The organism is Nonomuraea sp. NPDC003560, assembly GCF_042878785.1.
Classification (GTDB): Bacteria; Actinomycetota; Actinomycetes; order Streptosporangiales; family Streptosporangiaceae; genus Nonomuraea.
Genome location: NZ_JBIAOF010000012.1, coordinates 56,404 through 111,823, shown reverse-complemented (window position 1 = coordinate 111,823; position 55,420 = coordinate 56,404). Strand labels below are relative to the sequence as shown.

Below are 55,420 nucleotides of genomic sequence, written 5' to 3'. Positions count from 1 at the left end.
TTCTCCCTGCCACGCAACATCATCTGGGCCGGGAAGATCGCCGTACCGCGGGATCAGATGCAGGCGGCGATGGAAGCCTGGCGGCAGGGACTGCCCAAGCCCCGCGCGGACGAACAGGTGCCGATCGCGATGCAGATCATGGGCACCATCTACATCGCCTACGGGGTAGCGATCCGCCGCACCCCTGGACCGATCGATCTGCGCTACCGGCACGGGTTCACCGACAAGCTGGTGGCGCAGTTCAAGTGCGCGGACCCGCGCCTGTACTCGCGCGAGCTCGGCAACGCCACCATCGCCGACGGGCAGACGGTCGAGGTCGCCAACTTCGGTAACACCGACACCCCCCGGTTTGAGCTGCGCGCCCCAGGCCCGGCCACCACGCCGCTGTTCGAGATCGCCCAGACGCTGCCGGACGGCACGCCGGACGTCAGGGTCGTCGAGTTCAACCTCACCGTTCCCGCCGGCAAGCAACTGGTGATCGACGTGTTTCTCGGCACCGCGACGATCGACGGCGTCTCCCAGATGAGCCACCTGACCGGCGCCTCGATCGGTGTGCCCGACTTCGTGCTCGGCCCCGGCTTCATATCGCTCACCTACGAGACCGCGACCGGGACCGCGCCGGCCACGACCGCGCTGTGGCGGCACGCCTGGCAGTAACGGAAGGGGGTGAGCGAGGTGGCGGCCACCCCGCAGACGCCGAAGACGGCAGTCGGGCCCGACGGCGGCCCCTTCCAGGTCAACGCCCCGGCCGGGATGACGCCCAGGCACGCGCTGCTGGCGTTCATCGTGGTTGACTCCGGTGGGATCGCCAACATCACTGGCGGCCAGGAGTGGCAGCGTCTCGGCCACGTCGAGGGCCCCACCACCCACCTGTCGGCGGTGGACGTGTGGTGGCGGATGGCCACCGCCTCCGAGCCAGCCACCTACACGGTCACCCAGGGGTCGGGCGCGGACGGCGCCGTGGTGATCGTCCCGGTCGCCAACGCCGCCTCCACACCGCCCCAGGTGGTGCCGTCGGCGCTGTTCTCCAGCAGCGTCGCCGTCGTCACCCCCGGCATCACTCCGGCCACGCCGTCCGGCGCCGAACTACGGTTCGCCGCCGGCATCCCCAACCACGCCGCGATCTCGTGGTCGAACCCGGTCGGCTTCACCGAACTGGCCGACATCCAATCGGCCGACAACGTCGGCGGCGCGGTGTGCTGGCGGCCCGTCACCTCGACCACCGCCATCGGCAGCATCGCCCACATCGTCTCCGGCGCCACCCTCACCTACGGCGCGGGCCTGACCGTCATCGTCGCGAGCGGCGCCGAGCACGAGACACCGACACCGCCCAGCTTCCCCGCCTTCACCCCGGCCAAGGGCACGACCCGCTGGCGGTACACCGTCCACGACGCCCTGACCGGCTCCTACTACGGCGACATCTACCCGCGCGACCCGAGCCTGGACGACCGGATCGGCGAGCCGGGCCAGTTCTCCGCGCAGCTGCCCATGCCCAACCGCGGCATCGCCAAGCGATACAACGAGATCTTCCCCGCCGACATCAACGACCTGACCGCCGGGCCCGGCCGCCTCGTCGTCCACCCCTGGCGCAACGGCGAGCTCTACCCGATCTACTGGCTGCACACGACGGTGACCGAGCAGACCGCACGCTCCGGCGTCGTCATGTCGCTGCAGGGCTGCACCCTCGACGGCTACCTGGCCCAGGTCTGTCTCACAGAGGCGTTCTTCGCCGGCGGCGACCAGCTCGACGCCGCCCGCCAGCTCGTGCTCGACATGCAGTCCAACCCCGCCTCCAACATCGGCCTCACCCTCCAGGCCGGCACCAGCGGCGTCAACCGGAACCTGGAGGGCAAGGTCGACGACCGGTACGGCGACCTGCTGCAGAACTTCGCCCGCTCGGAGGACGGCTTCGAGTACGTGGTCAACAACCGGGTGGTGGACGGCGTCATCTACCGCAACCTGGAGTTCGGCGCGCCCAAGCTGGATTTCCCCGACGTGCAGCACGTGTTCGTCCAGGCCCGCCAGGGCGTCGCCGGCGACATCACCGGCTGGCGCGAAGAGCGTTCGGTGATGCGCGGCGGCAACCGGTGGGGGATCATCGGCGGCACCCCCGAGACGGATGCCTCCACTGAGGCGACCGCGGTACGGTCTGCGCTGGTCGAGACGGCGCACATCGCGGCCGGGCACCCGATCGTGGATCGGCGCATGCAGCACCCCACCCAGTCGACCGACCCGACCACGCTCACCCAGTTCGCCCGGTACTGGGCGGCGCGCGCGGCCGGCGCGGCCCGCGTCTTCTCGGCCGACGTGGTCCTCGGCAAGGGGTCCTCGCTCGGCCCCAACTCGCTCGGCGAGTACGTGCGGTTCATCCTCAACAACGCCCGCTACCCGATCAACCCGGACGGCAGCGCCTCGTTCAACCTGTCCCAGCGGCTGATCGGCTGGCAGATCCAACCCGCTCAGCGCCGCTCCGGCAAGGACCGGGCCACGCTCATCACCGCGCAGGAGGCCACAGAATGACCCGCTTCGATCCGACCCCCACGGACTTCGCCCGGCTCTTCCGTGAGCTGGAGAAACGCGTCGAGACGCTCGAAGCACGCCAGGGCACCCGGCCGCCGATCACCGAGGCGTCCGCCGGGTGGACCTTGCGCGGCATGGCCACTCCGGACACGAGCGGCATGCCCGCCACCGACGGCCGCATCTACATGAAGGGCGGTCGATTCACTTGCCGGCCGGGCGGCAACGGCAGCGAAGTCCAGCTCAGGCCGCCCATCACGATCGGCGACCCGGGCGACGTCTCCGCGGGCGACGCAGGCTCGACCTATACGTCGCTGGAGCAGGCGCTTCTCAACCAGCTCAAGTCGCGGGTCAACGGCATGCGGTCATCCATGGTGCTCAACGGCTTCATCGTCTGAGCGCCCGTCCAGGGCACCCCCTGATTACGCCCGGAGGCGGCTACGCACACCTGCCCGCGGCGCGCTCCTCCCGCACGATCTGGTCAACCGTCTTGGTCTGGTACGGCTGCAGCATCTCGGCCGACGGCTGGAACCGCCACCGGCCGCCCTGGTAGGCGAAGGTGTAGGTCTGCACCAGGATCGAGCGGGCGGCGCGCACACGGGCCCTGGCGCCAGCGAGGGTGACCGCCTGGATCTGCCAGCGCAGGCCCTCGGCGGCCGAGGGGCACAGTTTGAAGCGGCGCACGTAGTCCTTGCGGGAGACCACCTGCTTGGTCTGGCTGGTCCACATGTCCCAGAACTCGCCGTACGCGCCGGCCGCGTAGGCGTCGAACGACTGCTCGGCCGCCGTCCGCACCGCGGCCTCGGTGCGCGGCTGCGCCGGCTTCCGGGTCGGGCTTGGCGTGGCGGCCGCGGGCGAGCTCCCGGTGGCCGCCGTGGTCGTCGCGGCCGCGGCCGCCGTCCCTTGCGACGCCGGCCGGGTGATGAGCACGACGGCCAGGGCCACGGCCACGAGCGTGGCCACCACCGCGACCAGAACGGCGACCAGCGCGATCGTGCGATCGCGGCCGCCGGAGCGGCGCGGGTGCCGGGTCACCGGCTCGTCGTACACGGGATGGCTCACCGATGCCTCCAGCGTCCAGGGGACTTGTGAGACGCACGGGGCGGCCACCGGGTTCACCCGCCCTGCCGGATCTGGCCGGATCCGGCCACAACTGAGCGGAGGTGTTCGTGCAGCCCGACATCATCCAGTGGCTACTGGGGACCGGCGGCGTCGGCGGTGGCCTGTTGGTGTTGTTCCTGAAGGGCTACCTCGCTGCCAAGCCGCACCTCGATGCGCTCCGTGCAGAGATCACGCAGTGGCGCAAGCTGTATGAATCGGAGCGGGCCGCTCATGACCTGACGCGCAAGGCTCACGCCGAGGGTGCCAGGGCCGAGCTCCTGGCGGCCGCCGAGGGCAGCCGCGCGGCTCTGGCGATGATGGAGGAGATCAAGGCGCGCCAGAGTGAGGCCCCGCGGTGACGCCGGAGGAGGAGCTGCAGCGCGCCCTGCAGGAGGCCGAGGAGTCGCGGCGACGCTCCCTGGAGGAGTGGTCCCTGTCACGCGAAGTCAGCCGCCATGCCAGGTCGCGGGCCCGCCGGTGGCGGGAGCTGCGCGAGGAGAACGGGTGGGAGCAGATCTTCGACGACGCGTTCGGAGGTGGCGGTGCCTGACCGGCTCTTCCTGATCGCCAACGTGGTCCTGGTCGTCACCGCCGTGCTCGCGCTGGCCTGCGTGGCCGCGCACGCGCTCCTGGCGCGCTGGTGGCGCACCGGCGCCGGACGACACGTGTTCGCCTTCCAGGCCGTCGTGGCCGCGCTCACCACCGTGGTGGCGCTGCGGACGTGGTTCCCCGATTCCGACGTGATTCGCACAGCGAGGTCGATCGCATTCCTGGGCCTGCCCGTCGTCCTGGGCTGGCGGCTGGCCATCATCATCCGCACCTGGCGCCGGGAGCGCCGTGCGCGCAAGGAGGCGCAGTGAAATTGGTTCAGGCCCGCTGGTACCACCAGGGCCGCATCTCCCCGATCCGGCTGATCGTCGTGCACTCGATGGAGTGGGTCGAGCGGCCCACCACCGCCGAGGAGTGCGCGGCGATGTTCGCCCGCATGAACAGGCAGGCCTCCGCGCACGCGTGCGCCGACTCCAATTCGGTGGTTCGGTGCGTGCGTGACCAGGACACCGCGTGGGCCGCGCCCGGCGGCAATGCGGACGGCTTGCAGCTGGAGCTGGCGGGATTCGCGCGGCAGACGCGTGCTGAGTGGCTCGACGACTACGGCCAGGGCCTGCTCGGCCAGGCCGCCGGCGTGATCGCCGGCTGGTGCCGCGCTCACAAGATTCCGGTGAAGAAGCTGTCGCGGGCCGAGCTGCGCGCCGGCAAGCGCGGCATCACCTCGCACGCCGACATCAGCGCGGTGTACAAGCGCAGCGACCACAGCGACCCGGGGACGGCGTTCCCGTGGGACGTCCTCCTCGGCCGGGTCAGGGCCGAGCTCGGCGGCAAGGACGACGGCCAGGCCGACGTCGACGTGCCCGAATGCAAGCGGCGGCTGTCCTGGCCGCCGACCACGAAAGGCGATGACGTGCGCACCTGGCAGCGGCAGATGCGCAAGCGCGGCTGGCGGCTCGACGTCGACGGCTGGTACAGCGGCGTCGACGCAGAGGTCTGCACGGCGTTTCAGAAGGAGAAGGGGCTGCTCCCGACCGGCGTGGTCGACGAGCGGACCTGGCGCGCCGCCTGGACCGCGCCGATCACGTGAACGACGACCTGGTCCGGCTGTACCTCCTGAGGACGACACGGACCTCAACCTGCGGCGATCCGCCGCAGGTTCCTGATTTCGGCCCTCAGATGAGGGAGAGAATCCCCGGAGGATCCATGAAGATCGGCTCCTACAGCAAGGCGATCGTGGCCGCCGCCTCGGCCGGCACCGGCGCGCTTCTGACCGCCATGGGCGACAACGTGGTCACCCCGGGCGAGTGGGTCGTCGTCGGCCTGGCCGTGCTCGCCGCGCTGGGCATCACCGCGGCGGTCCCCAACGCCGAGCGCTCGGACCCGCGCCCCGCCGCCGCCTCGACGATCACCGTGGGCGGAGTGACACAGGGCCGGCGTGATGATCCGCCGAACACACCTGACTGGCCGACGCACATGCGATAGCCGGGCCGACACTCTGTCATCGCCGGCAGCATCCTGCAGGACCACTGTGTAAGATCCGGTCAGGCGTAAGCCGAAGGACTCCCACTCAGGGGGGACGCTCAGGGATGGGTAGACCGGTGCCGGCCCGTGACCGTAGCACCGGCAGGCTCCCGCAAGCCTGAAGAGCGGGCCCTGTCCTCCCGCCCACGAGGTAACACCCCTGGCGCCGAATGACGGTTGGGCGCCAGGGTCCTCGACCACCGCGGAAGCGGTAGAGCCTGGCCAGGCACACATGAGCCCCTCGCCCGATACCGGGCGAGGGGCTCGTTCGTCGTGTCCGGCCTCCTACTTCGGCACCTTGCCGGTGCCGCCGCAGGGCCGGCAGTTGACGCGCCGCCGGGTGGTGACCGTGCCGCCGCTCGGCGTCTTGACCTCGACCGTCTCTTCCCAAGATCCCTGGCCCTGGCAGCGTGAGCAGTCCTTCTCTTCGGCGGCGCCCTGCACGTGGCGCGGGAGAGACTCCGCCAGCGGGCCGTACTGCGCGGCTACGCCCTGGGCCTGCTGCTCTGTGAGGAAGGGCAGGGTCACGACGCTGCCGGCGGGGGTGATGATCGACGCGAAGCGATCACGCTCTGGGTCCAGGTCCATGCCTCGACGGTAGGACTGTGAACGGCGTTCTACCAGCGGAACGCAGAAGCCCCGCCCGGCACGGACGGGGCTTCTGCTCGCGTTGCGAGTCAGAACGGCGGCTTAGCCGAGATGTACTCCCAGGGCCGGGGGTGGACATCACGCCCCCAGACAGCCTTGGACGGGTTGTTGCGCAGGATCAGGTCGGCCTGCTCGGCGGTCACCAGCTCGGCGTCCTCGGCCGGCTTGTCCCCGTCGGTCACGGTGAACTCGCGCCGGGCGGGCCTGATCCGGTCCTGCGCGTCCCGCAGCTGCTCGATCAACTGCGGGACTGCGACCGCCACGATCCGGGCGGTCGGGCCGAGCTCCCAGATCGTGGCGGCGACTTCGTCGTAGGCCGTCTGGATCTCCTCCAGGGTGAGCGGCGGCTCCTGGCTCGGCTCCTCCGGCGGCTCCGGCGGGTGCAGGTCGTAGTCGTCGTGGTCGTGCTCGGTGCTCACAGGTACCTCCAGGGTCGTGCGGGTACGGGACGGGTTCAGACAGGTTCGGGGTCAGCTGGCGACGAGCTCTTCGAGGTACTCCTGTACCTGGGCGGCCTTCGGCTGGCCGACCCGCAATGCGGCCTTGATGTCGCGCAGCGGCGGCACCTTCGTCAGCCGGCCGTCGGGGGCGAAGGTTTGGACGGCCTTGAGGTGCAGCTCGGTCGGTGGAGGTACAGGCAGAGGAAGGTGTTCCTCAGCCGTACCCGGCGACGAGCTCTTGGTGGGTACCTCCACGGGCAGCGCGAGCTGGTCGAGCAGCCGGCGGGCGGCGACGTCGGGCGGCTCCTGGCCGCTGACCCGGCTGATCTGGGCGGGTACAGGAGCGGGTGCATGGACCTGGACGGGTACGGGGCCGGCCTGCTGCAGGAGGCGGGCCGACAGACCGCCCTGCACGGCATCGGTGAAGGCCGCCAGGTTCCGCAGCGCCTGGTCGCCGGCGAGGCTGCGGGCAGGCGGCAGAATGGCGACCTGCTCATGCCGAGGTACGTGCACTTCAGCGTGTACCTGATCGGGTGCACGCCGGTCGGCGGGCTCGGGTTCGGGTTCGTCGTGGGTGCGCCGGTCGGCGGCGCACAGCGACATCAGGTGCACCAGAGCGCCGAGCGCGACCGGCGGGATGACGCTGACCGCGATGACCAGGCCCACGCGGGCGTCGCCGAGATCGATCACGTCGGCCTCGATGAGGTGGTAGGCGGCGTTGCCGAGGATGCCCACGCTGATCGCGATGATGCCGTGAATCTTCGCCTGCTGGCGGGTCTCGGCCGAGTAGTGGCGGTTGACCGCGATCCGGGCGGCGGTGGCGCCGTAGGCGTCGATGCACAGGGGGACGAGCAGGCTGGTGGGGAAGTGCCAGCCGAAGGGCAGCGCGATGTCGCCGAACCCGACCAGGAGGCCGAGGCCGGCCAGCGCGCTGAAGGACAGCACGACGGCGGCGGTCGTGACGACGGCCAGGCCGCCGACCTCGATGCGGTCAGGGCGCTGCGCGCGGCGGGTTGGCGCTGCGGCGGCCGCGCTCGTAGGGTTTGCCATTGGGTCGGTCTCCTGGGGAAGGGGGATACGGCCGACGGGCGTCCGGTGCTGGCCGGGCGCCCGTTTTGTCGTGGGAGGGAGTCGTGCACGCTACACCTGGTGCGTGCTCGGGTGTGGGAGGCGGGCGGCGCGGAGTCCCGGATGGTCCGCGCCGCCCGCCGGCTGGATGGGTGGCCCCGCGATTCGGCCCTCCCGGTGCGGGGCCACCCGCCCGGACCGCCGCCCGCGCTGGAACAACGGCGGCCCGGGGTCCTACACCCTCGCCTCGGCACCCCTCCAGATCCGAGGCGAGGGCGGCTCAAGGGGTTAGGGCTCAGGCGCGTGCCGCTCGAAGGTGCCCGGCCTCCCTGGGATCAGGCGGGCCGGGCACTCGATCGGCAGCGCCGCCGGCGCCGGGGGGCGCTCGCCGAGCGCGGTCATCCATCTGTGCTCGTGGGCGTAGATCTTGTTACCGCAGTAGAAGCAGCGGGCCGTGGAAGGCGGTGGAGTCTGCCCGCGAGTCTCGGTCACCGCGACCTCCTCCGACCACGCAGCCGTTCCTGCTCCTCAAGCTGGGCGGCCAGCCCGTCGGCGGTGTCCGCCGTGATCGTGGGGACGCACCCGATGGGCGTGTGCGATTCCTTCGTCCCGGCCCAGAACCCGCCGGCGTGGCCGGCGAAGATCGTCCAGTGCTCGAACTGCTGCTTGAGTTCGGCCGCGGCAAGCAGACGCGCGGCGTAGCCCACATCGGGCACGGGCGGTGCGGGGGCTCTGTCGCGCGGGTCCGGGGCCACCACCCGGTCCAAGATCCGGCGCAGTCCGGGCCACGCCGTCACTGTGGCCTCCGGCCGCGCAGCCGCTCCTGGCGCTCCAGGAGGCCCTCCAGCTCATCGAGAGTGTCAGCGCCCAGGATGGCGTCCCAGCCGGGGCGCAAGACCGGCTCCCAGGTGTTGGCCCAGAATCTGCCTGTCCCGCTTCTCCGGATCAGCCAGTACGGGTACCTGCTGGCGAGCATCTCCATGTCGTCAACCTCGGCGGGCGCCCGCTGGGTCAGCGAGCACGGGCGACGGGCGGTAGCGGTGTGGGCGAGGTGATGCAGCCGGTCGGGTCGGGTCATGATGAGGCTCCCGCGTTGGGGAAAGGTGTGTATTCGTGCTGTTCTGCGAAGGAGTTTCGAATAAGGCGTGTCACTGCCTGCCATGGCAGGCCACTGCTTGCCAGGGCAGGTCCCGGCAGGGAAGGCTCTGCCATGACGCCCTAGCGTCGCTCCGTGATGATCGAGTTCGACGAGGACCGGCTGATGTGGGAACAGCTCTACGAGACGCTGCGCGAGCGGATCGTGAACGGCGTCTACCGGGAGAGGATGCCGATCCCGAGCATCGAGCAGCTGGATCAGGAGTTCGCGGTCTCTCGCGGCACCATTCGTAAGGTCCTGCGGATTCTGGCCGAGGAGAAGTTCATCAACCCCATCTCCGGCCGAGGGACGTATGTGAGACCCAGGAACGAGTGGCCCCAGGACTCGAAGTGACGAGCTCACGTGGCCGCTTGGAGCCGTGTGGCCAACGTGTCCAAGTCCTCAGCCCGGACGGCGAGCGGCGACCTCTGATGCTTCGCCCACCAGCAGCGGTCGCCCACACGCCAGACGAACCACTCAGGGAAGCTGCGCCGCACGTCATCCGTGCGTCTGTCGGTAAGCGTCATCGCTTTCGTACTCCCAGTATCGGGGGCAGCTAGCGCCTATACTGAACCCACAGACCGATTATCGACAATACCCAAATCGAGCAATACCTAAAAAATCTTGAGTGGTTGATCGCTCCGAATGGGACGAAACCGACAATGACGTACAGTCCGACGATCAGGCGTCGACGCCTTTCCAACGCCCTGCTGCAGTTCCGGCAGGAGGCAGGACTGGATTCCAAGGAAGTCGCTCGCCGTCTCGGCTGGCAGCCCAGCAAAGTCACGCGCATTGAGCGCAACGAATGGCGGCTGCCCAGCGTCAGCGACGTCATGGACCTTCTCGACTGCTACGAGATCCACGACGATGCGAAGCGCCAGGCGATGATCACGCTGGCGCGCGAGAGTCGCCGGCGTGGGTGGTGGGAAGAGGAGTACAAGGACGTCCTGGGTGGCGCACTGGTCGGCCTTGAATGGGAGGCCAGTGAGATCCAGACCTTCGAGGCACTCCTGGTGCCCGGCCTGCTCCAGACCGCCGAATACGCCGCTGCCGTCCTGCGGGGCGGCCAGGTGGTCGCCGAAGAGGACATCCAGCGCCGGGTGGAGGCTCGCGTCGCGCGCCAGCGGATCCTGGAGCGCGAGGACCCTCCGACGTTCTGGGCGGTGATCGACGAGGCGGCACTGCGTAAGCACATCGGTGGTGTCGCCGTGATGCTCGACCAGCTGGCCCACCTTCGGCGGATGGCTGAACGTCCGAACATCGGCATCCAGGTCCTGCCGGACGCGGTGGGCGCCCACGCCTCACTGAACGGGTCTTTCACGATGTTCGATTACGAGGCACCAGAGGATCCGAGCATCGTCTACGTCGAGATCGGCGCGGTTGGTGACCTCTACATGGAGAAACAGGAGGATGTGTCACACTACCGCCGCAAGTACAGCTATCTCCGGGCTTCGGCACTTAGCGCGGACGCATCCGTGTCATACATTGAAGACCTGGCCAAACAACTGAAGTAAGGCGAGATCATGGACCTTTCCCAGTCCGACCTCACCTGGCACAAGTCCTCCTTCAGCGGGGATGGAGAGAACTGTGTCGAGGTGGCAGTCCTGCCCGACGGTGGCCGAGCCGTCCGAGATTCCAAGGACCCCAGTGGACCAATGTTGCGGTTCACGCGATCAGAGTGGGCAGCCTTCCTGATGGGCGCCCAAAGCGGCGAATTCGAGTAGCCATCGCACTGACAACGAAGGCGGCCCCCGGACATCACCGGGGGCCGCCTTACGTTGTGAACCTTTCCCAGTAGCAGGATAAGCGGCTACACCGATCCAGCACTAGCGTTCGATCGGCGTATGCCATAGAGGCAGGCCCCGACGCCACCCGCCGGCCAGATGCGCCAGGCCATCCCCGGGAGAGCATGGGAGAGGATTGGGAGAGAAGATCTTGATTGGGAGAGAGTGAGGCGTAGCGAAAATGAGCGAAAATCATTCGGATATAGCCTCCACCAGGGCATCCCAAGATCGCACAGGTCAGAGAGTTGGGCGGGCTCCGTTCGGGACGAAGAGGTCGTGGGTTCAAATCCCGCCACCCCGACGCCGTTTGACCAGGTAGAGGGTCTGATCCGCTCAGCGGGTCGGGCCCTTTTCCATTTCCGGCAGTCGATGGGAGTCATCTCATTCGGACTCATCCCGTTGGCTTGTCACTGAAGGTCGTGTTCACGGTGTGGGCGCCCTTGGTGATCATCGGCTTGAGCTGGTGCCGGTAGACCGCTTCTGTGACGCCGGTGCCCGGCTTGCCCGACGAGATCGGCGATGGCCTCCGTGGGGACGCCCTGGTCACTCATGGTGGAGACGAACGAGTTACGTAGTTCGCGAGGTGTCCAGTCGGTTCCGATTCGCCTTGCTTGACTGCGCCGCACGGGATGGTCAAGGTTGAGGTTCTTCGGTGTGCTTACGAGGTTCAGCCCCGCCGTGCCGCCGAGACGGCACCGAGTCCCGCCTGGCAGTAGAAATTCACCGAACTGCCCGTCATCGGGCGACTTGATCCCCTCGCTACGATACGCGGCGTGAGCGATGACTCTTCCGTGATGAGCACCGGGCGCCTGGAGGCGTTCAGCGACGGCGTTTTCGCCATCGCAATCACCCTGCTGGTGCTTGAGATCCGGCTGCCCGAAGGCTGGGAAGAGGACCTCGGGGGTGCGTTGATCGGCCTGTGGCCGTCATACCTCGCCTACATGGTGACGTTCCTGCTGGTGGGGATGATCTGGATGAACCACCATCGGATGTTCCACTTCATCCAGAGGACTGACGGCCTGCTGCTGGCCCTCAACGTGCTCCTCCTGATGGATGTCGCCTTCCTGCCGTTTCCCACGCATGTGCTGGCCGAGGCGCTGCACGCCGACCACGGCACCCAGATGGCCGCCGTCTTCTACGGAATCGTGCTGGTGATCGGCGGCATCTTCTACAACGCCGTGTGGTGGTACGCCTCGTCAGGGCATCGTCACCTCGGCGGGCACATCACTCCGGCCGAGGCGCGCTCGTTGCGATTTCGCTGGGGCATGGGGCCGGTGCTCTATCTCGTCGCGACCGTCATCGGCGCGCTCAGCGCGATTGGCGCGCTCGTGTTCTACGTGTTGCTGCTGATCTTCTACATGTTCGACATGCGCCCCAGGCGACAGGCTGCGTAGCTCTTCTCTAATCCGCTCTCTCTGCGGGAGCCGTCAACGCGGGCACGTGAACCGCAAGCACGGTTACGTCATCGTCTGGCTCATATCCAGACAACATCCGGTCAACCAGGAAGTCCAGCAGCATGTGCGGACTGCTCAGGACCTCAGGCGGCGCTTCGATGACGATCGAGCAGAGTTCTGCAAGTCCGGCATCCAGGTCACGCTTCCTGTTCTCAACGAGTCCGTCAGAGTAGAGCACAGCGGTAGAGCCCGGTGGCACCTTGAACCGGAACTGCCTGCGGCTGGTGGGCCAGCCCAGTGGAGTACCTGCCTCCACGTCAGACAGGACGGCCGTGCCCTGAGCGGAGATGAGGATAGGTGGCGGGTGGCCGGCCAAGGCCAGGGTGCCCTCGCCGGTCACAGGCTCGATGACCATGTAGGCCAGCGTCGTGACTTGATCCTCCTCTTCCGTGGCCTCGAAGACGCGGTCTAGGCCGGTGAGCACGGCGGCGGGCGGCGGATTGGTCAACGCCAGTGCCCGCACGGCGTTGCGGATGCGGCCCATGCTCGCCGCGGCTGGGACGCCCTTGCCCATTACGTCGCCGACAACGGCCGCAACCTGTCCGTCCTGGAGCACGAATGCGTCGTACCAGTCGCCGCCGACCTGGACGTGGCGGCTGCCCGAACGGAAGCGCTGGGCCAGCACCAGGCCCTTGACCACGGGGAGACGGTCGGGCAGCAAGCTGCGTTGAAGCATCTCGGCCGTGCGGTGCTCGCGCTCGAACAGTGTGGCCCGCTCGATCGCCAGCGCGCATTGGCCAGCCAATGCCTCCAAAAAGACAGCGTCCTCCGGGGATATCCTCTGTGGCCTGGTGAAGGAAAAGCGGAGCGCTCCCAGAGCGCGCCCCGCAGCCAGCAGTGGGAGCCCGATCCAGGACCGCTCGCCGTTGTGAAGGAGGTGGTCGGCCAGGTTTTCCTCGTCGCCGCCTGCATCAAGCAGTTGGGCCTTCAAGGATTCGAGCGATTCGGCGAAGACAGGTTTTCGGCTGTCAACTGCCCTGGTCATCACGCTTGAACGAGACAGCGGGATCTCGTCCCCGGTACTCCTGGATGCTTCCAGGAAGCCCTGGTCGCTGATCACTTCGAGCACGGCGCGGTCAGGGTCGAGCAGCGCCACGGTCGAGCGGTCAGCGGACAGGGCGGTGCGGCCGACGTCGATGATGACCTGGACGACCTGCTCGACCGTCAGGGCCTCGGCGAGCTGGGCCGTGGCCCCCTGGAGCCGGGCGGTGCGCAGGGCCGCGGCGCCGAGCTGGTCGGTCAGCCTGCCGCGCATCTCCTCGGCCTCGCGCTGCTGGGTGACATCGGTGTTGGCGCCGACCCACTCCACGACCCTGCCGTGCCTGATGATCGGCACCGCGCGCACCTCGAAGTGGCGGTAGCCGCTGGCCCGGGTGCGAACCCGGTAGTTCCACTCGAACATCGTGCGGCCGCGCAGCGCCTCGCGCCAGGCCTCCTCGGTCTGCTGGCGCTCCTCGGGGTGGACCACCTCCAGCCAGCCGTTGGCGAGGTACTCCTCCAGCCCCTGGCCGGTGATGGCGCGCCACTGGGGCGCGTCCTCGACGACGGCACCTGTGGGCGAGGTGACCCAGAGGATATGTGACTGAGCGTCGATTACCCCCGCCAAGCGATCGTAAAGTCTCAGGTCCACGCGGGGCTCGTGTATCTGTGCACCGACATCGGCACTGGAGATCGGAGGATGGAAGCCGGCGGCCTCCGGACTGATCAGCCCGAATGGATCGCCTGCTGTTCTAAGGACCTGGTCGCCGCGCTGTGACGCGCTAGGCACATAACCTCGGAGCGAAGGGGTGCCTGATCCGGCACGGGCCGCCAGCTCGCGTGAAACTGCCTGCAGAACGTCAGTGGCGGCTCGCCGGCCGCTACGAGACATCGCCCTGAGGAGGACATCCTCGGCTCCGGGAATGAAGGCGTAAAATCCTGCTTCCTCTTCGACCGGTCGCAGGAGTCCGCTGAGCATGACCTCGGCGAGATGCGCAGGCGAGGACCCAGGCAGTAGCGCCTTCTGCATGAGTCGTATCACTGGCAATGACGGGAAGGAGGCTGTCGTCAAGTATGCGGCGAGCGAATATGCCTCTGGTGAGGCCACTGCGCGAAAGCGCCGGAGCCTTTCCTCGATGGATTGTGCGTGCTCCTCCCGGACCCACGCATCGAGGACAGTCGACTGACCCTCCAAATGCGTCACTCCGATCGGCCTCGCGTTGCCGGCCACCATCTGTGCCCAATTGGCGAACCAAGGCGCAGACAGTCCGACTACCGGCACCGGAACCATTTCATCCGTCCGCTCCGGCCCCCGCCTCTTCGGCTGAAGTCGGAGCGACGAGTTTGCGGCGAAGGGACGAGACAGATACGCTTCATGAACTGTCACCGTAATTGCGGTCCGATGCCACAATCGTTCAGGCAAAGGTTGCAGAATCGCCGTAGGGGAATACGACGCCCATCTACGGACTGCGAAAGACATTTTCCCGGCCCACCAATGTGGACCAGAACAGTCACTCAGCAGGAGTACGACCCGACGGCCGGACGGATCGGTCAGAGCACCCGGCGCGCCCGCCGACCCGACCGTGATACCGCGCGGACCTTCCTCAAGACGCATGAGCTGCACGTTCCGAAATGCGCCCAGGTTCGTGAAGAGCTGCCGCAACTCCTCGCCCAGCGGTTGCCACAACTCCATGGAATGACCAAAGTCCATCACTAGAGTAAGGTCCAACCGGCGTTCCAACATGGGCGCCAGAACAGGCACCCATGGCGAACGACGCTGGGGAAATTCCCTCGCGATACGGTCGACAGTAGCTTGCTCATCTACGACCCACCGACGTCTCGCGGGTGCGCGTTGACGGAGGGGCCGTAAGGCCCGGTTAAGCCTCAGACCGTTCTCGAGCATAGGTGCAGTCGAGATCTGAATCGCCACCGCACTTACACCGGCCGAATCCGGCGTTGCCCGAGAAAAGACTTTATGTTCCTCCTCCGTTGGGCCTGGCTGCACTCCTTGTTTCACGGCTTTCGCCGGTTCATCTACCGTCACGTCGTGTTGCCGTCGGCCGGAGGACCGCTCTTCCGCGATTGGGGCGTGCGCCTCCATCAACCGGGCCAACCAGAGGCATTCGGCTAGCTCGACGGGCGTCGGCGGCGGCCCTACCGCGCTCAGTGCGCGGTAGAGCCGATCAATATTCGATTCCACCGTCGGGATCCGATTCATCGACATCCCGATCGAGATAGGGCATGAGGCGGTCGGCCAGTTTCAATCTGTCCTCCGGGCCGGCATGGTGAAGAAGGTAAACCGCGTTGAGCAGTTGATCCGTTGCCAGAGCGCCGCTGCTCTTTCTCGCAAGGAAACGTTCGATGATGTCATTACTGTCGGCCAGCAGATCGGGTCCGAGATGCGCTGCCACGATTCGCTGCAGTTTCTGCCCGGTCGGTTGATGCAGGCGGAGCGTCACGCATCGGCGCAGAAAAGCAGGCGGAAACTCACGTTCGCCGTTGCTCGTCATGATGACCAACGGAAAAGCTCGGCACCGCACTATCCCCTCCGAGACGGTCACAGGTTGGCCTCCGTCGGCTGTCATCACCTCAGCCGACAACGACGTATGGCGCTGCAGTTCCGGAATCTCGAAATAGCCTTTTTCGAAAATCGTCAACAAGTCGTTGGGAAGATCCATGTCGCTTTTGTCGATCTCGTCGATCAAGAGCACCCGAGGTCGGGAATAGGGGAGGAGAGCTGTGCCGAGTGGACCTAGCCGAATATAGCGACCGATCTGCTCATCACCGGTCGCGCCACTGGCGGCTTCCTCTCTGCTTGCGGCATACAGCCGGGTCAAGGGGTCGTACTGATACAGACCATCCGACAGAGTAACGCGACTGGTGATCGGCCAATGCAATACGGGCCCGAGACGTAGTTCGTGCGCCACTGCACTGGCTAGCGTAGATTTTCCTGTGCCAGGCGGGCCAGTCACAAGAAGGGGACGCCTCAGGAACAGCGCAGCATTTACCTGCTCCACAGCATGTGGATCTGATTGATAGCTGGTCGCGTCGTGATCTCCGTTCTCCCCCCACACTGGATGAGGCAGGGGCGGACCGCCGTTGAAGACCCGCCACGGAGGCGGATCCGGTAGATCTCGCTCAATTCTGTCGTGAGAAATACCCGACCCTGTGTAGATAAACCATCTAGACATATCGCCTCTTTCACGAGGGTGCCGCGAGTGGCGGATCGGGCATGCGAGTCGGATCGTCCCAGAACAACGCTATTCTCTGGAGGGGCTTGGTGTCCATCCCGGCTCTACGCAGGTCTCTGATACGCGCGGGAAGCTGATCGGGTGTCGACTTCTCTATAATCGTCGAAACCTCGGACAGGAACCTCTCCCCTGCACAGGAATCATGATGCTCTGCCCGGCATGAGTAGCGCGGCCACACCATGATGGGAATACCGAACTTGAGCGCTTTCCCTATCTCTGCATTTGTGGGCGAGGTAGCATGGATGATGGTTGTCCGTGCTTCGTCGGCAAGCCAGCCGAGCTTGGCTTTGTCCCGGCATCCCATAATTCCCGGCGATTCACAGCCGGCGCTTCGGAGCCGACGCCAGCGCCTGACGGCCTGATCCCACCGCTGACTTCCACCTCTCCTGCGCTCCAAGTCACGGATCACCACCGGATACAGCAGGCCGAGCTGAATCCGATCAGCCGGGTCATCGTTGGTGAACCAGCTCTCCACTTTCTTACGTGTGAACCAATTGTGGGGGATCATGAATTCTATAATGAAGTCCTCGCCAACAACATCTGCCAGCATCCGAGGCATCTCGCGCTCCACGGTCGCTCTGACCTCTTCCTCGGAGACGGGATCAGGCAGGGCGAGCGTTCGTCCGCTGCCGTCGGCTCGCCAAATCGAGAACTCGAGGCGATAGCCCCCCAGCGCGCTGGGGGGCGTCCGGATTATGACGGCCACCGGCGAGGGAGCAGTTGTGGCGTTTGCCGGCATTCCCAGGTATTGACTCTGCCACTGACGCACCTCTGCAGCCTTTCCCGAGTCGTCCAAGTTGGCGGTGATTCGGGAGAGAAAGCGGTTCAAGGCGCCAGGCTCGTCGATCTCCTCTGCAGTCAGAGTGACGGCCCTCCAGAGCGAGGGTTCTCCTTGATCCGGAAGAAACGGAAACTCCTGAGCCAGCAACGCTTCGGGAGAGGGTCTCAGGGCCGCCCCCGAAAGGCATCGACGTAATTCCGCTCGAGGACCTGGCCCAATTTCTCCCGACCACAGATGGGGCAGTAGGTCGTCGAGCGGCTCCCAGTATCTTCGGAGGCTGGAGATGGGAAGCATGCGTCCGACCCGCTGGCCCGGCGCCAAATCCGCGTCTGTCACCATGCCGACCACATGATTAGTGTCCGGAAGGTAGACTGCGGCACCACTAAAGCCTCTCGCAAGGAACTGGCCGTGACCGTCCCATGCGTTGACCTGACACCATTCGCTGGCCATGACCTGACGGTCGTCGATCCGCAGTTCAGCGAAGGAACCGGAGTCCACTTTCCCGGCCGCGAACCCATAGGAAAACAGCCTCTTATTTCGCCATTCATATGACTCAGTGGGATCGGCAAACCGCGCCGGCGGCACGGGGGCTGGTTGTGAGAGTTCAAGGATGGCGAAGTCACCGCGACGATCCGCCTGCTGATGCCAAGGCCCTGTCGCAACCACGCTCGCGACGTACCGCTTCTCGGGATCAGCGGCCGGAAAGACGACCGTCGGTTCCCGTACGTTGTGGACGACATGAGCACAGGTCAGCACATGACGACTGTCGACAAGGAATCCCGACCCCACTGCAGCGCCGCCCGCTCGATCGATCCGAGCATTCCACGGAACGCCCACTACCTCTCCTGGCGAGTCCAGGTGAGCTTTACCACGAAATGGGCTTCGCTCGAGGCCTTTGCGATGACCGCTCCAGCAGCGGCAGTGAATTTGACCCCGAATTCGAGCTCGATGCCATCGGGATTGAGCTTGGTGTCACGGAACACGTCGAGAGTCTTCGTGGCCGCATTCTTCACATTGCGCAAGGACTCTTCGAATCGGCCTTTTGCCTCAAGAACGCCTCCCTCGCCCATCCCAACGGCCTGGAAACCGCTCACATCCTGCCCGGCAACCTCCATGACAACCGACTCGTCATCCATTTCCCAGCGAACTAATTCGCTCATGCGACCCTCTTTCATTGCATTCAGGGCAGCCCACCCATTCCGCGACGGACGTGAAGTAGGCTTGGACATTTGGGCGAAATGGGCGGTTTGTCCGGCACGGATTAAGTAACGGATCTTCGATCGGTCGCCTGAAGGCGTGATCGCGTCATCCAACGCCAAGCATGCCTGACGAACGCGACATAGATCACTATCTCAGATTCTTTCCAATTGCACTACGGCCTAGAGGCCGAGGAGAGGGTGAGCGCCTTGGCCCAATCTGGGTGGTTGAGTCTGTCCGGCCCTGCGCAGGGTCTTTGTCGATGACTAGGGAGATCAGCGCTACCGGCGGCGCGTTTGGTCTGCCGCCGGTTCCCTAAGTTCAGGAGCTTGTAGCTGTCATCGACGAGGCATGGTTCCCTATCCTCCACTGGGCGGAGTCACAGGGGCCGACTTAAGTGGATTCCCCATGCACATCCTTCGATCTCTTGGGTCATCCTCGGAGTGTTCAGCAAGGTGAGGAACCCCTGATGGGTTCAGGTCTACGGCCTAGCGTCCGATCTGCCTCGTCGTACAGCTCGGCCGCCCGTCCTGCTGAAGGGGTGTGCCCGGCCGTTCCCCCGATGGACGGCCGGGCACGGGTTCAGCGCACCGCGTACGCGCGGGTGATCGTCTGGGTCAGTCCGGTGGTGGGGTGTCCGTGACGGTCGCGCGCAGGGAGACGAATCCCGCTGTGCGGGGGTTGGCGACCACCGCCAGCCAGCCCTGGGCGGATCGCGTCACCGGGACGGGATGCCAGGTGCGGCCGTCGTCGGAGGAGGCTTCAAGGCGTACCCGTGTGCTCTCCTGGCGGGTTGGGGGTTCGAGGGTCAGGGTGAGGGGGGTGCGGGTGCCCGGACGGGCGCGGTTGTGGTCGTCCAGGGTGGTGGGGGTGAGGCGTACCGCTGCCGGGGACGGCGGGCGGCGGCCGTCCGCCCTGGAGGAGCGGAACGTCCAGACGGACTCCACGGCGGTCGAGAGGGCGGAGTAGGGCACCTGGCGGCGGGCCGACGCCTTCAGGGTGTATGTGGCGGCCTCCGGTCGCAGGGTGGCATGGAGCACGCAGTCCTTGGGCCGGTCCGTCGCGCAGCCCGCCAGGCCGGTCTCGGCCAGCGTCCGGCCGCCGGCGGTGAGGGTGGCGGTGCCGGTGGCCGCGTCGTCGGCGCCCCTCTGGCCGGCGACGCCGTCGGCGAACAGGTCGCCCACGGGAACGCTCAGCTCGTCACCCGATCCGGTCGCGACGGGCGCGGACGGGCCGGTCACGGCGGCGTTCCACACCTCCGTGGTGCTCCCCCGCTCCAGCCTGACCGGGGCGCCGGCCAGGACGGACGTGCCGACCTGGAACCCGCTGTCCCACACCAGCCCCGGCGTCCGGTAGTGGGTGAGGGTGCTCGGCAGTTCCACGTCCTGCCCGGGGGCGGCCATGATCCCGGGCCTGTCCTCGACGAGCCTCGGACCGAAGTACGGAAGTCCGGTCGCCGCCGCGGCCGCGGCCCGGTACGTCGCCGTCACCTTGACCAGGTCCACGCGCCGGGCGGCGTAGAAGGGGTTGTCCGGGAGCCCGTCGGTGTGGGTGTTCACCAGGTCGTAGACGTACGGGCTCGGCGTGCGGGTCCTGCTCTTCCAGATGTTCCTGCTCAGGAATCGCAGGCCCGGCGCGCGTGCCGGGACGACGTAGGTGTCCCAGCCCGGTGCGGGCCAGCTCGCGAACCCGTAGGACCACGCGCCGTCGGCCAGTTCGACGTCGAGCTCGTCACCCGGCGCGGCGTCCGGGTCGTCCACGCTGGAGCCGGCTCGCCTGCCGTCGCGGGCGTCGATGGTCACCTGCCGGTCCTGGTCGAGATCGAGCCGGGCGTGGGCCAGGGTGTCTCCCGCGTCGTAGATCTCGGCGTACAGGTTCCACTCGCGCTCGGGCAGCCTGAGCCGGGCCGTCCCGTCGACGAGGGGCACGTCGCGGCCGGCGCCCGACACCTGGATGAAGCCCGATTCGGCGGGCCGGCCGGCCCGGTCGAGCGCCTTGACGGTCACGTTGTGGGACTCGGGCTCGACGTACGCGCCGGCGAGGGTGCGGATCACCGTGTCGCCCGACCTGGCGGTGATCGTCACCGGGTGCTCGCCGGACGCCTGGTCCTTGGCGTCGATCGTGACAGTGACCGTCGCCTGCCCCTTGGCGGGCACCTGGAGACGTCCCGCGGAGAGCCGCACGACCTCGCCGTCGGCGGTCAGGTCGAGGTCGACGGGGGTGTCACCGACGTTGTCGTACGTGACGGTCCCGGTGGACACCCGCTCCCCCGTCCCGTCGGAGGGGAAGTACGCCCACACGCGCTCCGGCACGGCGACGACCTGCTGGGCCAGCGCGCGGACGACGTCCACCCGCCTGGCCCCCTGCCGGTAAGGCGTCAGGCCGGGAAGCGGCGCGGCGCTGCCCGTCAGCGCGGCCTTGAGCTGTTGCCCGGTCCAGTCGGGATGAAGCTGGGCGAGGATCGCCGCGGCGCCCGCCACGTGCGGCGCGGCCATGGAGGTGCCCGACATCGCCACGTGCGCCTCGGTGCCGGTCCCGCCCGCCTTCGCGGCCACGATCCCTACTCCGGGTGCGGTGATGTCCGGTTTGATGGCGTGATCGCCCTCACGGGGGCCGCTGCCCGAGGAGGCGGCGATGCGGTCCTGGTGGTCGACGGAGCCGACGGTGAGCGCGGCGTCCGCGCTGCCGGGGCTGGCGACGGTGGTGCTCTTGTTGCCCGAGGCCGCGACGAACAGCGTGCCGTACCACTGCGACAGCGTGTTCACCGCCTGCTCGACCGGGTCGAGGTCCAGGGTGTTGGGGGCGCCGAAGCTCAAATCGACGATCTTGGCCTTGACCTCGGCGGCGGCCCACTCCATGCCTGCCAGGATCGCCGACTCGGTCAGCCCGAAGGCGGTGCCGGCCTTCGCGACGGCGAGCTTCGCGCCGGGCGCGATCCCTCGGTACTTCGCGTCGGCCCCCGCGATGATCGAGGCGACGTGGGTGCCGTGCCCGGTGTTGTCGCGGATGTCGGGCTCGTCGGTGAAGTTCTTCTCCTGGGTGACCACGCCTTTCAGGTCGGGGTGGTCGGGGTCGTACCCGCTGTCCAGGACGGCCACCGTGACGCCCTTGCCCGTCATTCCCTGCTTCCAGGCTTCGGTCGCGCCGATCTGCTCGGCGCTCCGGTCGAGACTGTAGGAGCGGCGGCCGTCCAGCCAGAGCTTGGTGGATCCGGCCGTCAGGGAGCGGGCGCCGGCCGCCAGGTCCTGCCAGGTCCGCCCGGCGGACGCCTTGACGACGTTCATCGCGCTCAACCCGAGCCCGCCGAGCGGCCGGGCCCGCTCGGTCCCCCGGAGCGCCGGGGCCGTCCCCTGGGACGACTGGACGATCAGCGGGATGTCGGGCCGGTCGGCGTCGCCGTACCGCCAGGCCAGCAGTTGGGTGACGTCGAACAGCCGCCGGTCGAGCAGGTTCGCGGCGACCAGCGGCCGGGCGTCGGACGGGATCACGTACAGGTGACCGTCCTGGACCTGGCCGCTGAACCCCACCCGCCTGCCCGGCCCCGGTTGCACGCGGTATCCGCCGCCGGTGACCACCACGCGGTCACCGGTGATCAGCGTGACGCCGCCCGGCCGGACCGCGTCCGCGGGCTGCGGAGGGTCGTCCTGACGGTCGGCCGCGGGCACGACGCCGACCGTCGCGGCCACCAGGACGGCGGCCAGCGCCTTGTTCGGGATCACGGGCATCCGGCCTTCTCCTTCAGCGTGCGCACGAGGTCGGCGGGCAGGTCCGAGTCGCTGACCTGGACTGCCGCCTTGCCGGCCATCGTCAGGTAGCCGCCGACGACGTGCATGGTCTCCGGGACCGACGCCTTGGTCACCGGCTCGGTCTCCTTGCCCTCCTTCGTCCAGAAGGCGGGACCGAGGACGTCGAACGCCTGGATGTCCACCCCCCGGTCCTTGAGCAGGGCGCGCACCTCGCTGACGGGCCGGTTGTAGTACGGCGCGCAGTGCATGGGCTCGCCGGGCACGTCGAAGCCGGTGATGATCTGGTATTCCTCACCGGGACGCGCCTCCCGGCCGAGGACGAGCTCGGCAGAGCCCTTGAAGTCCCGGCGGACCTTGATGCTGATCGGGCAGCCGCCTGCCGTCTCGCAGCCTTCCTGACGGTCGATCACCTTGATCCCGTCCGGTTCCACCGTGCTAGGGGCGACCGAGCCGACGTTGCTGGGCGTGGAGGGCAACAGCCGCAGCTTGATGTCGAGCCCGGCCTCGCGCAGCTGCTGCTGGTACACCTCCGGCTTGGCGAAAACGTCCTTGACCTCGATGACGAAGTAGCCCCCCTCGTCCTTGACGTCGAGGGCCGAGGCCGAGGCGGGCCCGAGGGTGACGACGACGGCCAGCGACGCCGCGAGGGCGCCCAGCGCGGCCGGCAGCGCGAGCAGGGCGCGCCGCCTCCTGCGCGCGGGCAGGGCCGGGGCGGGCTCCTCCTCCAGGATCTTGTACATCGTCTCCCTGGCGCCGGGCGTCAGGCCCGGCCCGGCGGGCGGCGCGAGCCTCCTGACGATGTCGTCGAGCTGCGGGTTCATGAGGTCTCCTTGGCGAGACGGACGGCCCGCGGGCCGTACCGGGCGAGATCGGGGTCGTCGGCGGCGAGCTCGACGGCCAGGCGCTTGCGCGCGCGGTGCAGGCGCTGCCGGACGGCGAGGCGCGAGCAGCCGAGCACCTGCGCCAGCTCAGCGTTGCCGAGCCCCTCCCAGGCGACGAGCGAGAGCACCTCCCGGTCGTCGGCGGACAGCCGCATGAAGGCCGCGCGGGCGGTCTCGGGCACGGCGTCCGCCCCCGGGTCCGCCGCGTGGTCCGCCGCCGGGCCGGTCCATTCCGCGAGCTCGGCGCGCAGGCGCGTGGTGAGGGCCGCCCTGCGGGACTCGCCGCGGCGGTGGTTGGCCAGGGTGCGCCGGGCCACGCCGTACAGCCAGAGCCGGGCGCGGTCGCCGGTCGGCACCTCGCCGAGCCGCCGCCAGGCGGTCGTGAACGTCTCGGCGATGACGTCGGCGACGTCGTGAGGGTCGTCGCTGCGCCGCCGCACATAGCCGGAGACGGTCGCGTAGTGCTCGGTGTAGAGCTCCTCGAAGCGCTGCCGGGGGTCCGGTGGGCCCACGCGGTCGTCCCTTCCGTAGGGGTATGTCACAACAAGCAGGTGTCCGGATGGTTCCAGGCGTGACAGACGAATACGGAGAAGGCCGCCTCCGGATCCGGAAGCGGCCTTCTGGTCGGGGCTGTGTGAGTCCTATGACCGTTGTTCGAGGTGGCGGCGGTAGGCCTCCCGTGGAAGTGGTGGACGGCATGCTCCGACAGGCCCGAGCCGCCGGGATCGTACTCGTCCACCTGGATCCGGTCGAGGCAGACCGTGGAGGGGTCGAAGCCGGGCATGCTGCCGGTGTTGCGCGTTTCCACGTGACACGGCCACTGCCAGGAACGGGCGAAGATGGCCCGCTGGTCGATGTCGTGCCATTTCGGGACGGTATAGGCGTCGGCGTGCAGGGACATCGACAGTGCGGGATCGGGTGGTGTCCGGCGGAGATGTGAGCGAATTCGGGGGTCACCGTACCTCCGATGCAGAACATGAGCCGCATTGAGGCCATTGAGCAATTGCGGGCCGGTTCAAGGCTCAGTTCCGTCGTTTTGTTCCGGCCGGGACTGGCGTAATCACGAGCATTGGTGGGATGATCCTATGATTATTGCCGATATCAGGAGAATGGGGTTGTCGAATGAGTCCTTCTTTCCGGGCGCTGCCGATGGCGGGGTTCATGTTCTCCGCCGTCGGGGTGGGCGGTGTGGTTCTGCAGATGTTGAGCGTGGCCTATCCCGACGGCGATCCGGCGAAGGCGCGGGCGGCCGCGGAGTTGTTGCGCCAACTGGCCGGACGCGTGGACGCCAGCCTTGACGACGTGGAGGAGGTCGCGGCCCGGGTCTGGCTGCCACCGAATTCCGGCGCGGGCATCGACGCGTTCCGGACGTATTTCAACCGGGAGATCGCGCCCTATCCGCCGCGCGTCTCCGCCTACATCCGCGGACTGGCGGACGCGGTCGAGGATTACGCGGAATTGCTGGAACGGACCCAGCACACGTTGCGCACGATGGCCATGATCCAGTGGATCGAACTGCTGATGTTCTTCTGCTGGCCGGCGATCGACAAAAAGGTCCAGGTGCTGATCAACTGGGCGATGCGCAGGTCGCAGGCGCGGCTGCTGCTCAAGATGTTCGAGAACGCCGTGGGGAAGCGGTTCATCTACGCCGTCGGGGGCAGCCTGGCCTACACCGTGCTCGACCAGGCGGTCGTCGACGGGCTCAAGCTGGCGCGCGGCGAGGACACCGGCTCCTGGGGGGACCGCGGCGAGTACATGCTGAAGAACTTCGCGGCGGCCATGGTCTTCTACCACGTGGACCCGGCCAACTTCGGCAAGGCCGCGAACGTGCTGCCGAAGAACCCGGCGGCGCGTAACGCGGTCGTGTTCCTGACCGGGTCCACCATCTTCAGCACCACCGCCAACGCGCTCAATCGGCCGGGCGACGTCGTGGACGACCCGGTCAGCCTGTTGCCGACCTGGCAGCAGATGCTCGCCAAGCTGGGGGTCGCCGCGGGCCAGGACCAGTTCAGGCGGTGGCGCCGGTACTGAGTGCCGGTCACGTCGTCAGTCCCGGGTGAAGCGACGGACCTCGTCGGCGAAAGGGGTCAGACCGGTCGTCATCAGGCCGGTCATCTGGGCGGCGAGGTCCTCGGCGGCGGCGTTCGCGGCGGCCAGGACGGCCTCGGCAAGGGCGTCCGCGCCCAGTCGCATGGCCCGCGGATCGATGCGCAGGCCGCCGAGCGCGCCGGTCGGCAGCACCTCGGCCCTCACCTGGCCGTCGGCGGCCTCGCCACGGCCGCGGACGGCGTCGAGGCTCTCCTGCAACTCCTCCAGCGGGCGGACGTCGGCCTGGAACTGGCCGAGGAGCCGGCGCATCTCGTCGTCGAGGTAGGGGGTGGGGTCTTCGGGGGTGGTCATCGGGGGCTCCAGGGGTGTCAGGCGAACTGTCCGTCGGGGGCGAGCTTGGGCGGGTCGGACACTTCGGGCAGGGAGGCGATGGTGGCCCAGTTGGCGACGTCGAAGCTGGTCCGCATGTCGGCCAGGCGGTCGGCCACCGCCGGATAGACGTCGCGCAGGGCGTCGACGTAGGTCTCGGCCTTCTCCAGGGCCGTCACGTAGTTCTTCTTGAAGGTGTTCGCGGTCTCGTCGGTGCCGGCGAAGTCGCCCAGCGCGTCGAGGGCGTCGAGGATGCGGCGGGTGTCGGTCGCGAACTCGGTGCGCTCGGCGAGGAAGGCGCCGGTGGCCTTGGTGAAGGCGGTGCCGTGCACCTCGGTGGTCGGCATCCCGGAGCCCTGGGGGGCGGCCGGGGCGGGGGTCGAGGGGGTGGCGCTCGGGGCCGGAGCCATCCCTGAAGGGCTCGGCGTCGCACTGGGGGTGGTGGTGGTCGGGGTGGGGGTCGGGGTCCCGGTCGGGGTCGGGCTGCCGGTCCCGGTCGGGGTGGGTGTCCCGCTTGGGGTTGGCGTCCCGGTCGGAGTCGGAGTCGGGGTCGGGGTCGGGGTCGGGGTCGGGGTCGGGGTCGGAGTCGGGGTCGGGGTCGGGGTCGGGGTCGGGGTCGGGGTCGGGGTCGGAGTCGGAGTCGGAGTCGGAGTCGGGGTCGCGGTGGGTGACGGGGTTGCCGTGGAGGTCGGGGTGGGGGTGGGGTACGGGGTCGTGGGGCTGGGGGTCGGGGGCTCGCTGGGGGTCGGGGGCGTGGGGCTCGGGGCGGGGGTACCGGTCGGGGTGGGGGTGGGCGGCTCGTAGGTGGGCATGACGGTTCTCCTGTCGGTACGTGGCCGCCGGCGGGCACACGAGAGTTGTCCACAATACCGACAGGAATACAGGGCAGGGGCTACGGCTCGTATACGGGGGCTAGATCGGCGAAGATGCGGTAGTCCGAGATCAGGCCGTCGTCCCGGGTGCGCCAGATCGACACGGCCACCACCGTGGCGTCCTTGCCGTCGAGCCGCCGGTACGTCACCTCGGTCTCGGCGATCGTGTCGGCCCCCGCCTGCCAGTCCCGGACGATCCGGTGCCGCAGGCCGCCGATGGTCGAGTAGAACGTCCGCAGGCCGGCGGCGACGGCGTCGCGTCCCACCATGGGCTCGGCGTTGCCGAACACCAGGGTGGCGTCCTCGGCCAGCAGCTCGGCGAACTTGTCGGGGTCGAACGAGTCGACCACCTGGAAAACGCGTCGTACCACATCGTGGGACATGTTGATCATTCCTCACGTGGACGGGGTCGCTGCTGCGGACGATACGGGACGACGCGTTCCCGTGCGACAGGCCGGCGCGTCCGGCGCGTCCGGCGCACAGCCGGGCGTTCCGGCGGGCGCTCAGGCGGGCGCTCAGGCGGGCGAGGCCCCGCCGGGAGCGGGCGGCGACTCGAAGGTGATCGACACGATGGCGCTGATGGCCAGGTTGTGCTCCCGTACGCCGGAGGTCCGCTCCGAGGACTCGACGGTGACGACGGAGTCGCCCCGGCGGGTGACGTGGCCGGTGAAGCAGTCGCCGCTCAGCAGGCGTACCGAGATGACCCGGTTCTCGTGGCGGGCGTTGTCGAGGAGCGCGATCCAGGAGGTGATGAGCCCGGTTCCGGGGGGTTCGAAGGGGTCATGGGTCATGAGCACCCTCCTGCCCCGAACGAAGGGAAGGGAACGGCCGGACCGGGGACCTCACCGGCAGGCAAGGAACCGGGACGGGCTCAGCCCGTGCAGCCCTCGCCCGACAGGGAGCCGTTCCAGGAGAAGGCCGTGCGGCACAGGTACCTGCCGGGGTCGGGGCCGGCCGTGATCGTGACGTTGACGTTCAGGTAGCCGACGCCCTCGCAGTCCTGGCCGGAGATCGTGCCGTGGTCGATCCGGCCGAGGAAGCAGGTGTAGGCGCCGTCGGCGCGGGCGGCCTGCGCCGGCAGCGGCGAGCAGATGAGCGCGGCCGCCGCGGCGACGGCCGTACGCCGGATGAGGGTCACGGCTTCACGGTAGGAAGCCCCCCGAAGGCCGCCTAGTACGACATGTCACCGACCATCGTGAAATTTCGTGGGATGTCGTGTGACGAATTCACGCGCCCTTCAACGGCAGGACATCCAGCGCGGATACCTTTCGACCCCTATCTGTAGATTTGCTGCCAAGGGAAGCGTCATGTCTCGTTCGTTCATCGCCATGCTGGCCGTCGGCGCGGCCCTCGCCACCACCGTCGCCGCGCCCGCCGACGCCGCCTCGGGACGGCAGCCGCGCGTCCTGTCCGACGTGACGCTGCCCGCCCCCGACCTGGCCGCCTTCGAGCCGGACATCGTCAAGGACTCCCGCGGCGTCAAGCTGGGCGGCCTCGGCAGCGGCCTGTTCCCGGCCAGGCGCGCGGGCGAGTACTGGATGGTCACCGACCGCGGCCCGAACGGCGAGCCCAAGATCAACGGTGAGAAGCGGCGCACGTTCCCGGTGCCGGAGTTCGCGCCGGCGATCGTCCGCGTGGCCGTGCGGCACGACACGGCGCGCATCGTGGAGAGCATCCCGCTGAAGACCTCCGACGGCACCCCGATCACCGGCCTGTCCAACCAGTCCGGCCACGACGAGATCCCCTACACCTGGGACGGCCTGACGCAGCTCCCCTACGACCCGAACGGCCTGGACACCGAGGACGTCGTCACCGACGGCCGCGGCGGCTTCTGGCTGGTGGACGAGTACTCCCCCTCGCTGCTGCACGTGGCGAGCGACGGCCGCGTCCTGGCCAGGTACGTCCCCAAGGGCCTGAAGCTCACCGGCGCCGGCTACCCGGTCCACGAGACGCTGCCCGCGATCCTGGCGACCCGGCAGCAGAACCGCGGCATCGAGGCGCTCGGCGTCTCGCAGGCCGAGCGCGCCCTGTACCTGGCCGTGCAGAGCCCGCTCGCCAACCCCGACAAGAAGACCGGCAAGGCGTCGAGCACGGCCCGCATCCTGCGGGTGGACCTGCGTACCGGCCGCCCGACCGGCGAGTGGGCCTACACGATGGAGAACGTGGCCGGCTTCGACCCGGCGGCCGAGCAGGGCGACATGAAGATCTCCGCCCTGAACGTGCTGAGCCCCGGCCGCCTGCTGCTCCAGGAGCGCACCGACGCCGTGGCCCGTCTCTACACCGTGGACCTGCGCCGGGCGACGAACCTGCTCGGCGGCCGGCACGACGACCCGGCCACCACGCCCTCGCTGGAGGCGTCGCTGCCGTCGAACGTCACCGTCGCCACCAAGGCCCTGGCCGTGGACCTGGCGGCGATCCCCGGCCTGCCCGGCAAGATCGAGGGCGTCGCCCTGCTCGACCCGGTGACGCTCGCCGTGGCCAACGACAACGACTTCGGCCTCGGCACCTTCGACGCCGACGGCCGCCTGGTGGACTCGGGCGTGACCAGCCGGATCCTGACGATCCGGCTGGCCAAGCCGCTCTTCTGAGCCGTCCCGTCAGGACAACGTGCTGGCGTACGGGTCCCAGCCGGCGGGCAGGGGCTCGGGGGCCGTCACGGCCGAGGTGATCGGGCGGAACTCGGCGCGTTCGCCCGACTCGGTGATGGCCGTCATGAGCTCAAGCACGTGCAGCGTCAGCTCGCCCGAGGCCCGGTGCGGCGTGCCCGCGCGCAGCGACCGGGCCAGGTCGAGCACGCCGATGCCGCGCCCGGCCTGGTCGGCGGCGACGGGCAGCTCCCGCCAGTCGGGGTCGTGCGGGCCGCGGACCAGCAGCGGGCCGCCGAAGGTGTTGGGGTCGGGCAGCAGCAGGGCTCCTTCCGTGCCGATCACCTCGATCAGCTTGCGGCTGACGTGCGAGTCGAAGCTGAAGGTGGCGGTGGCGGTGGCCGTGCCGGGGAAGTCCAGCAGGGCGTTGACGTGGGTGGGCACGTCCACGGGGAACAGGGTGCCGGCCTTGGGGCCGGAGCCGACGACCCGCTCGGCGCGGGCCCTGCGGGTGCCGCCCGCGACCCGGGTGACCGGGCCGAGCAGGGAGACCAGCGCGGTCAGGTAGTAGGGGCCCATGTCGAACAGGGGGCCGCCGCCGGGCCGGTAGTAGAACTCGGGATCGGGGTGCCAGGACTCCGGGCCCAGGTTCTGGAAGGCGACGGTGATCCCGACCGGCTCGCCGATCAGGCCGGAGCGCAGGGCGTGCGCCGCGGCCTGGAGCCCTGGGCCGAGGAAGGTGTCGGGGGCTCCGCCGACGCGCAGGCCCAGGTTGGCGGCCTCGGCCATGACCTTGGCCGCCTGGTCCATGTCCAGGGCGAGCGGCTTCTCGCCGTACACGTGCTTGCCGGCGCGCAGGGACTCCAGCGCGACGGCCGCGTGCGCGGCCGGGACCGTCAGGTTGACCACGATCTCGACCTCGGGCAGGGCGAGGATCTCGGCCAGGCTGCCCGAGGCGGGCACGCCGTGCTCGCGGGCCGCCGCGGCGGCCCGGCCGGTGTCGAGGTCGGCCACGCCGAGCACCCGCACGTCGGGGAAGGCGGTGAGGTTGCGCAGGTACTGGGCGCTGATCACCCCGGCGCCGACGACCGCGACGCCGACCGGCCCGCCGCTCACGAGCCCTCCAGACCGGTCAGGTGGGCGTGGCTGTCGGCCAGGGCGGTGAACAGGTCGGTCGCGCACGTGTCCAGCTCGACGATCCGCCAGGCGTCCGGCGCGGCGGCCAGGATCTCGGGCACCGGCATCGCGCCCGCCCCCACCGCCGTGTGCGGCTCGCCCTTCACCATCGGCCCGTCCTTGACGTGCAGCGCGAGGGTGCGCCCGGCCAGGCGGCCGAGCAGGGCGGGCACGTCGGCGCCGCCCACGGCCGCCCAGTACGTGTCGATCTCCAGGAACACCTCGGAGGCTAACAGGTCGGCCAGCGCCTCGATGGCGTGCCGGCCGTCGATCCTGGGCTCGATCTCCCACCAGTGGTTGTGGTAGCCGATGCGCATGCCGTGCCCGGCCGCCTGCTCGGCCAGGCCGTTCAGCAGGTCGGCGGTGCGCGAGAGGCCGTCGCGGGTGGTGAACTCGGCCTCGGGGACGCCGCCGGGGATGATCACCAGGTCGGCGCCGACCGTGGCGACGGCGTCGAAGACCTCGGCGGGCTCCTGGCTGAGCAGCGCGTACGCGTGCGTGCTGCTCACCGTGAGCCCCAGGTCGTCGATCACCTGGCGGAAGCCCTTGGGGTCGGCGGTCGGGTCGAAGGGCTCGACGGCGCCGTAACCGATGCCGGCGATGCGCTCAAGGGTGCCGTCGCGGTCGGCGGCGAGCTGCTCCCTGACGGTGTAGAGCTGGACGCTGAGCGGCCTGGTCATCCACGGACCCCCATGAGGTGCTCAAGGGCGAGCTGGTTGAGCCGGGTGAAGTGGAAGCCGCGCCGGGCCGCCGCCTCGGGGTCGAAGTCGTCGGCGGCCAGGTCCTGCCAGGTCTCGCCCGCGGCGAGGGTGGGCCGGGCCAGCTCGTCCACGCGGGAGGCGCGCAGGGCCTCCTGGACCTCGGGGTCGGCGCGGAAGGCGCGCGACTTCTCCTTGAGGATCAGGTACGTGCGCATGTTCGCGGCGGCCGAGTCCCACACGTCGTCGGGGTCCTCGGTGCGCAGCGGCTTGTAGTCGAAGTGCCGGGGGCCGTCGTAGCCGCCGTTCTCCAGCAGGTCGACCAGGAAGAAGGCGCTCTTGAGGTCGCCGTGGCCGAAGATCAGGTCCTGGTCGTACTTCGGGCCGTGCTGGCCGTTGAGGTCGATGTGGAACAGCTTGCCGTGCCACAGCGCCTGGGCGATGCCGTGGACGAAGTTGAGCCCCGCCATCTGCTCGTGGCCGACCTCGGGGTTGAGGCCCACCATCTCCGGGTGCTCCAGGTCGTTGATGAGCGCCAGGGCATGGCCGATGGTCGGCAGCAGGATGTCGCCGCGCGGCTCGTTGGGCTTGGGCTCCAGGGCGAAGCGCAGGTCGTAGCCGCGGTCGAGGACGTACTGACAGAGCAGGTCCAGGCCCTCCTTGTAGCGGTCGAGGGCCGCCTTGACGTCCTTGGCCGCGTCGGACTCGGCGCCCTCGCGGCCGCCCCAGCACACGTACGTGGTCGCGCCCAGCGAGGCGGCCAGGTCGATGTTGCGCATGACCTTGCGCAGGGCGTACCGGCGCACGTCGCGGTCGTTGCTGGTGAACGCGCCGTCCTTGAACACCGGGTGGGTGAACAGGTTCGTGGTGGCCATCGGGACCTTCATCCCGGTCTCGTCCAGGGCCTTGCGGAAGGCGGCGATCGCCTTGTCCCGGTCGGGCTCGACGGCCAGCAGGTCGTCGTCGTGGAAGGTGACGCCGTACGCGCCGAGCTCGGCCAGCCGGTGCACGCTCTCGACGGGGTCGAGCGCGGGACGGCTCGCGTCGCCGAACGGGTCACGGGCCTGCCAGCCCACGGTCCAGAGTCCGAAGGTGAAGCGATCGGCGGGTGTCGGAGTGAAGGATGACATTTGCTGACGTCCCCTACCTTTAGTCCATAATCTGTACATAATCCTGAGGAGGCATGCATGGTGGCGTCAAGGGGGGTCCGGCATGATTCCATGCGTGCCCGCAATCTGGCCGTGGTACTCCAGGCCGTCCACGGGCACGGCCCGCTCACCAGGGCGGCGCTGGCCGAGCTCACCGGGCTGACCAAGACCACCGTGTCCAGCCTGGTCGCGGCCCTGCTGGAGGCCGGCGCGGTGAGCGAGTCGGGCGCGGTGCGCGACGGCGAGCGCGGGCGGCCCGGCGTGGCCGTGCGGCTGAGCGGGCACCGGGTGGCCGCGCTCGGGCTGGAGGTCAACATCGACTATCTGGCCGCCTGCGTGGTCGACCTGACCCGGTCCGTACGCCTGCGCCGCGTCCGTCCGGCCGACAACCGCGGCTCCGACCCGGCCGACGTGCTGCAACTGCTGCGCGACCTGGTGAAGGAGGTCACCGCGGAGGCCGAGGCCGCCGGGCTGCGGATCATCGGCGCCGCCCTGGCCGTGCCCGGCACGGTCGAGGACGGTCTGCTGCGCAACGCCCCCCACCTGGGCTGGCGGGACGTACGGGTGGCCGACCTGCTCGACCTGCCGTGCGCGGTCGACAACGAGGCGAACCTGGCGGCGCTGGGCGAGTTGTGGTTCGGCTCGCGGGCGACGGACTTCCTCTACGTCTCCGGCGAGATCGGCGTCGGCGCCGGGCTGGTCGTGGACGGGACCGTGTTCCGGGGGACGTACGGGCTGGCCGGCGAGCTCGGCCATGTCGTCGTGGCCCCCGACGGCCCCGCCTGCCGCTGCGGCGGCCGCGGCTGCCTGGAGGTGTACGCGGGCCAGGACGCCCTGCTCGGCGACCTGGACTCGGTCGCCGCCCTGGCCGACGCGCTGGCCGCGGGCGACCGGCGCGCGCTGGCCGCCTGCGCGCGGGCCGGGGAGGCGCTCGGGGTGGCGCTCACGTCGGCCGTGCACCTGATGGACCCCGGCCGGATCGTCCTCGGCGGCGTCTTCGCCCCGCTGTTCCCGTGGCTGGAGACCCCGGCCCGGGACGTGCTGGCGGCCCGGCTGGGGCAGATGCGCGGCACGCCGCCCGCCCTGGTCGTCTCGGCCAACGGCGCCGACGCGGCGGTGCTGGGGGCGGCCGGGCTGATCATCCAGCGGATCGTCGCCGACCCGGCGGACGTGCTGGGCGTGTGACGGGTCAGTAGTAGCCCTTGTTCCCGTCGACCAGCTCTCTGACGATGTCGAGGTGGCCGGCGTGCCTGGCGGTCTCCTCGACCATGTGGATCAGCACCCAGCGCAGCGAGGACGCCGCCGACCGGAAGTCGGGGTGCTTGCCGACGTCGTCGAGCGAGTGGGCGGCGACGATCTCGTTGGAGCGCTCGCACTGCTTGGCGTAGTCGTCGAGGAGCTGGGCCAGCGTGACGCCCTCGACCAGCATGTCGGCGTCCTCGGGCTCCTCCAGGAACTGCGGGTTGCCCTCGGCGCTGCCGCCCAGGAAGAGCACCTCGAACCAGCAGTGCTCGGTCCAGCGCATGTGGGCGACCAGACCGGCCACCGTCATCAGGGGCGAGGTCGGCAGGACCGGCCGGTGGGCGTCGGCCTCGGACAACCCCTCGCACTTCCAGTGGACGATCGAGCGCTGCATGTCCAGCCAGCCGACGAGCTGGGTACGTTCGTCGGCCACGAAGGGCGGACGTACACGGGGTGGCGTCATGCGCGGGAGGCTACTGCAGGGCTCATCGGCGACGCACCGGATTTTCGGCCGGTTCGCGTATGACCCGGGCGAGCCGCGACAATGGCTCGATGGCGGAAAGTGCAGAGGCCGACTGGGTCTCCAGGTTCGCGGACGAGGTGATCTCCGAGGCGGAGCGTCGTGCCCCGGGCAAACCGATCGTCTGCGCCTCCGGGCTCAGCCCCTCGGGCCCCATCCACCTGGGCAACCTGCGCGAGGTCATGACCCCCCACCTCGTCGCCGACGAGATCAGGCGGCGCGGCCTCGACTGCGTCCACCTGCTGTCCTGGGACGACTACGACCGTTTCCGAAGGGTGCCCGCGGGCGTCGACCCGTCCTGGGCCGAGCACATCGGCAAACCGCTGACCTCGGTGCCCGCCCCGCCGGGCAGCCCGCACGCCAACTGGGCCGAGCACTTCAAGGCGCCGATGACCGCCGCGCTGGCCGAGCTGGGCGTCGACTACCGGGGCATCAGCCAGACCGAGCAGTACACCTCGGGCGCCTACCGGGAGCAGATCCTGCTGGCCGTGCGCGAGCGGTCGCGGATCGACGCGATCCTGGCGGCGTACCGGACCAAGGACGGCGGCCGGGAGGTGGCCGACTATTTCCCGTACAGGCCGTACTGCGAGCTGTGCGAGCGCGACCTCACGAAGGTCACCGCGTACGACGACGAGACGACCGAGCTGGCCTACACCTGCGAGTGCGGGTTCGGCGAGACCGTGCGCCTGGCCGAGCACGACCGCGGCAAGCTGGTGTGGAAGGTCGACTGGCCGATGCGGTGGGCGTACGAGGGCGTGGTCTTCGAGCCGTCGGGCGTCGACCATCACTCCCCCGGCTCGGCCTGGGTCGTCGGCGGCCAGATCGTCGGCGAGGTGTTCGGCGGCGAGCAGCCGATCGGCCCGATGTACGCCTTCGTCGGCATCACCGGCATGGCCAAGATGAGCAGCTCCAAGGGCGACGTGCCGACCCCGGCCGACGCGCTGGGGATCATGGAGGCGCCCGTGCTGCGCTGGCTGTACGCCCGCCGCAAGCCCGCCCAGTCCTTCAAGATCGCCTTCGACCAGGAGATCCAGCGCCTCTACGACGAGTGGGACGCCCTGGCCCGCAAGGTCGACTCCGGCCAGGCCCAGCCCGCCGAGCTGGCCGCCCACGCCCGCGCCGTGGGCACCGCCGCCGGGCCGCTGCCGGCCACGCCGGTCCCGGTGCCCTACCGCACGCTGGCCTCGATCCTCGACATCACCACCGGCCACGACGAGCAGGCGCTGCGCATCCTGCGCGACCTCGACGCCGTCGACCGGCTCGACCAGGCCCGCCCCCGGCTCGACCGGGCGCAGCGCTGGGTGGCCGACCACCTGCCCGCCGACCAGCGCACCCACGTGCGCGAGACGCCCGACCAGGACCTGCTCGACTCCCTCGGCCAGACCGAGCGCGAGTCGTTGCGGCTGCTGGCCGACGGCCTCGACGACTGGACGCTCGACGGCCTCACCAGCCTGGTCTACGGCGTGCCGAAGCTCCAGGCCGGCCTCGACGCCGACGCCAAGCCCACGCCGGAGCTGAAGGCGGCCCAGCGCGCGTTCTTCGTCCTGCTCTACCGGCTGCTGGTGGGCCGCGACACCGGGCCGCGGCTGCCCACGCTGCTCATGGCGGTGGGCGCCGACCGGGTGCGGAAGCTGGTCGGCGGATGAGGTGCGGCCGCGGGTGAACGGCGTCGTCCTGGTCACCGGGATCTCGGCCGCGGGCAAGTCCACGGTCGCCCAGGCGCTGGCCGAGCGCCTGCCGCGGTCGGCCCACGTCCGGGGCGACGCCTTCCGCCGCATGGTCGTGGGCGGCCGGGCCGAGATGACGCCCGGGTCGGAGGAGGAGGCGGTGCGCCAGTTGCAGCTGCGCTACCGGCTCGCGGCCCAAACGGCGGACTTGTATTTCGAAGCCGGATTTACAGCAATTGTGCAAGATGTGGTCCTTGGAGAGGACTTGGAGCGGTTCACCGGGTGGATCCGCAGCCGTCCGCTCCGGGTGGTCGTGCTCGCCCCCGACGCCGCCGCCGTCGAGCGCCGCGAGCGCGAACGCGCCAAGACCGGCTACGGCGCCTGGACGATCGCCCAGCTCGACGCCGCCCTGCGGGCCGGGACGCCGCGCATCGGCCTGTGGCTGGACACCTCCGCCCAGTCCCCCGCCGAGACCGTCGAGGAGATCCTCGCGCGGGCGGACGAGGCATTGGTCGGTGGAGATCGCATATAAGTAGGATCACTGCAAGGCAGTGTCAAGTGGGCTGCATGTGTGCAGGTGCACCTTGTACCCATGAACAAGCAGCCCTTCGCCGCCAGTGTCAGTGTCATCGTCCCCGCGATGAACGAAGCCGAGAACCTTCCCCACGTCTTCGCCACGCTGCCCGACTGGATCGACGAGGTGATCCTGGTCGACGGCAACTCGACCGACGACACCGTCGCCGTCGCGCGCAGGCTGCGCCCCGACCTCCGGGTCGTCGTGCAGAGCCGGCGCGGCAAGGGCAACGCCCTCATCGAGGGCTTCCAGGCCGCCCGGGGCGACATCATCGTCATGATCGACGCCGACGGTTCCACCGACGGCAAGGAGATCCGCTCGTTCGTCGAGACCCTCATCGACGGCGCCGACTTCGCCAAGGGCTCCCGGTACGCCCCCGGCGGCGGCTCCGACGACCTCAGCCCCATCCGGTCGCTGGGCAACAAGTTCCTCACCGGCCTGACCAACATGCTGTACGGCACCCGCTTCACGGACCTGTGCTACGGCTACAACGCCTTCTGGCGCGACCACCTGGACGTCATGGAGCTCGACTGCGACGGCTTCGAGATCGAGACCCTCATGAACGTCCGGGCCGCCCAGGCCGGCCTGGTCATCCACGAGGTGCCCAGCCACGAGCGCTCCCGGATCCACGGCGCGAGCAACCTGCACGCGGTGCGCGACGGCTGGCGCGTGCTGAAGACGATCATGCGCGAGCGTACGCGCGGGACCGCCCTGATGCCGCAGACCGAGGTGGCGCTCGCGAAGTAAGAAGTGACATTCTCGGACAATGCGCTACATAGTGATCGGAGCAGGAGCAGTCGGCGGCACCATCGGCGCCCGCCTCCACCAGGGCGGGCACGAGGTCGTGCTCGTCGCGAGAGGCGCGCACCACGAGGCGCTCAAGCGTGACGGACTCCGCCTGATCACCCCCGATTCCGACGAGACCCTGCGCATCCCCGCGGCCTCCGGCCCGATCCCCACCCGCGACGACGACGTGCTGATCCTGGCCACCAAGTCCCAGGACACCCTGGCCGCCCTCGATCCCTGGCCGACGGACCTGCCGGTCGTGTGCGCGCAGAACGGCGTGGCCAACGAGCGCACCGTCCTGCGCAGGTCCGAGCGGGTCTACGGCATGTGCGTGTGGCTGCCGTCCCAGCACCTCGAACCCGGCGTCGTGGCCGCCTACGGCCGGCCGTACTCGGGCCTGCTGCACGTCGGGCGCTACCCCCGAGGTGTGGACGACCTCGCCGGACAGATCGCCGACGACCTCGGCAAACACGGGCTGCTCGGCCGCGCCACCCCCGACGTCATGCGCTGGAAGCACGGCAAGCTGCTCAACAACCTCGGCAACGCCGTCGAAGCCCTCGTCGGGCACGCCGACGGCATGGCCGAGCTCGCCGACCGGGCCCGCGCCGAGGCCGTCGGCGTGTTCGAGCACGCGGGCATCCCCTACTCCACCGCCGAGGACGAGCGCCGGGTCCGCGGCCACCAGGTGGACGTCGTGCCGATCGAAGGCGTCCGGCGGGGCGGCGGATCGTCCTGGCAGAGCCTGGCCAGGGGCAGCGGCTCGATCGAGGCCGACTACCTCAACGGCGAGATCGTCCTGCTCGGCCGCGAGCACGGCGTGCCCACGCCGGTCAACGAAGTGCTGCGCCGCGAGGCCAACCGGGTCGCCCGCGAGAAGCTGCCGCCCGCCTCGATGCCGGTGGCCGAGCTGACCGCGCTCATCGACGCGCGTTCCGCAGCCTGATCCCGCTGAACTCCATGCTGCTGCCGGTCACCTCGTGCCAGAACGGCCACAGGTTGTCCAGCACGCGCAGCTGGATGCCGGCCTGCTCGTGCAGCTCGAACAGGTCGCCCACCGGCTCGGGCGGGCCGATCGGGACGACCGGCTCCCGCGACACCACGGCGTGCGGCGGGTCGCCGATCGGCGCGAACCCGGCCGCGGGCAGGCGGTAGGCGTACAGGCGGACGTCCATGATGGCCTTGAGCCAGGCGTACTCGACGGCGTGCACGCGGTCGCCGCAGCCCGCGCCGGCGATCCTGGCCACGTCCTCGTCGGTGGTGTCCGGCCCGCGCCAGGCCATCGCCCGCGGGCAGGCGCGCGGGAACCAGTGGTCGGGGCAGCGGTCGTGGCCGACCGCCCACACGTACGGCTCGCCGAGCGAGGACGTCACCGCGGCATGGGGCACGAACCGCTCGATGGTCGGGTCCTCGGAGAAGTGCAGCACCTGGCCGGGCTCGGGTCTCATACCCGCCATCATGCGCATACCCCGTCTCCGTCAGGGCAGAAGAAACGCGCTCTGACGACAAGGGGTGAGTTCGGATGGTCTTATTGGGTCTGATCCTGGTCCTGCTCGCCGGCGGCGCCGTCGCCTTGGTGGTGACGGAGGAGAGCTCCAGGTACATCCTGTTCGGCAACACCTACCAGCTCGACCACGTCCAGATGTTCCTCGCCGGAGCGGTCGTCGCGGCCGCCCTGCTGGCGGGGATCTGGCTGATCGGCGCCGGGTCGCGCAGGACCGCCAGGAAGCGCCGCAGGCTGCGGGCCGTCCGCGCCGAGGCGTCCGACCGGGTCTCCCGCCTGGAGGACGAGAAGCGCGACCTCGAACGGCGGCTCGAACGCGACCGCAACCGCGCCGCGCGCGACGGCGTGACGGACGGCGGAACGGACGGCCGCGTCGCGCACGAACGGGTCGCGAGCGAGCGGGCCGCGCACGAACCGGTGGACGGCGACCGGCTGGTGGCCGGCGGCCGCCCCGACGACACCAGGCCGTGAGCTCATGGGCGCGAGGGCAGCAGCTTGCCCTCGCGCCAGAGCGCGAACCCCGTGGCCAGCGCTCCCACGCCTTCCCAGAGGCCCACGCCGAAGAACTCGCCCGGCGCCGCCCCCGTCAGCACCAGCGTCGTGAACACCGCGAACGTCACCAGCCTGAACGGCACGGTCCACCGGAAGAACGGCGTGTAGTCGGCGGATGCCGCGAAAACGTAATAGACCCCCATGTTCACCGCCGCCATCGACGAAGCCGCCATGTAGACCAGCGTGTAGTCGCCGGACGGGCGTACGCCGAGCACCTCGAAACCCAGCAGGACCAGCAGGGAGTCCGGCGACAGCAGCCCGACGAGCCCGAGTGCGAAGGCGAGCACGCCGAAGACGCCGATGGTCCACCCGGCGGCGGAACGCGGAAGACGCACAGAAATCCTTCCAAAGGGGGGTGTAATCTGCGAGGCGATCTCATCATGCACCCGGAGGTCGCATGCCCCCCACGCGTGGCCGTCCCATTGCTCTGAAGCTCCTGATCCTCCTGCTCGTGCCGCTGCTGTCCCTGGTCGGGCTGTGGGCGTTCGCGGCGGGCCTGACCGGCGGCGACGGCCTGCGCCTGCTGGAGATCAACAAGCTGGCCTCGAACCTGGCCACGCCGTCGGAGCGGATCAACGCCGAGCTCCAGGACGAGCGGCTGGCCTCGGTCGAGTTCCTGGCCACCCACCGCGGCGCGGACAAGCTGGCCAGGCAGCGCGGGCAGACCGACCGGGCCGTGGCGGCCTTCCGCAAGCTGGCCAAGGACCAGCGCGGGATGTCGCCCGAGATGCGCACGCAGCTCGACGTCCTCAACGCCAAGCTCGACCTGCTGTCCGGCATTCGCGCCGAGGTGGACGGCGGCACGGTCGCGCCGCTGGCCGTGATCGACGGCTACAGCCAGATCGTGGACGCCTCCTTCCGCATGTACGACGCGATGGTGCTGGTGCCCGACATGTCGCTGTACCGGCAGGCGCGGGCCGTCACCATGCTCGGCGAGGCCAAGGACCTGGTCTCGCGCGAGCGCGCGATGATCGTCGTGGTGCTGGCCAGAGGGCGGGTCGAGGCCGTCGAGCGGGAGGCGTTCACCGGGATGGTGGCGACCCGGCGGCTGCTGTACTCGCAGGCGCTCTCGCACCTGGACGGCGGCCTGCGCGGCCCGTACGCGCAGCTGGCCACCTCCCCCGTCTACAAGGAGTTCCTCGACGCCGAGGACGCCATCCGGGGCCAGGCCGCGATGAACGGCCTGCCCGCCACCGCCGCCACCTGGGAGGTGGACGGCCAGAACCTGTGGGCGGTGCTCGAACGCGACCAGGGCCAGGCCGTGGAGGGCATCGTGGCCCGGGTGACGCCGGCCGCCGGGAGCATCCTGATCAAGATCGGCGTGGCCGGCGGCGTGGGCCTGCTCGCCGTACTCGCCTCGATCCTGCTGTCGCTGCGCTTCCGCCGGCGGCTGGTCCGCGAGCTGGCCGGGCTGCGCGACGCGGCCACCGAACTGGCCGAGGTGCGGCTGACCGGGCTGATCGAGCGGCTGCGCACGAACACCCGCCCGCCCACGGCCGCCGAGGTCGCGCCGCTGGAGGTCAGGACGGAGACCTCCGAGGTCGCCGACATCGTGCGGGCCTTCAACCACGTGCAGTCCACGGCCGTGGAGGCCGCCGTCGACCAGGCCAGGCTGCGGCACGGCGTCAGCCAGGTCTTCGTGAACCTGGCCCGGCGCAACCAGTCGCTGCTGCACCGCCAGCTGCTCCAGCTCGACAGCATGGAGCGGGCCACCGAGGAGCCCGACCTGCTGGCCGACCTGTTCAAGCTGGACCACCTCACCACCCGCATGCGCAGGCACGCGGAAAGCCTGATCATCCTGTCCGACCAGGCCCCCGGGCGCGGCTGGCGCAACCCGGTGGCCATCCTCGACGTGCTGCGCGCGGCCGTCGCGGAGGTCGAGGAGTACGAGCGCGTCGAGATCCTTCCGCCGCCGCAGACCGCGCTGCTCGGCGCGACCGTCACGGACGTGGCCCACCTGCTGGCCGAGCTGGTCGAGAACGCCACCCTCTTCTCACCCCCGCAGACCAGGGTGGACGTGCGCAGTTCGAGCACCCCGAACGGCCTGATGATCGAGATCGAGGACCGCGGCCTCGGCCTGCCCCGCGTCGAGCTGGACGAGCTCAACGACCGGCTGGCCAAGATGCCGGAGTTCGACCTGGCGCAGAGCGACCGGCTGGGCCTGTTCGTGGTCGGCCGGCTGGCCGCCCGGCACGACATCAAGGTCACCCTCGCGCCCTCGCCCTACGGCGGCCTGACCGCGATGGTCTTCCTGCCCTCAGCCCTCCTGGCCGACCAGCCGGTCCTCGCCGGGAGCTAGGTAGGCCGTCCCGCCCGAGGCCCGCGCCCGCGCGGCCGCCAGCAGCCGCCGGTGGCCGTGGGCGGGCAGCAGGCGGGCGGCCTCCTCGTGGGTGTGGAACCCGTGGTCGTCCAGCTCCTCGGCCTGCAGGGTGATCAACGCGTCCGACGGCAGCTCGCCGCAGTCGAACATGAAGTTGACCATCGCGTACGGCACGTAGGCCAGGCCGTCGACCCAGCTCACGGCGAGCAGCCGGCCGACCTCCAGCACCAGGCCGAGCTCCTCGGCGACCTCCCTGGCGCACGCCTGCGCCGGGTGCTCGCCCGCGTCGATGATGCCGCCGGGAAAGGACCAGTGGTCGCGGTAGTTGGGCTTGACGAGCAGGGCCCGGCCCCGCTCGTCGGTGATGTAGGCCGCGGCCCCGGTGACGACTCGGTTAACGGTGGACCAGAAATCGTTCACCGGGCCAACGTTACGGCAGCACCTGCAGCAGCGCCTGGGTCCTGGCCCTGGCCGGTTCCTCGATCCGCTGGCTCTCCTTGCCCGCCGCGTCCAGCACGACCAGCGTGTTGTGCGCGGCGCCCGCCACGCGGACCACCAGCCGCCCGTCGGCCAGGTAGAACGCGCCGATCAGCCGGCCCTTGACGGCCGGGGAGAGCTTCCGGCCCGTCACCAGGTCGACCACGGCGGGCTTGAAGGCCGCCGGCCAGCTCCCGTCGCCGAGCGCGGCGGGATCGGCCGGGACCGCGACGACCGCGTTGCGGCCGTTCGGCGACAGGCTCTGCACGTGGGTGACGAGCTTGACGCCCTTGGCCCTGGCGGCCTTCCCTGTCCTGACGTCGAGCCGGTAGACGGCGTCGGCCTCGCCGGTGTAGCCCGCGAGGTAACGGCCGCCCGCCGCCCACGCCAGATGGCACACGCCCTTGGACGTGCCGAGCCTGCGCCTGCCGGTGCCGTCGGCCTTGACCGCCATGACGGTCTCGCCCTTGCCGACGTAGGCGACCTGCGTCGAGTCGGGCGACCAGACGGGGGTCAGGCACGGCGTGCCGCCCTGGAGCTTCGTGGCCGCGGTGACGGTCTTGGCGCCGTCCTTGACCTGGAGGTCGCCGCCGTCGGTCACCCAGGCGGCCTTCCTGCCGTCCGGCGAGACGGCGAACTGCGGCAGCGCGCCGATCTTGGCGAGGGTGCTCCACTCACCGCCTTCGTAGCGGGCGAGCCGGTGGCCGTCGTCGGCGTAGACGGCGGCGCCCGAGAGCTCGGGCGCGGTGGCCGCCGAAGCCGGGGCGGGGGCCAGCAGCGCGGCGCCGAGGGCGGCCCCGGCCACAACACGAATCTTCATGACAGCCAATGGTGCCGTAACGGATCAAAGACGCATGAACGGCTCGCTGAAGTGCGCGGTGGCGATCGTCGCCCGCTCGGCCCGCAACGCCGCCAGGACCTCGGTGCGCGTGCGCGCGGCCGTCTCCTGGTCGTCGTCGTAGACGTAGTGGATGCCCGGGTCGGCCAGTTGCACCGGGTGGAGCACGAGGTCGCCGGTGATGGCCAGGTCGCCGACCCTGGCGATCTGGTGACCGGGGGTGTGGCCGGGCGTGTGCTGGACGTGGATGCCCGGCGCGATCTCGGCCTGCCCCTCGACGACGTGGAGCTGGTCCTTGAGCGGGGTCAGCAGCAGGTCGGACATGGCTCCGGAGGCCGAGTCCACCTCGGCCCGCTGGAGCACGTGGCGCGCGTTCTCGAACACCGGCCGGCCGTCTGTGACCGCGCCGCTCGCGTGGTCGCTGTGCAGGTGGGTGAGGACGACGGTGCCGATGTCGGCGGGCGCGACGCCCACCGCCGCCAGCTCGTCCGTCAGGACGCCGGGCACGGGCGCCCAACTGGCCGCCGGGGAGTCCTCCCCGCCGATGCCGGTGTCGACGAGGGTGAGGCGGCCTGCGCCGTCGCGCAGCAGGTAGCAGTGGAAGTGCAGGACCCACGGATCGTCCGCCGGGCCGGATCCGGGGAACATCTCGGCGAGCGGGAGGCGGATCGCGGGGCCCATCGGGCCCACCGCGTCGCAGAGCGGCGTCACCTCGACGCCGGAGACGGTGATGGGGCTGTGCTTCATCCCGCCTAGGTTAGGCGGCGACGGGCTGCCGCGGAACGTACTCGTTCTCCAGGTCGGCGGCGTAGACGGCGCGGCAGCAGTGGGCGCACCGGTACATGATCGGGCCCTCGTCGAGCGTGTGCTGGCACTGCGGGCAGTGGACGGTGTTCATGGTGTTCCCCCAAGGAGCTCGGATGTGTCCATGGAACCCCCGCCGAGTTGCAGGGGTCCTGCATGTCACTTGACACGGTGCCGCTGCGCTGATGGGGGTTGTGTGCCTTCGCAGCGCCGGCCGGGGGTCCTCCTCACGGCCGGGTGCGATGAAGAACATTGTCACGCGTACGGGCCGGGACACGCGGCAGAACACACCAGAACCGTCCGGGAATAGTCCAAGAGGGCTAGGCGTTTGATGGGGCGGAACGTGTGGTATCTTCCCCACAAGCGTCGAGCTTCCGCTCCGCTGGTTCTGCTCCAGCCCCGCCCAGGTTTCTCCGGGCCCGGCTTCTTCATCGCACTCGCCGATCTCCGGTCGGCGCATCTCCCCCAAAGGGGCTCATCATGTCTGTTCACACCATTCCGCAACAGCGCGCGGAACCGCCCGCAGGGCAGGTGAGCGGCCTCCTCGACGTACAGGAGAAGTCCGCCTTCATCCGCGCGGAACACCTTCCCGGGCCGGGCGACGTCCGCGTGCCCGCCGAGCGGGTCAGGCAGCTCGGGCTGCGGCGCGGCGACCGCGTCGTGGCCACCGTGGCCGGGAACAAGCTGGCCGGCGTCCAGTCCGTCAACGGCCTGGCCGAGTGGCGGGACCGGCCGCGGTTCGAGGAGCTGACGCCCGTCCACCCGGACGAGCGGCTGGTCATCGAGACCGGGTCGCTCAGCACCCGGGTCATCGACCTGGTCGCGCCCATCGGCAAGGGACAGCGCGGTCTCATCGTGGCGCCGCCCAAGGCCGGCAAGACGATGGTGCTGCAGGCGCTGGCCGCCGCGGTCACCCGCAACCATCCCGAGGTGCACCTCATGGTCGTGCTCGTGGGCGAGCGGCCGGAGGAGGTGACCGAGATGCGGGCCTCCGTCCAGGGGGAGATCTTCGCCTCCACCTTCGACCACCCCGACCGCGACCACGCCGCCGTCGCGGAGCTGGCCCTCGAACGCGCCAAGCGCCTGGTGGAGGGCGGCCGCGACGTCGTGCTGCTGCTCGACTCGCTGACCCGGCTCGGCCGGGCCTACAACAACCTCGCGCCCGGCGGCGGCCGGGTGCTCACCGGCGGCATCGACGCCCGCGCCCTCTACCCGCCCAAACGCTTCTTCGGCGCGGCCCGCAACGTCGAGGGCGGCGGCTCGCTGACCATCCTCGCCAGCGCCCTCGTGGACACCGGCTCCCGCATGGACAACAGCCTGTACGAGGAGTTCAAGGGCACCGGCAACATGGAGCTCCACCTCGCCCGCGACCTGGCCGAGCGACGCCTGTTCCCGGCGGTCGACCTGGAGGCCTCCGGCACCAGGCGCGAGGAGCTGCTGCTGCACCCGCAGGAGCGGCAGGTGATCTGGCGGCTGCGCCGCACGCTGGCCGGGCTGGACCGGCAGCAGGCCCTGGAGACGCTCGTCGGCAAGCTGCGCGCGACGCCGTCCAACGCCGCGTTCCTGCTGGAGGCGCTGCGCGCGGCGGCGTGAGGCCGCTGGAGAATGGGCGCATGCTGGCCGACATCGTCGAACACCTGATCTGCCCCGTCTGCCACGCGGACGTGGAGCTCGCCGAGGGCGCACTGCGGTGCGCGCGGGGGCACTCCTTCGACGTGGCCAAGCAGGGGTACGTCAGCCTGCTCACCGGGTCACGCCCGCCCGGCACCGCCGACAGCGCCGCGATGGTGGCCGCGCGGGCCGAGTTCCTGGCGGCCGGGCACTATGCCCCGCTGGCGCAGGCGCTGGCGGAAACCGTACGCGTACGGGTGGCGGCCGGAGAAAAACGTGAATCTTCTACTGAATCGAATGACGAAACCGGGCCGGGAGCGTACGGTGGGGCGGGAGTGGAGGCCGGTCCGCAAGGTGGGCCGGTGACCGTCGAAGGTCTCGGCGCGGCGGGCAGGGTCGCACCGCTGATCGTCGACGCCGGCACGGGCACCGGGCACTACCTGGCGGCCGTGCTCAATGCGGTGGACGATGGCATCGGGATGGCGTTCGACGTCTCCAAGCACGCCGTACGGCGGGCGGCGCGGGCGCATCCGAGGCTGGGGGCGTTCGTGGCGGACGTGTGGCGGCCGCTCCCGATCCGGCATGGGGTGGCCGATGTGGTGATCGATGTGTTCGCGCCCAGGAACGGGCCCGAGTTCCGGCGGATCCTGCGCCCTGGAGGGGCCGCGGTCGTCGCGACCCCCGCGGCGGCGCACCTGAGCCCGCTGGTCGGGGAGCTGGGGCTGCTCTCGGTGGACGAGGAGAAGGATCTCCGGGTCGCCCGCAGCATGCAGGGGTTCACCATGACCGGGCGGCGCGCGATCGAGTTCGACATGGAGCTCGGACCGGACGAGCTGGTCCAGGTCGTGGGAATGGGCCCGAGCGCGTGGCACACTGATTCCGCCGAGCTGGCCGCCCGCATATCCGGCTATTTCAGCCGACATGCCAAGAATGGCCAGAATAAAGTTACGGTCAGAGCCGCGTTTCATCTGTCTATCTTCGAGCCTGAGCCCCGTTCAAGACCTGTTCCTTGACGGGCATCTGCGACTGGTGTTACTGATGGGGCATTTAGTCCGAAATTCCCCCACATTCCCCGAGTATTTCCCCGACTCAGGCGCAATACTGGACGGCATCCCGCACCCAGAGGGCGTGGGCCATCGATGGGAGGGGGCGCGCCGGATGAAGGCGGAGGAACGCTGGCAGGCCAGGTTCCGCGCGTCGCGCATGACGCTGCCGGCCTGGGCCCGCCAGGCCCCGAACCGCTCCATCTACCGCTCCAACGCCACCGGGACGTGGGAGGTCTACGCCTGGGACCGGGCGACCGGCGCCGTGCGCCAGGTCACCGACCGGCCCAAGGGCACCGCGTACGCGGCGATCGACCCGGCGGGACAGTGGATCTACTGGTTCGCCGACACCGACGGCGACGAGTTCGGCACCTGGTGGCGCCAGCCGTTCGCGGGCGGTCCGAGCGAGCCGGCCGCGCCCGGCCTGCCGCCGGGCCAGCCGGGCGGCATCGCGCTGTCGGCCACCGGCCTGGCCGCCATCAGCCTGGCCAGCGAGGGCACGTTCCGGATCCATCTGGTACGCCCCGGCGCCCCGGCCGAGCTGCTGTACGAGCACGCCGAGGCCGCCTGGGTGACCGACATGTCCCTCGACGGCTCCCTCATCGCCATCAACCACGGCGAGTACGGCGACTTCCGGCGTCCGGCGCTGCGCGTCGTCGACCAGCACGGCGAGACCGTCGGCGAGCTCTACGACGGCCCCGACAAGGGCGTGCACGGCCTCCGCTTCGCCCCGGTGCTCGGCGACCGCCGCCTGCTGACCCTGCACGAGCGCCGCCAGCGCCACGAGCCCCTGGTCTGGGACCCGGTCACCGACGAGCAGCGCGAGATCTGGCTGAAGGACCCCGGCGACCTGGCCGCCGAGTGGTTCGACGACGGCCGCGGCCTGCTGATCGTGCGCGACCACCGTGCCCGCAGCTACCTGCACCGCTACGACCTGGCGGGCGGCGTCCTGACCCTCATCGACACCCCGCACGGCGTGATCGACGAGGCCGCGCCGCGGCCCGGCGGCCACATCGAGTACTCCTGGTCCAGCGGCTCGCGCCCGCCGGTCATCCGGTCGAGCAACGGCCAGGTCGTGCTCAACGCGGGCGGCCCGCCGGCGCCGCCGAGCGTCCCCGTCGAGGACCTCGACGTCGAAGGGCCAGGCGGGCGCATCCACGCGCTGGTGTCCAAGCCCGAGACCGGTGCGGCACCCCACCCGGCGGTCTTCCTCATGCACGGCGGCCCGACCGACCACGACCGCGACGCCTTCTCCCCCGAGGTCGCGGCCTGGGTCGACGCGGGCTTCGCCGTCGTCCGCGTCAACTACCGCGGCTCGACCGGCTACGGCTCCGCCTGGCGGGACGCGCTGCACGGCGACGTCGGGCACATCGAGCTGGCCGACATCGCCGCCGTGCGCCAGGCGCTGGTGGACCGGGGCACGATCGACCCCGCCCGGCTGATCCTGGCCGGCACCGCCTGGGGCGGCTACCTCTCGCTGCTCGGCCTGGGCGTCCAGCCCGGCCTGTGGGCCGCGGGCATCGCCGCGGTGCCCATCGCCTGCCACCAGACCTGCTACGAGGACGAGGCCGAGAGCCTGCGCGCCTACCAGCGCGCCCTGCTCGGCGGCTCCCCCGACGAGCAGCCCGAGCGGTACGCGTTCTGCTCGCCGATCACCTACGTGGACCAGATCAAGAGCCCACTGCTGATCCTCGCCGGCGAGAACGACACCCGCTGCCCGCTGCGCCAGATCGAGAAGTACGTCGCCAAGCTCGCCGAGCACGGTCGCGAGCACGAGCTCTACACCTACGGCGCCATCCGCGGCTCGCTCGTGGTCGCCGAGCGCATCGCGCAGACGGCCCTGCAACTGGAGTTCGCCCGCAAGCACGTGCACGTCGGCTGACCTCGCGCGCACGTCGTGGGAGCGCTCCTGCGGGGGCGCTCCCGCACCGGTCAGCGCGCGCGCAGGACCACGATGGCCAGGTCGTCGGCGCTCGGCTCGGCGGCGAACTCCGCCGCGCCCCTGCGGATGCGCTCGGCCACCGCCCTGGCCGACAGCCCGGCGCACTCTGCCAGCAGCTTGGCCAGGCCGCCGTCGTCGTCGAGCAGCCGCCCGCCCGAGCGCCGCTCGGTCACGCCGTCGGTCACCGCCAGCAGCACGTCGCCGTGGTCGAGATGGATGGTGTCGGCCTCGAACACGACCTCGTGGAAGACGCCGAGCAGCGACTGCGGCGTGGTCACCGCCTCCACCTTGCCGCTCGGCCTGAGCCGCAGCGCCTCGGGATGGCCGGCGGACACCAGCCGCACCTCCAGGCCGGACGCCACGGGCGTGATGTCGCCGTGGAGCAGCGTGAGGAACCTGGCCCGCTCGCCCTCCTCCAGGATCGCCTGGTTGAGCCGGCCGAGCACCGCGGCGACGCCGTAGCCCTCGCGGGCCAGCAGGCGCAGCGTGTGCCGGGCCAGGCCGGTCACCGCGGCGGCCTCGGGACCGGTGCCGCAGACGTCGCCGATCGCGAAGCGCCAGGAGTCGTCGCCTGCCTTGAACAGGTCGTAGAAGTCGCCGCCGACCTCGTTGGCCTCGCCGGCGGGCTCGTAGATGACGCCGTAGTCGAGGCCGGGCACCTCCGGCTCGTTGGGCGGCAGGAGGCTGCGCTGCAGCGCCCGGTTGGCCGCGGCCTGCTGGGCGTAGAGCCGGGCGTTGTCCATGGCCAGCGCGGCGCGCCTGCCGATGTCGTCGGCGAACTGGATGACCTCGTCGGGGAAGCGGTCGGACCGGCCCAGGCACATCATGCCGAGCCCGCGGCCGCGCGCGGTGAGCGGCACGGCCAGCACCTGGGAGTCGTTCAGGTGGATGACGGACGTGGCCCTGGTGTCGGCCGCGCCGACGTCCATGTCCGTGAGCTGCTCGCGCAGGCCGTCGATGCGGGCCTCGTCGGCGTGCCAGAGGTAGACCAGCCGCAGCGGGCCGCCCGAGTTGCCGGCGGTGTAGACCGCGCACCAGCTCGACAGGCGCGGCACGACGATCTGGGCGATGATCGCCGGGACCATGTCGGGGTCGAGGGTGCCGGCCAGCAGGTCGCTGGCGTCGGCCAGGAAGCCGAGCCAGTGGGGGCCCCGAGCGCTCTCCTCCGCCCATTCCGCGGCCACCTGGTCCACGGAGCCGGGTAGCGTGAGCCTTGCCCAATGGACACGGGAATCGCCCGCGAAGGTGACTCCCCACTCCTCCACGTTCACGGAAGGAGCCTTCGGGTCACCGTGCGCGGTGATCCGCTGCCGCAGTTCGACCTGGACTGAGTCCCCGTAATGCTTCCAAATCACCTCAAACGGCTCGTCAGAGACCTGCTCCGCCAGATCGCCGGCCACCTGCTCGGCGGTGTGGAGCACGCTGACGGTGGCCCACGCGGTCATCACCTCGCGCGTGAACCTCATCGCAGCCGTCACAGCGGTATCGCCAGGCGCGAAGGTCGCGGCCAGGACCGCGTGGGGAGAAGCAGTCATCCCATCGTGCCTACCACACTTCTCACTGACTTGGGGTAAATCCAAGGGCAGGACTACGAGCTACTCATCGTGACAGACTTGAATCACTCGCCGGGACCCGTCGCGAGTGAAGGAGGCCCCATGACCACGGCCAAGGCCGCATCAAGCCCGGAGGAGAGGACCTATACGGAATCGGATCTCGTTCCCGTGCTGGAGACTCTCTTCTCCTGGCGTGACGGCGATTTCCGGCGTCGGGTCCCGCACGCTCCTCCCGGCATCCTCAGCGAAGTGCGCCTGCTGCTGAACGAAGTGGCCGACCGCCGCGAACATCTCGCCAACGAGCTGGCAAGAGTTCGCAAAGAAGTCGTCAAGGAAGGGCGCTTCGGCGAGCGGCTGACGCCCGGCCCGGGCGTCGGGGCGTGGTCCGAGAGCGTCGAGTCGGTCAACATGCTGATCGACGCCCTGGTCAGCCCGGTCAGCGGCGCGGCCGACGTGATCGACGCGGTGGCCAAGGGCGACCTGTCGCGCCGCATCGACCTCGACCGGTCGGCCCGCGGCGAGGTGCGCCGCCTGGGCAAGGCCATCAACGGCATGGTCGACCAGCTCGCCCTGTTCAACTCCGAGGTCACCAGGGTCGCCCGCGAGGCGGGCACCGAGGGCCGGCTGGGCGGCAGCGCCAACCTGCGGGGCATGTCGGGAAGCTGGCGCGACCTCACCGAGGCCGTCAACACGATGTCCTCGCGCGTGGCCGCGCAGGTCCGCGACATCGCCGTGGTCACCACGGCGGTCGCCAAGGGCGACCTGAGCCGCAAGGTCACGGTCGACGCCGTGGGCGAGATGTTCGAGCTGAAGAACACCGTCAACACGATGGTCGACCAGCTCTCGGGCTTCGCCGAGGAGGTCACCCGCGTGGCCCGCGAGGTGGGCACCGAAGGCCAGCTGGGCGGCCAGGCGCAGGTCACCGGCGTGTCGGGCGTCTGGAAGGACCTCACCGACAACGTCAACTTCATGGCCAACAACCTGACCTCGCAGGTGCGCTCGATCGCCACCGTCGCGACGGCCGTCGCCCAGGGCAACCTGTCGAAGAAGATCACCGTTGACGCCGAGGGCGAGATCCTGCAGCTCAAGGACACCCTCAACACGATGGTCGACCAGCTGTCGTCCTTCGCCGACGAGGTCACCCGAGTCGCCCGCGAGGTCGGCACCGAGGGCAAGCTCGGCGGACGCGCCGAGGTGAAGGGCGTGTCGGGCGTCTGGAAGGACCTCACCGACAACGTCAACTCGATGGCCAACAACCTGACCTACCAGGTGCGCAACATCGCCCAGGTGACCACGGCCGTGGCCAACGGCGACCTCACCCGCAAGATCGACGTCGACGCCCAGGGCGAGATCCTCGAACTCAAGTCGACCATGAACACGATGGTCGAGCAGCTGTCCTCGTTCGCCTCCGAGGTCACCCGCGTGGCCCGCGAGGTGGGCACCGAGGGCCAGCTGGGCGGCCAGGCGCAGGTCCGCGGCGTGTCCGGGGTCTGGAAGGACCTCACCGACAACGTCAACTCGATGGCCAACAACCTCACCTCGCAGGTGCGCCAGATCGCGGCCGTCTCGTCCGCGGTGGCGCAGGGCAACCTGTCGAAGAAGATCACCGTTGACGCGCAGGGCGAGATCCTGCAGCTCAAGGACACCCTCAACACGATGGTCGACCAGCTGTCGTCCTTCGCCGACGAGGTCACCCGCGTGGCCCGCGAGGTGGGCACGCAGGGGCAGCTCGGCGGCCAGGCGCGGGTGCAGGGCGTGTCGGGCGTCTGGAAGGACCTCACCGACAACGTCAACTTCATGGCGAACAACCTGACCTATCAGGTGCGCAACATCGCCGAGGTCACCACGGCCGTGGCCAACGGCGACCTGACCCGCAAGATCGACGTCGACGCCCAGGGCGAGATCCTGGCGCTGAAGACCACCATCAACCGGATGGTCGACCAGCTGTCCTCCTTCGCCTCCGAGGTCACCCGCGTGGCCCGCGAGGTGGGCTCGGAGGGCCAGCTCGGCGGCCAGGCCCGGGTCGAGGGCGTCGAGGGCACCTGGAAGCGGCTCACCGAGAGCGTCAACGAGCTGGCCGGCAACCTGACCACGCAGGTGCGCGCCATCGCGACCGTGACCAGCGCCGTGGCCCGGGGCGACCTGACCCGGTCGATCGCCGTCGAGGCGCAGGGCGAGCTGGCGGAGCTGAAGGACAACATCAACTCGATGGTGGCCAACCTCCGCGAGACGACCCAGGCCAACCAGGAGCAGGACTGGCTGAAGTCCAACCTGGCCCGCATCTCCCGGCTCATGCAGGGCCACCGCGACCTGTTCGAGGTGGCCAAGCTGACGATGAGCGAGCTCACTCCGCTGGTCTCGGCCCGCTACGGCGCCTTCTACGGCATCGATCCCGAGGGCGACCACGAGCTGACGCTGATCGGCGGCTACGGCGTGCGTCCCGACCGGGGGCCGCGCCGGCGCTTCGCGATCGGCGAGGGCATCGTCGGCCAGGCGGCGGCCGAGGGCAGGCACATCATCCTCGACGACGTGCCGCCGCAGTTCATCACCATCGACAGCGGGCTCAGCCAGTCCACGCCCGCGCAGATCGTCGTGCTGCCGATCCTGTTCGAGAACCGCGTGCTCGGCGTGCTGGAGCTGGCCTCCTTCACCCCGTTCGGCGAGGTGCACCTCGACTTCCTGACGCAGCTCGTCGAGACCATCGGCGTCACGATGAACACGATCATCGCCAACTCCCGCACCGAAGACCTGCTGACCGAGTCCCAGCGGCTCACCCGCGAGCTGCAGGAGCGCTCCGACGAGCTCCAGCGGCAGCAGGAGGAGCTGCGCAGGTCCAACGCCGAGCTGGAGGACAAGGCGGCGCTGCTGGCCAAGCAGAACCGCGCGATCGAGATCCAGAACTTCCAGATCGAGCAGGCCCGCCGCACCCTGGAGGAGCGCGCCGAGCAGCTCGCGGTCTCCTCGCGGTACAAGTCCGAGTTCCTCGCGAACATGTCCCACGAGCTGCGCACGCCGCTCAACAGCCTGCTGGTGCTGGCCAAGCTGCTGACCGAGAACGCCGAGGGCAACCTGACGTCCCAGCAGGTCGAGTTCGCCCGCACGATCCACAGCGCGGGCTCGGCGCTGCTGCAGCTCATCAACGACATGCTCGACCTGTCGAAGGTCGAGGCGGGCCGGATGGACATCCATCCGATCCAGGTGTCGCTGCCCAAGATGGTCGACCTGCTGGAGGCGGCCTTCGCGCCGCTGGCCCAGGACAAGGGGTTGTCCTTCGGCGTCGAGGTGGCCTCCGACGTGCCGAGCGAGCTGCGGGCCGACGAGCAGCGCCTGCAGCAGGTGCTGCGCAACCTGCTGTCCAACGCGGTGAAGTTCACCCCGAAGGGCGAGGTCAAGCTGCGGGTCGCGGCGGCCCCCCGAGGGGTCGACTTCGACGACGACACCCTCCACGACGCCACCGACCTGCTGGCCTTCCAGGTGATCGACACCGGCATCGGCATCGCGCCCGACAAGCGCGAGGTCATCTTCGAGGCGTTCCGGCAGGCCGACGGCACCACCAGCCGCAAGTACGGCGGCACCGGCCTCGGCCTGGCCATCTGCCGCGACATCGCCCGGCTGCTCGGCGGCGAGATCCACGTCGAGAGCGAGCTGGGCAGGGGCAGCACGTTCACCCTCTACCTGCCGGCCTCCTACACCGGCCCGCTGGCCGCCACCGACGGCAGCACGGCCCCGCGCCGGCAGCTCATGACCTCGCCCGCCGAGGAGCAGGCCGCCGCCGCGACCCTGCCCGAGCCGCCGCCGCTCGACATGCCGATGCCCGAGCTGGTCGAGCCGCCGGTGGAGACGCCCGCCCAGTGGCAGGGCGACGACCCGCTCAACGGCGCCAAGATCCTCATCGTCGACGACGACATCCGCAACGTGTTCGCCCTCACCAGCGTGCTGGAACGACACGGATCGACGGTCGTCTACGCCGAGAACGGCCGCGAGGGGATCGAGCAGCTCGAACGGAACGAGGACGTCGCGCTCGTGCTGATGGACATCATGATGCCGGAGATGGACGGCTGGGCCACGACCTCGGCCATCCGGCGCATGCCCCAGTTCGCCGACCTGCCGATCATCGCGCTGACCGCTAAGGTCATGCGTGGTGATCGCGAGAAGAGCATCGCCTCGGGCGCGTCCGACTACGTGCCCAAGCCGGTCGACGTCGATCGCCTGCTCGAACGGCTGCGCGGCTGGCTCAGCCGTGGGCGGGGAGCCACGACCGACTCGTCGCCCTCAACCGCTGAAGGGTCGTGATCGATGCCGGACCGTGCAAAGATCCTCCTGGTCGACGACCGCGAGGAGAACCTGATCGCCCTGGAGGCGATCCTCAGCTCGCTCGACCTGGTGCCCGTACGCGCCAGGTCCGGCGAGGAGGCGCTCAAGGCGCTGCTCAACACCGAGTTCGCGCTGATCCTGCTCGACGTCCGGATGCCGGGCATGGACGGCTTCGAGACGGCCGCCCACATCAAGCGGCGGGAGCGGACCAGGAACATCCCGATCATCTTCCTGACCGTGGTCGACAGCGCCCCCGACTACGCCTTCCGCGGATACGCGGCGGGGGCGGTCGACTACCTCACCAAGCCGTTCGACCCCTGGGTGCTGCGGGCGAAGGTGTCGGTGTTCACCGAGCTCTACAACATGAACAAGCGCCTGGCCGAGCAGGCGTCGCTGCTCCGCGAGCGGCTGACCGGCGAGCTGCCGCCCGGAGCGGGTGACCACGCCTCGGTCCTGCCGGAGTTGTCCCGGCGGCTGACGGCGGTGGAGGACGAGCTGGCCCGGGTGCGGGAGCTGGCCCGCAAGTCGCAGGATCCGGCGCTCGCCGTGCCGCTGGCCGACCTGGGCGATCGGGTCGCCCACCTGCGCGCCGGTTTCGACGCGCTCTCCTGATCTCGTCCCGTCCGACGCCCGGGCCGCCGCTCATGGCGCCCGGGCGTCCGGCTTGCCGGGCAGGAGGGGGTCAGTGGCGGGCGCGTTCGAGGGCATCCCAGAAGCCGCGGCGCAGGGCGTGGCGGACCTCGTCGTGCAGCAGGAAGTCGATCGGCAGCGAGGAGCCCTGCAGGAGGCGGGCCTCCAGGTCGGAGGGCATGCGCGGCTTGCGGGCCAGCACCGCCTCCAGCCACAGCGCGGGCGCGTCGCGGGCCACGGACTCGCCGAAGTCGTGCCCTTCGCGATGGGCGGCCTTCACGGCGTCGGCCAGCGTGGTGGCCCCGGCGGTGGCGGCGGGCGGCGGGGAGACGGGCGCGGCCTGCGGCCCGGTGTACGGCCCGAGCTGCGCCGGCTGGTAGGCGCCCCCCGAGGACGGCGTGGCGAACTGCCCGGTGCTGGGCGAGGCGGACTGCGGCTGCTGCAGCGGCCCGGTCGCCGGCGCGGACGGCGGCACGGACGGGGGCACGGACGGCGGGATCGACGGCGGCTGCTCCTGGTACCCCGAGTACGACGGCAGCACCGGCGGCGTGGCCGACCGCCCGCCCGAGGACCCCTGCCCGTTGGCGGACGACTGGCCGGAGGAGGGCGCCGCGTGGCTCCCGGAGTGCTGCCCGGCCGCGTGACTGCCCGCGGACGGCGCCGGCGGCAGCGAGGCCGTCGGGGTCGCCGGGGGCGCGGCCGGCGGCGCGGGCGGCAGCGAGGGGGCGGCGTGCCCGTTGCTGAGCGGCTGGTGGTGGCCGTTGGAGGACTCGGTGACGCCGCTCACCATCGTGACGTAGGGCCGCAGGTGGGCGTTGCCCAGCTCGACCAGGTCGTCGCACTCCTGCCGCAGCGACCGGGACACGGCCCACCCGCCGTCGGCGGCGATGTGGATGACGGTGACCCTGATGCCGAGGTCTTGTGCGTCGCACACCACCTGGGCGAGGTCTTCGTCGCCGCTGACGACGACGGCGTCGCAGATGGCGTTGTTGCGGGCGAGGGTCATGAGGTCGCGATGGACCTGGGCGTCGACGCCTTCGCGGCGGCCCGGCCGGATGCGCGAGAGCCTGAGCTTGAGGCCCGGGATGTCGGCCAGCG

Annotated in this window: 58 protein-coding genes and 1 pseudogene (2 of these 59 running past the window's edge); 26 read left to right on the top strand and 33 right to left on the bottom strand. The window is 70.0% G+C overall.

The features are described from left to right. The 3 genes in view from ACFYUV_RS38065 to ACFYUV_RS38055 are tightly spaced (at most 9 nt apart) and all read left to right on the top strand, a layout consistent with a single transcriptional unit that may run on beyond the window. Positions 1-657, top strand: partial view of a hypothetical protein gene (locus ACFYUV_RS38065; protein ID WP_387677724.1) — the final stretch only. Its footprint begins 1,137 nt before the window's first position; the window shows 657 of its 1,794 coding nt (coding positions 1,138-1,794); the start codon falls outside the window, past its left edge; it ends in the stop codon at positions 655-657. 9 nt (positions 658-666) lie between these two features. Continuing rightward, positions 667-2,520 (top strand): hypothetical protein, encoded by a 1,854-nt coding sequence (locus ACFYUV_RS38060; RefSeq protein ID WP_387677721.1) that lies wholly within the window; start codon positions 667-669, stop codon positions 2,518-2,520. Beyond that, positions 2,517-2,915 (top strand): hypothetical protein, encoded by a 399-nt coding sequence (locus tag ACFYUV_RS38055; RefSeq protein WP_387677718.1) that lies wholly within the window; start codon positions 2,517-2,519, stop codon positions 2,913-2,915. Before ACFYUV_RS38060 ends, ACFYUV_RS38055 begins: the two co-directional genes overlap by 4 nt. A 40-nt stretch (positions 2,916-2,955) precedes the next feature. On the opposite strand, the gene ACFYUV_RS38050 is transcribed toward ACFYUV_RS38055, so the two are convergent. Continuing rightward, positions 2,956-3,579: a hypothetical protein gene (locus ACFYUV_RS38050; protein ID WP_387677715.1), complete on the bottom strand. Its 624-nt coding sequence runs from the start codon at positions 3,577-3,579 to the stop codon at positions 2,956-2,958. Between the two features lie 107 nt (positions 3,580-3,686). Between ACFYUV_RS38050 and ACFYUV_RS38045 the strand changes: the two genes are divergently transcribed. From ACFYUV_RS38045 to ACFYUV_RS38025, 5 genes are all read left to right on the top strand, one after another. Then, complete coding sequence (locus tag ACFYUV_RS38045) at positions 3,687-3,977, top strand: hypothetical protein (RefSeq protein ID WP_387677712.1); 291 nt, start codon at positions 3,687-3,689, stop codon at positions 3,975-3,977. Next, complete coding sequence (locus ACFYUV_RS38040; protein WP_387677709.1) at positions 3,974-4,168, top strand: hypothetical protein; 195 nt, start codon at positions 3,974-3,976, stop codon at positions 4,166-4,168. Before ACFYUV_RS38045 ends, ACFYUV_RS38040 begins: the two co-directional genes overlap by 4 nt. Next, on the top strand, positions 4,161-4,478 hold the full coding sequence (locus tag ACFYUV_RS38035) for a hypothetical protein (RefSeq protein WP_387677706.1): 318 nt from the start codon (positions 4,161-4,163) through the stop codon (positions 4,476-4,478). Before ACFYUV_RS38040 ends, ACFYUV_RS38035 begins: the two co-directional genes overlap by 8 nt. Then, entirely contained in the window at positions 4,475-5,254 is a 780-nt protein-coding gene (locus ACFYUV_RS38030) for an N-acetylmuramoyl-L-alanine amidase (protein ID WP_387677703.1), read from the top strand. The genes ACFYUV_RS38035 and ACFYUV_RS38030 overlap by 4 nt, the downstream gene beginning before the upstream one ends. A gap of 116 nt (positions 5,255-5,370) precedes the next feature. Then, positions 5,371-5,649 carry a hypothetical protein gene (locus ACFYUV_RS38025; protein WP_387677700.1) on the top strand — a complete coding sequence of 93 codons (279 nt, stop codon included), beginning with the start codon at positions 5,371-5,373 and terminating at the stop codon, positions 5,647-5,649. 324 nt (positions 5,650-5,973) lie between these two features. On the opposite strand, the gene ACFYUV_RS38020 is transcribed toward ACFYUV_RS38025, so the two are convergent. The 6 genes from ACFYUV_RS38020 to ACFYUV_RS37995 all read right to left on the bottom strand — a co-directional run bounded on the left by ACFYUV_RS38020 (position 5,974) and on the right by ACFYUV_RS37995 (position 8,922). Beyond that, on the bottom strand, positions 5,974-6,276 hold the full coding sequence (locus tag ACFYUV_RS38020; RefSeq protein ID WP_387677697.1) for a hypothetical protein: 303 nt from the start codon (positions 6,274-6,276) through the stop codon (positions 5,974-5,976). 89 nt (positions 6,277-6,365) lie between these two features. Beyond that, entirely contained in the window at positions 6,366-6,755 is a 390-nt protein-coding gene (locus ACFYUV_RS38015; protein ID WP_387677694.1) for a hypothetical protein, read from the bottom strand. Positions 6,756-6,806: 51 nt separating this feature from the next. Then, positions 6,807-7,826: a hypothetical protein gene (locus ACFYUV_RS38010; protein WP_387677691.1), complete on the bottom strand. Its 1,020-nt coding sequence runs from the start codon at positions 7,824-7,826 to the stop codon at positions 6,807-6,809. 306 nt (positions 7,827-8,132) lie between these two features. Further along, entirely contained in the window at positions 8,133-8,336 is a 204-nt protein-coding gene (locus ACFYUV_RS38005) for a hypothetical protein (RefSeq protein WP_387677688.1), read from the bottom strand. Next, a complete protein-coding gene (locus ACFYUV_RS38000; RefSeq protein ID WP_387677685.1) occupies positions 8,333-8,641 on the bottom strand; it encodes a hypothetical protein in 309 nt (102 codons plus the stop codon). Before ACFYUV_RS38000 ends, ACFYUV_RS38005 begins: the two co-directional genes overlap by 4 nt. Further along, complete coding sequence (locus ACFYUV_RS37995) at positions 8,638-8,922, bottom strand: hypothetical protein (protein WP_387677682.1); 285 nt, start codon at positions 8,920-8,922, stop codon at positions 8,638-8,640. Before ACFYUV_RS37995 ends, ACFYUV_RS38000 begins: the two co-directional genes overlap by 4 nt. A gap of 156 nt (positions 8,923-9,078) precedes the next feature. Between ACFYUV_RS37995 and ACFYUV_RS37990 the strand changes: the two genes are divergently transcribed. From ACFYUV_RS37990 to ACFYUV_RS37975, 4 genes are all read left to right on the top strand, one after another. Then, on the top strand, positions 9,079-9,333 hold the full coding sequence (locus ACFYUV_RS37990; protein WP_387677679.1) for a winged helix-turn-helix domain-containing protein: 255 nt from the start codon (positions 9,079-9,081) through the stop codon (positions 9,331-9,333). Between the two features lie 308 nt (positions 9,334-9,641). Then, positions 9,642-10,493, top strand: a complete 852-nt coding sequence (locus ACFYUV_RS37985; protein ID WP_387677676.1) for a helix-turn-helix domain-containing protein — start codon at positions 9,642-9,644, stop codon at positions 10,491-10,493. A 9-nt stretch (positions 10,494-10,502) separates the two neighbouring features. Beyond that, a complete protein-coding gene (locus ACFYUV_RS37980) occupies positions 10,503-10,703 on the top strand; it encodes a DUF397 domain-containing protein (RefSeq protein ID WP_387677673.1) in 201 nt (66 codons plus the stop codon). 833 nt (positions 10,704-11,536) lie between these two features. Further along, positions 11,537-12,157, top strand: a complete 621-nt coding sequence (locus tag ACFYUV_RS37975) for a TMEM175 family protein (RefSeq protein WP_352357460.1) — start codon at positions 11,537-11,539, stop codon at positions 12,155-12,157. Between the two features lie 7 nt (positions 12,158-12,164). Here the strand turns inward: ACFYUV_RS37975 and ACFYUV_RS37970 are convergent, their stop codons facing one another. The 9 genes and pseudogenes from ACFYUV_RS37970 to ACFYUV_RS37930 form a co-directional block, all read right to left on the bottom strand. After that, positions 12,165-13,847, bottom strand: a complete 1,683-nt coding sequence (locus ACFYUV_RS37970) for a SpoIIE family protein phosphatase (RefSeq protein WP_387678340.1) — start codon at positions 13,845-13,847, stop codon at positions 12,165-12,167. 177 nt (positions 13,848-14,024) lie between these two features. Beyond that, positions 14,025-15,413: pseudogene (locus ACFYUV_RS37965) on the bottom strand (SAV_2336 N-terminal domain-related protein); the annotation flags it as partial. Then, positions 15,379-16,386 carry an AAA family ATPase gene (locus ACFYUV_RS37960; protein WP_387677669.1) on the bottom strand — a complete coding sequence of 336 codons (1,008 nt, stop codon included), beginning with the start codon at positions 16,384-16,386 and terminating at the stop codon, positions 15,379-15,381. The pseudogene ACFYUV_RS37965 and the gene ACFYUV_RS37960, both read right to left, overlap by 35 nt. Before the next feature lie 10 nt (positions 16,387-16,396). After that, positions 16,397-18,064, bottom strand: coding sequence for a trypsin-like peptidase domain-containing protein (locus ACFYUV_RS37955; RefSeq protein ID WP_387677666.1), 1,668 nt, complete (start codon positions 18,062-18,064; stop codon positions 16,397-16,399). After that, a complete protein-coding gene (locus tag ACFYUV_RS37950) occupies positions 18,064-18,387 on the bottom strand; it encodes a CU044_2847 family protein (RefSeq protein WP_387677663.1) in 324 nt (107 codons plus the stop codon). Before ACFYUV_RS37950 ends, ACFYUV_RS37955 begins: the two co-directional genes overlap by 1 nt. Before the next feature lie 654 nt (positions 18,388-19,041). Then, entirely contained in the window at positions 19,042-22,149 is a 3,108-nt protein-coding gene (locus tag ACFYUV_RS37945; protein WP_387677661.1) for a S8 family serine peptidase, read from the bottom strand. Beyond that, the gene (locus ACFYUV_RS37940; protein WP_387677658.1) at positions 22,140-22,991 is read right to left on the bottom strand and encodes a hypothetical protein; all 852 of its coding nucleotides are present in this window, start codon (positions 22,989-22,991) and stop codon (positions 22,140-22,142) included. The genes ACFYUV_RS37945 and ACFYUV_RS37940 overlap by 10 nt, the downstream gene beginning before the upstream one ends. Beyond that, positions 22,988-23,563 (bottom strand): RNA polymerase sigma factor, encoded by a 576-nt coding sequence (locus tag ACFYUV_RS37935; protein ID WP_387677655.1) that lies wholly within the window; start codon positions 23,561-23,563, stop codon positions 22,988-22,990. Before ACFYUV_RS37935 ends, ACFYUV_RS37940 begins: the two co-directional genes overlap by 4 nt. A gap of 26 nt (positions 23,564-23,589) precedes the next feature. Next, on the bottom strand, positions 23,590-23,952 hold the full coding sequence (locus ACFYUV_RS37930) for a hypothetical protein (protein WP_387677652.1): 363 nt from the start codon (positions 23,950-23,952) through the stop codon (positions 23,590-23,592). 221 nt (positions 23,953-24,173) lie between these two features. Here ACFYUV_RS37930 and ACFYUV_RS37925 point away from each other — a divergent pair, with 221 nt between their 5' ends. Next, entirely contained in the window at positions 24,174-25,082 is a 909-nt protein-coding gene (locus ACFYUV_RS37925) for a hypothetical protein (RefSeq protein WP_387677650.1), read from the top strand. A gap of 15 nt (positions 25,083-25,097) precedes the next feature. Here the strand turns inward: ACFYUV_RS37925 and ACFYUV_RS37920 are convergent, their stop codons facing one another. The 5 genes from ACFYUV_RS37920 to ACFYUV_RS37900 all read right to left on the bottom strand — a co-directional run bounded on the left by ACFYUV_RS37920 (position 25,098) and on the right by ACFYUV_RS37900 (position 27,479). Further along, the gene (locus tag ACFYUV_RS37920) at positions 25,098-25,451 is read right to left on the bottom strand and encodes a YbaB/EbfC family nucleoid-associated protein (RefSeq protein ID WP_387677647.1); all 354 of its coding nucleotides are present in this window, start codon (positions 25,449-25,451) and stop codon (positions 25,098-25,100) included. 17 nt (positions 25,452-25,468) lie between these two features. Next, positions 25,469-25,879, bottom strand: a complete 411-nt coding sequence (locus tag ACFYUV_RS37915; RefSeq protein WP_387677644.1) for a hypothetical protein — start codon at positions 25,877-25,879, stop codon at positions 25,469-25,471. Positions 25,880-26,361: 482 nt separating this feature from the next. Continuing rightward, a complete protein-coding gene (locus ACFYUV_RS37910; RefSeq protein WP_387677642.1) occupies positions 26,362-26,724 on the bottom strand; it encodes a nuclear transport factor 2 family protein in 363 nt (120 codons plus the stop codon). 132 nt (positions 26,725-26,856) lie between these two features. Beyond that, positions 26,857-27,132: a hypothetical protein gene (locus tag ACFYUV_RS37905; protein ID WP_387677640.1), complete on the bottom strand. Its 276-nt coding sequence runs from the start codon at positions 27,130-27,132 to the stop codon at positions 26,857-26,859. An 80-nt stretch (positions 27,133-27,212) separates the two neighbouring features. Continuing rightward, entirely contained in the window at positions 27,213-27,479 is a 267-nt protein-coding gene (locus tag ACFYUV_RS37900) for a hypothetical protein (RefSeq protein WP_387677638.1), read from the bottom strand. A 169-nt stretch (positions 27,480-27,648) separates the two neighbouring features. Between ACFYUV_RS37900 and ACFYUV_RS37895 the strand changes: the two genes are divergently transcribed. Further along, positions 27,649-28,929 (top strand): esterase-like activity of phytase family protein, encoded by a 1,281-nt coding sequence (locus ACFYUV_RS37895; protein ID WP_387677636.1) that lies wholly within the window; start codon positions 27,649-27,651, stop codon positions 28,927-28,929. Between the two features lie 9 nt (positions 28,930-28,938). Here the strand turns inward: ACFYUV_RS37895 and ACFYUV_RS37890 are convergent, their stop codons facing one another. The 3 genes from ACFYUV_RS37890 to xylA are packed head-to-tail and all read right to left on the bottom strand — an operon-like array spanning position 28,939 to position 31,930. After that, the gene (locus ACFYUV_RS37890) at positions 28,939-30,042 is read right to left on the bottom strand and encodes a Gfo/Idh/MocA family protein (RefSeq protein ID WP_387677633.1); all 1,104 of its coding nucleotides are present in this window, start codon (positions 30,040-30,042) and stop codon (positions 28,939-28,941) included. After that, the gene (locus ACFYUV_RS37885; protein ID WP_387677630.1) at positions 30,039-30,782 is read right to left on the bottom strand and encodes a sugar phosphate isomerase/epimerase family protein; all 744 of its coding nucleotides are present in this window, start codon (positions 30,780-30,782) and stop codon (positions 30,039-30,041) included. The genes ACFYUV_RS37890 and ACFYUV_RS37885 overlap by 4 nt, the downstream gene beginning before the upstream one ends. Then, positions 30,779-31,930, bottom strand: a complete 1,152-nt coding sequence (xylA, locus tag ACFYUV_RS37880) for a xylose isomerase (protein WP_352357490.1) — start codon at positions 31,928-31,930, stop codon at positions 30,779-30,781. Before xylA ends, ACFYUV_RS37885 begins: the two co-directional genes overlap by 4 nt. Positions 31,931-32,020: 90 nt before the next feature. Between xylA and ACFYUV_RS37875 the strand changes: the two genes are divergently transcribed. Further along, positions 32,021-33,133 (top strand): ROK family protein, encoded by a 1,113-nt coding sequence (locus ACFYUV_RS37875; protein WP_387677627.1) that lies wholly within the window; start codon positions 32,021-32,023, stop codon positions 33,131-33,133. A gap of 4 nt (positions 33,134-33,137) precedes the next feature. Here the strand turns inward: ACFYUV_RS37875 and ACFYUV_RS37870 are convergent, their stop codons facing one another. Further along, positions 33,138-33,653: a DinB family protein gene (locus ACFYUV_RS37870; protein ID WP_358006890.1), complete on the bottom strand. Its 516-nt coding sequence runs from the start codon at positions 33,651-33,653 to the stop codon at positions 33,138-33,140. 89 nt (positions 33,654-33,742) lie between these two features. Here ACFYUV_RS37870 and lysS point away from each other — a divergent pair, with 89 nt between their 5' ends. The 4 genes from lysS to ACFYUV_RS37850 are packed head-to-tail and all read left to right on the top strand — an operon-like array spanning position 33,743 to position 37,680. Beyond that, on the top strand, positions 33,743-35,356 hold the full coding sequence (lysS, locus tag ACFYUV_RS37865) for a lysine--tRNA ligase (protein WP_387677625.1): 1,614 nt from the start codon (positions 33,743-33,745) through the stop codon (positions 35,354-35,356). Positions 35,357-35,369: 13 nt separating this feature from the next. After that, a complete protein-coding gene (locus tag ACFYUV_RS37860) occupies positions 35,370-35,909 on the top strand; it encodes an AAA family ATPase (protein WP_387677622.1) in 540 nt (179 codons plus the stop codon). Positions 35,910-35,969: 60 nt separating this feature from the next. Next, positions 35,970-36,698, top strand: a complete 729-nt coding sequence (locus tag ACFYUV_RS37855; RefSeq protein ID WP_352321313.1) for a glycosyltransferase family 2 protein — start codon at positions 35,970-35,972, stop codon at positions 36,696-36,698. Between the two features lie 19 nt (positions 36,699-36,717). Then, entirely contained in the window at positions 36,718-37,680 is a 963-nt protein-coding gene (locus tag ACFYUV_RS37850) for a ketopantoate reductase family protein (RefSeq protein WP_387677619.1), read from the top strand. Here ACFYUV_RS37850 and ACFYUV_RS37845 read toward each other — a convergent pair. Next, positions 37,655-38,182 carry a DUF6886 family protein gene (locus ACFYUV_RS37845; protein ID WP_352357502.1) on the bottom strand — a complete coding sequence of 176 codons (528 nt, stop codon included), beginning with the start codon at positions 38,180-38,182 and terminating at the stop codon, positions 37,655-37,657. The two genes, ACFYUV_RS37850 and ACFYUV_RS37845, sit on opposite strands and share 26 nt — an antisense overlap. A gap of 74 nt (positions 38,183-38,256) precedes the next feature. Between ACFYUV_RS37845 and ACFYUV_RS37840 the strand changes: the two genes are divergently transcribed. Continuing rightward, entirely contained in the window at positions 38,257-38,709 is a 453-nt protein-coding gene (locus tag ACFYUV_RS37840) for a hypothetical protein (protein WP_387677617.1), read from the top strand. A 2-nt stretch (positions 38,710-38,711) separates the two neighbouring features. On the opposite strand, the gene ACFYUV_RS37835 is transcribed toward ACFYUV_RS37840, so the two are convergent. Then, entirely contained in the window at positions 38,712-39,125 is a 414-nt protein-coding gene (locus ACFYUV_RS37835) for a hypothetical protein (protein ID WP_387677616.1), read from the bottom strand. 62 nt (positions 39,126-39,187) lie between these two features. On the opposite strand from ACFYUV_RS37835, the gene ACFYUV_RS37830 reads away from it, so the two are divergent. Continuing rightward, the gene (locus ACFYUV_RS37830; RefSeq protein ID WP_387677614.1) at positions 39,188-41,089 is read left to right on the top strand and encodes a nitrate- and nitrite sensing domain-containing protein; all 1,902 of its coding nucleotides are present in this window, start codon (positions 39,188-39,190) and stop codon (positions 41,087-41,089) included. Here ACFYUV_RS37830 and ACFYUV_RS37825 read toward each other — a convergent pair. The 4 genes from ACFYUV_RS37825 to ACFYUV_RS37810 are packed head-to-tail and all read right to left on the bottom strand — an operon-like array spanning position 41,048 to position 43,323. Next, positions 41,048-41,530 (bottom strand): NUDIX domain-containing protein, encoded by a 483-nt coding sequence (locus tag ACFYUV_RS37825; protein ID WP_387677611.1) that lies wholly within the window; start codon positions 41,528-41,530, stop codon positions 41,048-41,050. The two genes, ACFYUV_RS37830 and ACFYUV_RS37825, sit on opposite strands and share 42 nt — an antisense overlap. 10 nt (positions 41,531-41,540) lie before the next feature. Then, positions 41,541-42,407, bottom strand: coding sequence for a TolB family protein (locus ACFYUV_RS37820; protein ID WP_387677608.1), 867 nt, complete (start codon positions 42,405-42,407; stop codon positions 41,541-41,543). 24 nt (positions 42,408-42,431) lie between these two features. Further along, positions 42,432-43,172, bottom strand: coding sequence for an MBL fold metallo-hydrolase (locus ACFYUV_RS37815; protein ID WP_387677606.1), 741 nt, complete (start codon positions 43,170-43,172; stop codon positions 42,432-42,434). Positions 43,173-43,182: 10 nt separating this feature from the next. Then, positions 43,183-43,323: a hypothetical protein gene (locus ACFYUV_RS37810; protein ID WP_352321299.1), complete on the bottom strand. Its 141-nt coding sequence runs from the start codon at positions 43,321-43,323 to the stop codon at positions 43,183-43,185. Between the two features lie 386 nt (positions 43,324-43,709). Between ACFYUV_RS37810 and rho the strand changes: the two genes are divergently transcribed. The 3 genes from rho (at position 43,710) to ACFYUV_RS37795 (ending at position 47,765) form a co-directional block, all read left to right on the top strand. Further along, positions 43,710-44,822, top strand: a complete 1,113-nt coding sequence (gene rho / locus ACFYUV_RS37805) for a transcription termination factor Rho (RefSeq protein ID WP_387677604.1) — start codon at positions 43,710-43,712, stop codon at positions 44,820-44,822. A 20-nt stretch (positions 44,823-44,842) separates the two neighbouring features. Then, positions 44,843-45,853: a putative RNA methyltransferase gene (locus ACFYUV_RS37800; RefSeq protein WP_387677601.1), complete on the top strand. Its 1,011-nt coding sequence runs from the start codon at positions 44,843-44,845 to the stop codon at positions 45,851-45,853. 145 nt (positions 45,854-45,998) lie between these two features. Beyond that, positions 45,999-47,765 carry a prolyl oligopeptidase family serine peptidase gene (locus ACFYUV_RS37795; protein ID WP_358290594.1) on the top strand — a complete coding sequence of 589 codons (1,767 nt, stop codon included), beginning with the start codon at positions 45,999-46,001 and terminating at the stop codon, positions 47,763-47,765. 50 nt (positions 47,766-47,815) lie between these two features. On the opposite strand, the gene ACFYUV_RS37790 is transcribed toward ACFYUV_RS37795, so the two are convergent. Next, positions 47,816-49,018 carry a GAF domain-containing SpoIIE family protein phosphatase gene (locus tag ACFYUV_RS37790; protein ID WP_358290597.1) on the bottom strand — a complete coding sequence of 401 codons (1,203 nt, stop codon included), beginning with the start codon at positions 49,016-49,018 and terminating at the stop codon, positions 47,816-47,818. Between the two features lie 462 nt (positions 49,019-49,480). On the opposite strand from ACFYUV_RS37790, the gene ACFYUV_RS37785 reads away from it, so the two are divergent. Then, the gene (locus ACFYUV_RS37785; protein WP_358290600.1) at positions 49,481-53,671 is read left to right on the top strand and encodes a HAMP domain-containing protein; all 4,191 of its coding nucleotides are present in this window, start codon (positions 49,481-49,483) and stop codon (positions 53,669-53,671) included. 3 nt (positions 53,672-53,674) lie between these two features. Beyond that, a complete protein-coding gene (locus ACFYUV_RS37780) occupies positions 53,675-54,304 on the top strand; it encodes a response regulator (protein WP_364327633.1) in 630 nt (209 codons plus the stop codon). 70 nt (positions 54,305-54,374) lie between these two features. On the opposite strand, the gene ACFYUV_RS37775 is transcribed toward ACFYUV_RS37780, so the two are convergent. Then, positions 54,375-55,420, bottom strand: partial view of an NYN domain-containing protein gene (locus ACFYUV_RS37775; RefSeq protein WP_387677596.1) — the 3' portion only. The gene runs 217 nt beyond the window's last position; 1,046 of the gene's 1,263 nt are visible here — the last part of the coding sequence; the start codon falls outside the window, past its right edge; its stop codon occupies positions 54,375-54,377.

Coding starts and splice junctions, on each gene's coding strand:
- ACFYUV_RS37985 (WP_387677676.1), top strand. CDS start 9,642: ATGACGTACAGTCCGACGATCAGGCGTCGACGCCTTTCCAACGCCCTG.
- ACFYUV_RS37845 (WP_352357502.1), bottom strand. CDS start 38,182: ATGAGACCCGAGCCCGGCCAGGTGCTGCACTTCTCCGAGGACCCGACC.
- ACFYUV_RS37930 (WP_387677652.1), bottom strand. CDS start 23,952: ATGTCCCTGCACGCCGACGCCTATACCGTCCCGAAATGGCACGACATC.
- ACFYUV_RS37905 (WP_387677640.1), bottom strand. CDS start 27,132: ATGACCCATGACCCCTTCGAACCCCCCGGAACCGGGCTCATCACCTCC.
- lysS (WP_387677625.1), top strand. CDS start 33,743: ATGGCGGAAAGTGCAGAGGCCGACTGGGTCTCCAGGTTCGCGGACGAG.
- ACFYUV_RS37950 (WP_387677663.1), bottom strand. CDS start 18,387: ATGAGCGAATTAGTTCGCTGGGAAATGGATGACGAGTCGGTTGTCATG.
- ACFYUV_RS37990 (WP_387677679.1), top strand. CDS start 9,079: ATGATCGAGTTCGACGAGGACCGGCTGATGTGGGAACAGCTCTACGAG.
- ACFYUV_RS37980 (WP_387677673.1), top strand. CDS start 10,503: ATGGACCTTTCCCAGTCCGACCTCACCTGGCACAAGTCCTCCTTCAGC.
- ACFYUV_RS38010 (WP_387677691.1), bottom strand. CDS start 7,826: ATGGCAAACCCTACGAGCGCGGCCGCCGCAGCGCCAACCCGCCGCGCG.
- ACFYUV_RS37910 (WP_387677642.1), bottom strand. CDS start 26,724: ATGTCCCACGATGTGGTACGACGCGTTTTCCAGGTGGTCGACTCGTTC.
- ACFYUV_RS37850 (WP_387677619.1), top strand. CDS start 36,718: ATGCGCTACATAGTGATCGGAGCAGGAGCAGTCGGCGGCACCATCGGC.
- ACFYUV_RS37885 (WP_387677630.1), bottom strand. CDS start 30,782: ATGACCAGGCCGCTCAGCGTCCAGCTCTACACCGTCAGGGAGCAGCTC.
- rho (WP_387677604.1), top strand. CDS start 43,710: ATGTCTGTTCACACCATTCCGCAACAGCGCGCGGAACCGCCCGCAGGG.
- ACFYUV_RS37875 (WP_387677627.1), top strand. CDS start 32,021: ATGCGTGCCCGCAATCTGGCCGTGGTACTCCAGGCCGTCCACGGGCAC.
- ACFYUV_RS37945 (WP_387677661.1), bottom strand. CDS start 22,149: ATGCCCGTGATCCCGAACAAGGCGCTGGCCGCCGTCCTGGTGGCCGCG.
- ACFYUV_RS37785 (WP_358290600.1), top strand. CDS start 49,481: ATGACCACGGCCAAGGCCGCATCAAGCCCGGAGGAGAGGACCTATACG.
- xylA (WP_352357490.1), bottom strand. CDS start 31,930: ATGTCATCCTTCACTCCGACACCCGCCGATCGCTTCACCTTCGGACTC.
- ACFYUV_RS37915 (WP_387677644.1), bottom strand. CDS start 25,879: ATGGCTCCGGCCCCGAGCGCCACCCCCTCGACCCCCGCCCCGGCCGCC.
- ACFYUV_RS37830 (WP_387677614.1), top strand. CDS start 39,188: ATGCCCCCCACGCGTGGCCGTCCCATTGCTCTGAAGCTCCTGATCCTC.
- ACFYUV_RS38025 (WP_387677700.1), top strand. CDS start 5,371: ATGAAGATCGGCTCCTACAGCAAGGCGATCGTGGCCGCCGCCTCGGCC.
- ACFYUV_RS37840 (WP_387677617.1), top strand. CDS start 38,257: ATGGTCTTATTGGGTCTGATCCTGGTCCTGCTCGCCGGCGGCGCCGTC.
- ACFYUV_RS37895 (WP_387677636.1), top strand. CDS start 27,649: ATGTCTCGTTCGTTCATCGCCATGCTGGCCGTCGGCGCGGCCCTCGCC.
- ACFYUV_RS37940 (WP_387677658.1), bottom strand. CDS start 22,991: ATGAACCCGCAGCTCGACGACATCGTCAGGAGGCTCGCGCCGCCCGCC.
- ACFYUV_RS37810 (WP_352321299.1), bottom strand. CDS start 43,323: ATGAACACCGTCCACTGCCCGCAGTGCCAGCACACGCTCGACGAGGGC.
- ACFYUV_RS37800 (WP_387677601.1), top strand. CDS start 44,843: ATGCTGGCCGACATCGTCGAACACCTGATCTGCCCCGTCTGCCACGCG.
- ACFYUV_RS37815 (WP_387677606.1), bottom strand. CDS start 43,172: ATGAAGCACAGCCCCATCACCGTCTCCGGCGTCGAGGTGACGCCGCTC.
- ACFYUV_RS37795 (WP_358290594.1), top strand. CDS start 45,999: ATGAAGGCGGAGGAACGCTGGCAGGCCAGGTTCCGCGCGTCGCGCATG.
- ACFYUV_RS37855 (WP_352321313.1), top strand. CDS start 35,970: ATGAACAAGCAGCCCTTCGCCGCCAGTGTCAGTGTCATCGTCCCCGCG.
- ACFYUV_RS37780 (WP_364327633.1), top strand. CDS start 53,675: ATGCCGGACCGTGCAAAGATCCTCCTGGTCGACGACCGCGAGGAGAAC.
- ACFYUV_RS37870 (WP_358006890.1), bottom strand. CDS start 33,653: ATGACGCCACCCCGTGTACGTCCGCCCTTCGTGGCCGACGAACGTACC.
- ACFYUV_RS37820 (WP_387677608.1), bottom strand. CDS start 42,407: ATGAAGATTCGTGTTGTGGCCGGGGCCGCCCTCGGCGCCGCGCTGCTG.
- ACFYUV_RS38020 (WP_387677697.1), bottom strand. CDS start 6,276: ATGGACCTGGACCCAGAGCGTGATCGCTTCGCGTCGATCATCACCCCC.
- ACFYUV_RS37925 (WP_387677650.1), top strand. CDS start 24,174: ATGAGTCCTTCTTTCCGGGCGCTGCCGATGGCGGGGTTCATGTTCTCC.
- ACFYUV_RS37960 (WP_387677669.1), bottom strand. CDS start 16,386: ATGTCTAGATGGTTTATCTACACAGGGTCGGGTATTTCTCACGACAGA.
- ACFYUV_RS38055 (WP_387677718.1), top strand. CDS start 2,517: ATGACCCGCTTCGATCCGACCCCCACGGACTTCGCCCGGCTCTTCCGT.
- ACFYUV_RS37995 (WP_387677682.1), bottom strand. CDS start 8,922: ATGACCCGACCCGACCGGCTGCATCACCTCGCCCACACCGCTACCGCC.
- ACFYUV_RS37920 (WP_387677647.1), bottom strand. CDS start 25,451: ATGACCACCCCCGAAGACCCCACCCCCTACCTCGACGACGAGATGCGC.